The organism is Methanobrevibacter sp. (genome assembly GCF_050872065.1).
Classification (GTDB): domain Archaea; phylum Methanobacteriota; class Methanobacteria; order Methanobacteriales; family Methanobacteriaceae; genus Methanocatella.
This window is the reverse complement of record NZ_JBNMGD010000008.1, coordinates 1-40,595: the sequence shown is the minus strand read 5'-3', so window position 1 is coordinate 40,595 and position 40,595 is coordinate 1. Positions and strand designations below refer to the sequence as shown.

Here is a 40,595-nt window from a genome sequence, read left to right as displayed (position 1 = left end):
TGGAGTATTTGTTTTTTGGTTTAGCATGATAAAAACTTTTACTCCACTTATTTATTAAATTTAACTATTTTTAGATAAAATTAAAAATTCCAAACCAATTTCATCAAAAAATTTCAAATCAACAAAGTTTTTGAAAGAGTCCTTTTATAACATTATTCTAGACCTAAACTACCCTTTTAATTGCCATGATTTCATTTTAAACATATTGAAATGTAAACCTGAATTATATATAAATGCACAGTTAAATGAACTAGCAAAAGTTACTTACTATTCCGAAGCATCAGAAATATTGAATAATCTATATTATTATTACTCTGAGGATTTCAATGAAAATCAATTAACAGAACTATGCAATATTGCACTTACCAACTACCAAGTATACACTTGCCACTCCTGTAAAAATAATTTAAGGAATATCCTATCAGAAAACAAGAATAAAATTGACGAAGAACTGTATGAAAAAACTATTCAAACAACTGAACCAGAATCATATATAAATGCACAATTAAACAACTTAGCAAAAGTTACTTGCGATGATCACGCAGAAAAAATATTGAATCAACTGCATCATCATTATTCCGATGATTTCAGCAAAACCCAATTAACACAACTATGCAATATTGCACTTACCAACGACCAAGTATACACTTGCCACTCCTGTAAAAATAATTTAAGGAATATTCTATTAAAAAACAAATATAAAATTGACGAAGAACTGTATGAAAAAACTATTCAAACAACTGAACCAGAAGCATTGATAAATGCACAATTAAACTACCTAAAAGAAATTAGTTTTGGTTATAGTAAAACAAAATTAATATTGGACAATTTATATTATTATTACTCTGACAATTTCAGTGAAACTCAATTAACACAACTATGCAATATTGCACTTACCAACGACCAAGTGTACAACTGTGACTACTGTAAAAGTAGCTTAAGAAGTATACTATTAAACAACAAATATAAAATTGATAAAGAATTATATAAAAAAACTATTCAAATAACTGAACCAGAAGCAATGATAAATGCACAATTAAACAACTTAGCAAAAGTTACTTATGATTATCGAGAAGCCAGATTAATATTAAATGAATTATACCATTACTCTACTGATTTCACCAAAACCCAATTAACACAACTATGCAATATTGCACTTACCAACGACCAAGTGTACAACTGTGACTACTGTAAAAGTAGCTTAAGAGGTATCTTATCAGAAAATAAAGATAAAATTGATAAAGAATTATATGAAAAAACTATTCTAAAGAATAAATTGTAATTATTGGAGAAAAATAATATGTATGACTTATATGAAGATCTTAAATTGGAATGTCCAGAATGTGGATACGAAGCAGAGAAAAACGATTTGAAATTTAACTGTCCGTTTTGCGGTGAAACTGATAATGAAGACGGTTTCTACATCTGTGAAAGCTGTGGAACCCTTTTTGATTATACAGGAGATCCATGGGAATGTGACTTTTGCGGTAATGAAAGACCCGAAGAAGAAACTGAAGAAGAGACTTGTCCTCAATGCGGTGAAGTATTAGAAGATGTTTGCTGCGATAACTGCGGCTGGCCAAACAATCAAGGCTGGCTTGGCGAAGAATACGGATAAAATCCATAATATAATACCATCACCTTAAAAATCAAATAAAGTTGTCTGTTTAGGTTCAATATACCTCATTACTTCTATATCAATTAGATTATCTGTTTCTTTAAGGTGTCCGAGCAATAACGGAGAACTTTCATCGTGTAATTTTGTGACATTTTTAGGAATATCCGGTTTACTATTGGCATAGCAATATTTGCATTCACTTAAACAGGAATTGTAAGCACCAATATCTCTTGATGGAATGCAACGACAGTTTTTTCTCATTCCACTAGCTTTAACATTTTTATAGACAACATTATGTGCCTGTTCTAGTATTTCACGTGTTGTACATCCACTATTATGAATATTATATTTTTCATAGATTTCATCTGTTGCACATGTCTGAGTATAAAGATTATACTTTTTGGATATCCTCCCAATTCCTTTCAATAACCTTTCTTTATCCCCAAGAGTCAATGAAATTATTTCCGGCATATTCTCTTCAACTTTTTTATACATGTCCACAAAGCTGAAAATACATCTAGAAACCAGAGGTGATATTTTCTCAGCTATATATTCAAATGTTTCAAGGTGTTTTTCCACAGTATATTTTTCACTCAGAAGTATTGGATCATATCTCCAGAGAATTTTATTTTTACCGACGATATCAGATAACTTTTCCAAGGTATTAATTGACTGGTCTATCGATGGAACTTTAGGTTCAATGTCCCTACCATAGGCAGTAATTGTATAATTGCACAATATATTATACTTTTCATCTATCTCACCTATATGTTCAAGTATAGGTTTATAGTTTTTAGAGCAGAACAGTAAGCAATCAACATCTCCGGGTGTTAATTTTAACTTGTACACATTCTCTCTTACAAATGGATTCCTTGAATATGCATATCCTTCACGAATCCTGTTTAATAACCAAGGAGTGTAATAGTTCACTATATCTGTCCTTGCGCCAACGTTAATTATCATTTTATCAATTACTATTTTTGGATGGTCAGCAGAAAAAGTATTTGGATTTTAAAAAAAAAGCAAGAATCATAAAAAAAGAAAAAAAATAAGAGATTTATAAATCTCTTCCGAAAATGTGTACAGCCGCAGTACCCCCGGTACCTCCAATGTTGTGAGTCATACCGATTTCTGCACCGTCCACTTGACGTCCACCAGCTTCTCCTCTAAGTTGCCATACTATTTCAGCAGCTTGAGCAATACCGGTTGCACCTAATGGGTGTCCACGTGCTTTAAGACCACCGGATGTGTTTATAGGGAAATCACCATCAATTTCAGTTTGACCTTCTTCAATAGCTATTCCACCTTTACCTTTTTCAGCAAATCCTAAATCTTCTACAGCTAAAAGTCCGTTAATTGAGAAACAATCGTGAACTTCAGTTAAATCAATGTCTTTTTGAGTAACTCCAGCCATTTCATAAGCTTTTCTGGATGCGACCTTTGTTGATTCAATAGTGGTTAAATCTTTTCTGTCATGTAAAGTTAAAGTTCCGGAAGCCTGTGCGGAAGCTTTTACATAAATTGGAGTGTCAGTGTATTTTTTAGCATCTTCAGCAGGAACCATTACAACCGCTGCTGCTCCGTCAGATACAGGAGAACAGTCAAGTAAAGTTAATGGGTCAGCTACTGATGTGGAATTTATTACTTTATCCACACTAATTTCAAATGGGAATTGTGCATTTGGGTTTTTAGATGCATTTTTATGATTTACTACTGAAAATTGTGCTAATTGTTCACGAGTAGTACCATATTCGTACATGTGTCTTTTAGCAATCATTGCATATAATGATGGGAAAGTAGCTCCTTGTTGTGCTTCCCATTCTTGATCGGATGCGGTAGCAATAGCTGGAGTAGCATCAACTACATCAGTCATTTTTTCCACACCTGCAGAAATTACTACATCATGAAATCCTGATGCAACAGCCATAATACCTTGTCTTAAAGCTAAACCACCTGATGCACAAGCAGCTTCAACTCTTGTGGTTGGAATTGGATTAAGACCAACATGGTCAGAAATAAGAGCAGCAATGTGTTCTTGTTGTACAAAAAGTCCTGAGGACATATTTCCAACAAACATTGCTTCAATATCTGCACCATCAATTTCAGCATCGACTAAAGCTTTTACACCAGCCTCAGCAATTAAATCTCTAAATGATGAATCCCATAATTCACCAAATTTTGTTTGTGAAACTCCTACAATAGCAACATCTCTCATATCTAAGCCCCCTTACATTTTAATTTTACCTTTGAATTTAGCATATACAGCATAATCAACATAGGTTTTTTTACTGATGATATCCTCTGTTTTTGGAGCTAATTCTCTTCTTTCTTCAATTTCATCTTTGACAGTTATACTGAAACCATCACTTCCAGCACCAGATCCATAGGATACGACAAATATTTTATCTCCAGGATTAGCAACATCTAAAATATTAGATAAAGCTAATGGTACAGCACCAGAGTAAGTGTTTCCAATATTAGGAGTTAATAAACCTCTTTCAATTTGTTCTGAAGTAAATCCTAACTTTTTACCTGCTCTTAAGTAAAATTTACCATTAGGCTGATGGAAACAGGCATAATCATAATCTTCAGGAGTAGTATTAGTTTCATCTAATAACATTTTTGCAGCACTTAAAACGTGTTTAAAGTAAGCTGGTTCACCTGTAAAACGTCCACCATGAGATGGGTAAGGTTCACCTTCTCTTCTGTAAAAATCAGGAGTATCTGTTGTGTAACTACAAGTGTGTTCAATATCAGCAATAGTATTATCATTACCAATAATATAAGCAGCACCACCAGCAGATGCAGTGTACTCTAAAGCATCACCAGGAGCACCTTGAGATGTATCAGCACCAATAGCCAAAGCATAATCAACCATACCAGATTCAACAAGCCCCATAGACATTTGAATACCAGCGGTTCCTGCTTTACAAGCAAATTCCAAATCAGCAGCAGTTAATTTTGGAGTTGCACAAACTGCTTCAGCGACAATAGAAGCAGTTGGTTTTACTGCATAAGGATGTGATTCAGAACCAACATAAACAGCACCAATATATTTTGGATCAATTTGAGCTCTTGCTAGAGCATATCTAGCAGCAGTAACTGCAATTGTTGCAGTATCTTCATCAGGAGAAGGAACGGATTTTTCATTGACTACTAATCCTCTTGATAAAGCTACAGGGTCATCCCCCCAAACTTTAGCAATTTCTTCTACTTTAATTCTATATGAGGGAACATGCGCCCCATATCCTACTATTCCGACCATTAAATCACCTTAAAATAATATATAAAGAAATTATAATTCAATTATATGTATTATGATATTATTATATAAAATTAACTAAAATTGAAAGATATTTTAAATAAAACAATAAATTTAGAAAAAAAGAGCATTTATATAAAAGGTGCAGTTGCCGGGATTCGAACCCGGGTTGTAGGCTTGGAAGGCCCAAGTAATAACCAGACTATACCACAACTGCTATAAAAATGCGGCGTCCGGGATTTGAACCCGGGTCTCTAACGTGGCAGGCTAGAGTCTTAACCAGGCTGGACTAACACCGCATGTAACTAACAACATACATAGTTATGTTTTACTCATATATAAATATTTCGATTATCTGTTGATAATTTGCTTAATAATCATCTTATCTTCATTATCAATAGTTTTAATTAATATAATAACTATGAAATAAACCACTACGGATACAACCATAGCAACCCATAAATTAAGATTAAGAACATATAAAACAACACCCATGACTATAGATGCAAAAATAATCCTTAAAATATCATAAATCACCTTCTTATCAGGAAGCTGGTTAATTTTCCTAAGCATATACAACTCTAAAATCAATATTAAAATTTCACTTAAAACAGTTGCAACTGATGCACCGTAAACTGAATACTTCGGAATTAAAACTAAATTTAATAAAACATTAAAAACCGCAGCAATTGTATAAATTTTTGTAACTGAATATTCTTGATGTGATGCGTTCAATATTAATGAGCATGCTCCATTAACAAACAGGAAACATACTGTCCATATTAATATCTGCAAAACACCGCCAGCTTCAATATACTCAGCTCCATAAATTCCAATAATCTGATATGAATAAAATGAAGTGAATACTGCAATTGGAATAGTGACTAACATTAAATATTTAACTGATTTTACAAAACTAAAACTAAGCAAATCTTTCTCATCAGTGAATAATTTACTCATTACAGGAAAAACAACAGAAGAATAAATTGTATAAAACAATGATAAAACAGCTATAAGTTTATATGCTGAATTATAAAGACCTGTTGCATAAGTAGTTGCAAATTGAGTGAGCATAACAAGATCAATTGAATAGTAAATAGTATAAAAAAGACCAGTTAAAGCAAAAGGAAAACCTGCAACTAACAATACTTTATAAAAACTAAAGTCAAAAGATAACTTAGGCTTAATAATATGCTTTCTAAGTGCATATATCTCATAGATTAATGCAATGAAATTCCCAACAATATAAGCCATCAAAATTCCCATTAAACTATAATCTGTACAGGTTATTAAAAGAATAAACACTAATGTACAAACATTAAGAACAGTGTTGGTAATTGCCTGATACTTCATTTTCTCATGTGCTTGGAATGAAGTAAATAAAATAGCATGATAAGATTTTATAATATTCTCAAACGCCAACAATACACAAGCAACAACAAGTTTGGAATTCCAACCAAGAACTAAGACCGAAGCATAAACTACAAGGATATAGAATATTGATAAAAATATCTTAAGAGATATTGCATTATCCAAAAATTTATGTTCATTAGCAAAATCCGTAGATATTTCCCTAACAACATAAGTAGGAAGACCAAAATCAAGGATAATACCAAAAAGTGCAGCAAATGATACTGCTGCACCAAATATACCATAATCAGAAGGTCCTAAATACCAGGCAGTAACAATTGTCCAAACAAAAGCACAAACACTAGCAATAATCTGTGAAATTAGCATAAAACTAATATTTGCAAATACTGTTCTTACTTTATTAGCCATTATATTACCTTAAATTTTTCTTGCAGTTACACAGATCCAATCGTTTTCATCATTTAAATAAGCTTTAAAATCTTTAAAACCAGTTTTTTCCAATGACTCTTTCAATACATCTTCTGAATAAATCTTCATGTCCAAAAGTTCAACCAAATCATCATATTTTTCCATTTCACCTTCTCTATAAACTGCTTCATTACAGAAAAATACCAAACCATCCTTTTTAAGAACCCTATTAACTTCTTTTAAATCACTTATAAAATCTGGCCAGAAATAAATTGTTTCAAAACCAGTGACAATATCAAAAGTCGCATCATCAAATGGCATATCAGAAACAGATGCCTGTAATACATCAACAATTTTCTGATCTATGAATTCTTGGTTTAATTTAGAAGATTTTTCAACACTTACATCAGAGTAATCAATACCGACTACCTTTCCACCTTCAGAAATTTGTTTAGCAAATCGTTCAATGTTTTTTCCACCACCACATCCAATATCCAATATTTTACTGTCACTTTGAACTTCAAAATGGCTTACGCCCCATTGTGCCATGGATTCGTGGGATTTATTCATTCTGTCCAATATTTGATGACCTAATTCACCAACAGGTTTTCTTGCATTTACAATGAGTTCCTTATCTTCAATATTGTGACCAGTATTTACTTTGTCATTATCCACCATAATATCACTTTTTCATACCTTTACGTGTTTTGATAGCTTGTCCTGTTTTTAATTCTTTTATTTCACAAGCTCCAAGCAGTGCTTTACCATAAGCAAGCAATTTATCATCTTCATTTACAATCAGAACTTCATCATTAGACCGTATATTATCATCACAATCAACAACAAACTTACAGAATACACTTTTACCATCAAGTGCAAACGGTTCGGAATCCTTATTTACAACAACTCTATTACATGGAGATGGCATTGCAGAGTGAAGTCTTCTTGCACCTTCTTTTGATAAAACTAAAAATGAATCAGAAGCCCTCATATTAACAAGTAATGTTTTGCCATCATAAATATGCCTTATTTTACCTGTTTTTTTACTTTTCTCAATATTAATTTTACCTGAGAATAATGCTTCACCAGCACCCACACCAAATTGATAGTCAGCAATAGCCTTTATTTTTTTAACATCATCTTTAACATACCTGATTTCTACATCAACAAGATTATCTTCCTCTTCAATTTCTAAATCTTTAAGAACTCTTGAATGGATTAAAACTTGCTCATAATTCCCTGAAAATTCATCAATGAAATCTTGTAAAAATTCAATTGCATCCACATCACGTATTTTTGGAGTTGCACTTTGACTTAATGGATAAAGTTCATCAATTTCAAGAGGAATTAAACCAAATGGCACATCTACAACCATAAAATCTGCATTATCCAAATCAATTTCATGTTCTTCACCATACCTATAGAAATCACCAAGCTTTCCTGAAATAAACTTAGAATATGGTTTTCTTGATGGAGGAAGTAAAATTAAGTCTCTCTTTTTAGGCATTGCCATTAACTTTTGAATGTGTCTTAATACTTCAGGTCTTCCTAATGATTCAGGACCAGTATAAAAGAATGCTGATTTTTTACTTCTTGGATCATATTTTTCTAAATCCTCAGCATACATTCCAAGTTGTCTTACAGCATCTAAAAGTGCAGGATGAGCACGACAACGTTCTTCTACAAGTTCCATTAAACTACCTTCATAAATAGCTTGTCTAATACGCCTTAATTCTGCAAATGAAACATGCAAATTATGTTGAGCAATTAAATCTCTCCTTTGTTTTTTAGGCATTGCTCTTAAATCATCTGGAGTATATTTAGTACAAACTTCACAAGAACATGGCATTTCATGCAAGTTTTCAAGTTTATAAGTTCCTCTTGTTGTCAAGAATCTATCATCTTCTGCATATAGAATATAAGCTGCTGAATCAAATAAATCACAACCCATTGCTACACATAATGCAAAAATCATAGGATGTCCTGCACCCATCAAGTGACGAGGAACACTATCTGATAATTCTTTCATAGAATTCATTACAACATCAACTAAATCTTTGTAATGGTAAGATTCCATCAATGGAACAACTGCACCTATTGGATATAAATCAGCATCGAGTTTTGAAAGTTCACGAGCACATTCTTGCCTTAAATCAAGAAAAGTAGATCCTTGAACAACTGAATTCAATAACATCTCAATATTATTCTCTTTTTTAAATTCAACTGCTTCTTTTGCACGTTCTAAAGTAATCTCCAAATCACTTTCTGCTTTTTCCCTGTCTACAAATGGCGCTGTTGGAATATCCAGACTAGTTCCAATATCTGTCTTAATTAATTCTTGAAATTCAATTACTTCTTTATTTGTTATTTCAACATCACCATAAACAGATAACTGAAATGACCCAGAATCAGTCATAATCGGACCATCGAAGTTAATTAATTTATGTAACCCCTCATCAATTGCTTTTTGTTTCAATTCATCATCTTTATAAATCAAATAAGCATTAGTAATCACAATGTCTGCACCATATTTTGCAACATCGATTGCCTGTTTTCTAGGATGAATAACTGGCATTAATGCAGGAGTCTTCACATTACCGTGTTTAGTTTTTAAAACACCCACACGACCCATATTATCCTTTGCTTTAATTTCAAACATATTATAAACCTTGTATTTTAATTCAAGTAAAAAAATTCATTAAAAAAAATATATCCAAAAAATTGGATTATTATGATATCTAAGTTTTATTTTAATTAGAAAATTATATAAAGTTTGCTCAAATATTTAAAGTTTATTAAAAAGGACTTTCAAAAATTAAACTTAGATAAAATGAGTTATGAGAATAGTGCTAGAATAATTAATGATGATATTTTTGATTTGGTAAACGAATGTTTCAATCAGGAAAAAAGTAGTCGAAATAATGAAAGTAGGATTAATTTTTTTGATACTTACAATGATTATTTTGTTTTAACTGATGATGGATCATATTCTATTAATTCAAAAGAAATAAACCATAAAGTTGAAACATTACATACATCTACAGGAGCAATAAGTGAATCATTTGAGAAATTTATCAAACCAATGAAATTTGATTACACAAAAGATATTGCCATATTAGATATTTGTGCAGGATTAGGTTATAATTCATCAGCAGCTATTGCAGATTTTATAAAAAATAATCATGATTCAAATTTAAAAGTAGATATGGTAGAAATTTCCAAAGCAACATTTGCATGTGGCCTTTTAGTTCCATCTCCAATACCAGAACATGACATTACTAAAAAAGCAATTGAAGATGAATTAATAAAACTAGATTATGCCACTTTGAGTTTAGAAAAATGTGAAATCCCAGAAAATATCAATATTAATGTATTCGTTGAAGATGCAAGACAAACTGTTCAAAATCTTGAAGATAATACTTATGATGCAATATTCTTAGATCCATTCAGCCAAAACATGGCACCAGAACTATTCTCACTTGAATTTTTCAAGGAATTTAAAAGAATAATCAAAAATAATGGTATTATTGCAACTTATACTTCATCAGCACCCGTTCGAGCAGCATTTATTGAAGCTGGTTTCTACATCGGCCTTGGCCCAATCTTTGGAAGAAAACAAGGTGGAACACTTGCCAGCCCAAATCCAAAAATGCTTGATTATTCACTTCCCAAAAATGATGAGATTAGAATTGCACTTTCAGATGTTGGAATTCCATTTAGAGACCCTGGTTTGAATAATTCCAGTGAGTTTATCTTAAATAAACGTTCTGAAGAAAGACATGATGCACGTCATAATACTAAAATCTCATCTGCTGTTAAAACACCTATTTTTTTAGGTGATGCAATGGAAAATGATGAAAAATTAAAAAGACGTGTTGAAAGAAATCTTGAAAAAATGAATATACCCTCAACAACTTCACCAGAAGCATTCTACATTATCGAATGTGAAAAGGAATACCAAGAAAAACAAGATGAAAAAAACAATTCAACCAATAGAATATTGAATATGAAAGAAAAATTAAAAAAAGTTAAAGATGGATATTAAACTTTAACATAATATCCACTTTTAAGTAAATATGCTTCTAATTCTGATGATTTAACCGGATTTGATAGAAGTTTTAAGTTTCTACTACTACCATCATGATTATGTGAAAAGACGGACCAATCCGCATCACAATACTCACCGCCACCAGTATAATGCATACAAATAATAATACCTTCTAGGCTACCCTCATCATAATGAGCTGGACGACTAGGTGTTTTTGGGAAAGTTCCCCCATTACCAGAAGCCCAAAAAATACCCCAATAGAGTTCATGGCTTCCACAGATAGGGCAAGTCCTACTTAACTCAGTTTTATAATATGTATAACCATATTTAGCCAGTTCACCAGAAGCAGATGGTCTACCAATCACTAACATTGAGTTACCATCTTCTGAAACACCAAATTGATCATAAGATTTACCTTTACCCACTTCCACAACATTAATTTTCTTAGTTATCTTATATCCAGTACTTAAATCTTTACAAATTACAGTATGAACACCCGGATTTTTAAAAGTAAACTTATAATTTGCAATACCTTTTGAATTAGTTTTAACATTGTGTTTTACACCATCAATAGTCATTTCAATGTATGTGTTAGTAGCTGCTTTACCATCCTGTTTTAAAAGTTTAGCAATAAACAAACCTTCTTTTCCTTCTATTGCATTAACATCAAGGGCATTAATTGAAGATAATTTTACAGATACCTTCTTATTCAAGACATAACCTGTGAAAGGATCAACTGATTTAAAATTATAAGTTCCTTTATTTAATTTAAAACTAACAGTTGCAATACCATTTGAGTTTGTGGTTACTCTCTTTTTAGCACCATCAACATAAACAGTCATTTTAGTATTTTTAGCAATACTTTCACCTTTATAAAGTTTAACTTGGAATTTTGAAGTAGTACCAGTAAAAACTGTCATTGATTTAGCTTCTAATGTTGATAAAACAGTAAGAGTATTTGATTTTTTCTCACCAGTATTAGTATTAATTGAAGTAATCTTATATGTTCCAGGAGCGGAAATTACTTTGATATAAGCTACACCTTTTGAATTAGTTTTTTTATAGAAATAAGTTCCTTTGGTATAAAATTTAATGGTTTTACCTTTTAATACCTTACCATTTTTACCATAAAAAGTCGCACTGAATACTCTTGAACTCCTATAATGTTTTTTCAAATTGCTAGATACAATTGAATTTTTTACAGTAATCTTATTTGAAATTGTACGTCCGTTAGGATGTATTGCATAAATCTTATAAGTACCAATTTTTGAACCAACATTTAATTGAGCCACACCTTTAGAATTTGTCTTCTTAGTATATGTTTTACCATTTACTTTAAATTTGACATAAGTATTAGCTAATGACTTACCATTAGTTTTTAAAAAAGTAGCAGAATACGGTACAGAATGTTTATAAGTTGTAGTAACATCCTTTCCTTTTACGATATCCAATATTTTAATATTGTTTTTTATTGTTAAATTACCATAACAAACAGTGATTACATGATTTCCAACAGATAAACCAGTTATTAAAAAAGAAATTTTACCTGTAGAATCAGTTACTCTATTATAATTTTTACCATTAATCTTTAATGTAACGGATTTTCCAGATACTGGAGAACTGCCATTTGAGAGAGATACCTTGTAATTAACTTCTCCTTTATAATAAGCAGTTACATCATTACCTTTCAAGACATAATCTTCTTTTTGAGTCGAATTAATGGTATTATTCATTGTACGTGCTTCTTGAGGAAATTCCAACGAGCCCTCATTGTCATCATCACTAGGAATTACATCATCATTCAAATTCATATCAGTCAAATTCGTATCAGTTGCAACAACTGCGGAAATCGATAACATAAAAACTAGTGTTAATAAACTTAAACAAATTTTTTTATTAACCATGAATAAACTCCATTTAATAATTTTTTTGTATTTAATTGTTATTTGATTTAATGTATAAAAAGCTTTTGTTTTGCAAAATAAGTTCAAATAAGTCTAAATTAAGAAAATAAAGAAATAAAAAGCTAAAAATTATAATAAATATCTTGGAATAACTAAAACTAGCAACAAAAGAAAAAACTAAATGAAAATTTAAATCCCAAAAATGAAAAATAAAAGGAAATGGATTTGAAAACTCAACAACGAATAAATACAATATAGACACATGTTTATTCTATGAAATTAAATTAACACTACTAATTTAAAATAAAATACAAATAACCACTTTATGTATACTAAAATAAGAATTAAAGTGCAAAAAATAGTTAAATAAAAAAAAATAAATAATGTTGAATTAACTATTCAACAGTGACACATTTTGCTAAATTTTTAGGTTTATCTGGATCATGCCCTTTCTCAAGAGTAATGAAATATGCAATTAACTGAAGAGGAATCACATAAATTAAAGGTGCAATTAACTCATCTACTTCAGGATTAATTGTAATAACATCATCTGCTTGTTCCTTCAAAGCATCATCATTAGCTGAACCAATAGCAAGCACATTAGCTCCACGAGATTTAACCTCCTCTAAATTACTCATTGTTTTTCTGTAAGAATCACCCGGAGGGACAATAACCACAACAGGAATTCCTTCATCAATTAAAGCTAAAGGACCGTGTTTAAGTTCCCCTGCAGCATAACCCTCACCATGAATATAAGTAATCTCCTTAAGTTTTAAAGCACCTTCAAGAGCAGTAGGATATGAAAATCCTCTTCCTAAATAAAAGAAATCACGAGCATAATTATATCTTTTAGAAATTCCTTTTATAAATTCAACATTTTCAAGAGTCTCATCAATGAAACCTGGAACCTTATCAAGCTCATCAAGTAACTCATCATTTTTAGAAAGCAATGCTGAAAATAAGTAAATTGATGTAAGTTGAGCCAGATAAGTTTTTGTTGCTGCAACTCCAATTTCAGGACCTGCTTGAGTTTGAATCACATATTTAGCTCTTCTTGTAATTGATGAACCCGCTACATTAACAATACCTAAAGTTTTTGATGTTTGATTTGCAATGTCTAATGCTTTAAGTGAATCAGCAGTTTCACCAGATTGTGAAATGAATATAACTAAAGTTTTATCATTTAAAGTATTAGCAGAATATTTGAACTCTGAAGCTAAAATAACATCTGTTGGAATACCTGCAAGAGATTCAATCAAATATTTTCCAGTCAGTGATGCATGATAAGAAGTCCCACATGCAACAAAACAAATTCTTTGGATATCTCCCTCAATATCATCAATAATGCTCTGTATATGTTCTTTTTGAGTCAAAGTATTCCTAACAGCAACTGCTTGCTCATTAATTTCTTTAATCATGAAATGATCATAACCCTCTTTTTCAGCCATTTCAGGTGTCCAGTCAATTGATTCTATTTCTTTGTTAATCACATTATCAAATTCATCATGAACAACAACACCATTCTTATCAAGAATGACAATTTCTCCTCTTTCAGGATAAATAATGTCCTTAGCATATTTTAAAATAGCTGGAGAGTCTGATGCGAGATAATATCCATTTTCACCGATTCCAACAATTAATGGGGAATCTTTACGAGTTGCAATAATTTTATTTGGTTCTTTTGTTGATATTGCTGCAATTGCATAAGCTCCATGAATAACATCAATTGTTTCTCTAAGTGCATGCTCAAGGTCAAAACCTTCATTCATAAATTTTTCAATTAAATGAGGAATAACTTCAGTATCAGTATCAGATTTAAATACATGACCTTCTTTTATTAACTTTTCTTTAATTTCCAAATAATTTTCAATAATACCATTGTGAACAATAGCTATATCTTTTCTTTCATCAACATGAGGATGTGAGTTTAATTTAGATGGATCACCATGTGTAGCCCATCTTACATGAGCAATACCAAAGTTTCCAGGCATATCGGAGAGATTTAATTTATTATTTACTTCTTCAATTTTACCTTTATCTTTTTTAATGTGAATTTTATTTTCACTGTAAGTAGCTAAACCAATTGAATCATATCCCCTATATTCTAATTTAGAAATACAATCAAAAAGAATTGGAGCTACATTATCATCATTTTTTAATATACAACCGACAATTCCGCACATTTAATCACCCTGATAATTATAAATGTCTTTATACATGTTTACAACATCTCCAATTATTAAAATAGCTGGAGTATTAATTTTTTTATCGGAAATGTCACCAAGAGTGCCAAATACTAAATTTTGATTAGGTAATGTTCCACTTTCAATAGCACAAACTGGAGTATCAGCAGAGCGATATTTCATAATTTCAGCAGTGTTCTCTTTAATATTTCCAATTCCCATTAAAATAATCAAAGTATCTGCAGTATAATCCCAATGGACCTGACTTTCAGGTTTTGTAGGATCCTCATGTCCAGTTACAACAGTGACAGATGTTGCCACTCCTCTATGAGTTACTGGTAGTCCTAAAGAAGTTGGTGCTCCAATGGCTGAAGTTACACCTGGAATAACTTGAAATTTGATATCATGTTCCATTAAAGCCAATATTTCTTCTCCTCCACGACCAAAGACAAAAGGATCGCCTCCTTTCAATCTGACAACATTTTCATGAGTTTCAGCTTGTTTTACAATTAATTCATTAATCTCATCTTGAGTTTTATAATGCTCACCTGCCTTTTTACCTACATATATTTTCTCTGCAGTTTCAGGAGCATGAGTTAATATTTCATCATTAGCTAAATAATCATATAAAACAACATCTGCCTTATTTAAAGCTTTAACCGCTTTAAGAGTTATTAAATCAGCATCTCCAGGTCCCGCACCAATTAAATAAACTACCATTATATCACTTTATAAAAATCCTTTAAAGAAGTTTAAACCATCATCAGATCCAAATATACTTTCACAAGCCCTTTCTGGATGAGGCATCATAGCAACAACAAGACCTGATTCATCACATACGCTTGTAATATTCTCCATAGACCCATTAGGGTTTTCACCTTCAAATTGTAATACTATTTGATCTTGATCTTTCAATAATTCAATATCTTCTGTGTAAAATCTTCCTTCTGCGTGTGCAATTGGAAGATCAATAATTTGACCTTTTTTAAATGCTTTTGTAAATGGTGTTCTATTAGTTGTAACTTTTAATTTGGACCATTCACAATTGAATTTAGGATTTTCGTTTGTAATGAAAATTCCTGGAATAAGACCAATTTCCCCTAAAATTTGAGCACCATTACAAATTCCAAGTACTGGTTTTTCTTCTTTTACTAATTCTTTAATTCCATCGATTACGGGTGTAATTGAAGCCATTGCACCTGCTCTTAAGAAATCTCCATAAGAAAATCCTCCAGGAATAACAATACCATCAAAGTCAGTTAGTTTTTCTTCACTCCACCAAACATACTCTGGTTCAAGGCCTGCAAGTTCGCAAGCTTTTGCAACATCTCTGTCACAATTAGTTCCCGGAAATCTAATTACTCCAATTTTCATCTTTTCACCTTATTTACCACAAGCCATATTCTGTGGAATAACATTAATCTTATAATCATGAATTACAGGATTACAAAGTAACCTTTCACACATATCAGTTACATTTGCTCTGATTACCTCTCTATCTTCACCCTCCATTTGGAATTTAATGATTTCATCAGTTTTTACATTTTTAACTTCATAACCAAGTAAATCTAGAGATCTTTCAATTGTAGTAGCTTCTGGGTTTAACATACCACTTTTAAGTGAGATTTTAACTTCAATATCAAATAACATTTAAATCACCTTTTCATCTTCAGGCATGATTCTATTATAAACTTCTATATAAGCAGCCATAACTTCATCATCTTTTCCTTCTCTGAATAATTCTTTATCTAACATGTCCAATGTTTCGCTATCCCATAATCTGCATCCATCAGGAGATATTTCATCACCTAAAAGAATGTTTCCATCTTTATCTTTACCGAATTCAACTTTATAATCCACTAAAATAATACCTGCATCAGCGAAGAATTTAGTTAGAATTTCATTGATTTTTAAAGCTTTTTCAGTTAAAGTATCAATTTCTTCTTGAGTAGCTATTCCTAATGCTTTGATAATGGAATCATTAAGCATAGGGTCATGGTATTCATCATCTTTGAAATCCATTTGAACAATTGGTGGATTTAATTCAGTACCGTCTTCAATTGGGTATTTACGTACTAAACTACCAGTTGCAATATTTCTAACAATGACTTCAATAGGAATCATTTCAAGTTTTTTTGCAATCATGACATTTGGTTCTGGAAGATCAATAAATTGAGTTGCAACACCGTTCTCTTCTAATACTTTAAATATCTTAGAAGAGATTACAGCATTATAAGCCCCTTTATTATCCATTATCTCTTTTCTTGCACCATCACCAGCAGTCATGTCATCTCTAAACTCGATGAGTACTTTATCATCATCGTCTGTGTTGAATACACTTTTTACTTTACCACTATTAATTAACTCTTTTTTGTTCATGATATCAACAGAATAATTAAATTATTATAATATAGTTTTTAGTTTTAATATTATATAAAAATAGTTAAAAAAAAATAAGAAAATAGTAGCATTATAATTTGTTAATGTACTCCACATCATCTTCGGTAAGCCCAAATTTCATCCCATTCAAAAGACCATTTGGAAGTTTTGACAATATAGTCACAGGATAAGTGCTATTGAGCATTATAAACATCTGATGAGTAACATTTTGACGTGTTTTAACTACTATTTTATAGTTTTCATCAATTTTAGATAAATTTCCATCAAGAAATACATCATTAAATGACTGATTGAGAAGATATGTTGGAAACTCCCCTTTGATATTGAAATATTCCAATAATTCAGCAAAAATCATTTATTTCATTCCATACTTGGGAGTTTATCTTGATCTGAATCATATGAAGAACCTATTAATTTACCAGTATCAACATCATATTGACGGAAATTACCATCACTGTATGTTACTTCACGATAATACCCTTCACCTTCTTGACCATTAAATTTTACTACTTCACTAACAACAGAAGGACCAGACTCATTATTTTCTAAAGTAGCAGTTGTATTTGAATTATCACTGGTTACATTTGTTGTGTTTGTTGCATTTGAAATGTTACTTTCTATCGCAACAGGTTCATCTTGAGAGTTTTGCATAGATGTATATACAACAGCACCACCAACAATTAATAATGCGATGATTATACCAATCAAGATTATAACATAGTTTTCCATAATTTTCACCTCAATAAAAATTCATTAGATATAATTAACATGAATATCTTAAAATACTTTTCCATTTTTTAAAAGTGAACAAAATAAAGAATAAAAGAAAAAAATTAAAAATTATATGGGCCAAAGTCCAAAGTTTCTGTAATATGATTGTACCTATCTTCTTTTGGAGGTAATTGCATATAATCTCCATACAAACTTTTTAAAATATAATCATAATTATCAGGTACATTAACTTCAATGTCTTCAAATCTAATCTTTTTTATAGATTTAAAATCATTTTTACGAAATATTTGAGGATATTCATCTGCATTAGCTGAAATATCAAAAACATATTCAGCATTAGGATTTTTATACTTCTTTAAAAAAGAAAGGCATTTTTTATTTATTGTTGATGGTTTAATTTTAAATAAATTTAAAATATGATAACCAGCATGAGTTATTAATTTTGTAATAAACGGTAAATCATCTACTTTTATTTTAGACATGATCAATAGTTTATTATATAAAAAAGATTTTTTAAGTTGGAAATTTCTTTTTAGTTTATTATCACTTAAATCATCTAAAACAAAAATATCTATATTAATCCCAATATTAAAATCGACCTGATTAACCCATTTTTCCTCAAATTTAGTATTATTAAGCATTAATTTAGAAAATAAATGAAAATAATCTTTTTCAGTTTCATTAGCTAATAATCTATATTTATCATTAGGTGAATTGAAAATTTTTTTGAATTTCTCAAAGTCATCTCTAAACATGATAACATCCAAATCATCATCCCAAGGAATAAAACCATTATGTCTGATAGCACCTAAAAGAGACCCTGCATACATATAATAAGTAAGATCATTTTCTTCGCAAATTTCAATGAAATCTTTTAAAATCATTAATTCCAAACTTTGTAGATGTTTTAAAATTTTATCATCATATTCATTATACTTCAAAATATCACATTCAATTAATCAATCTAAAAATTTCATAAAGTTTTCTTTATTTTCTAAAGTAGTTGTAGTTGGTCTTCCAAGATCATCACGAGCACCAATTGAAGATAAAACCTCAATAAAACATAATTTACCCATATTTTTAACCTTAATAAGTTCTTCATCTAACTCCTTAAAATTATCAACAGATACTGCATAGGAATAACCACAAGCTTTTGCAATAGCAACAAAATCCATATCTGATGCTACAGTAGGCATTCCACCAACAGTCTCATGAGCACCATTATTAATTAAAATATGAACTAAATTATCAGGATTAACATTTCCAATTACTGGCATGGACCCCATATGCATTAATAAAGCACCATCTCCATCAATACACCAAACCCTTTTTTCAGGTTTATTAATAGCAACACCTAAAGCAATGGAAGAAGAATGACCCATTGAACCAACGGTTAAAAAGTCATATTTATGAGATTGATTTTTAGATTCCCTTATTTCAAAAAGTTCACGACTAGCTTTACCAGTTGTTGAAATAATTGGATCTTCACCAGATATACTAACAATATGTTCAATTATTTCTTCACGAACAATATTATTATCATTTTCATAAACCACTTTTTCATCATATGTTAAAGCATTTTTACGAATAACGAATGCAACACTTTTACCTACTTTGAGAATCTCATTAAATCCAACCATTGCTTCATTAAGTTCATCAATTGTAGTATCTTCACTAACTACAAAGTTTTCAATGCCCATTAAATCAAGTAACTCACAGGTTATTTTACCTTGATATATATGTTGAGGTTCATCATGAATTCCAGGTTGTCCACGCCATCCAATAACAAAAATAGCTGGAATAGCATAAACTTCATCATTTAAAAGTGATGCAACAGGATTTATAATATTCCCTTCACCACTATTTTGCATATAAACAACAGGGACATCACCAGTAGCTAAATGATAACCTGCAGCGAGAGCAGTAGAATTACCCTCATTTGCAGCTATTAAATGATGTTTTTCATCAATACCATAAGTATTTATTAAATAATTACATAATGCTTTTAGTTGTGAATCCGGAACACCTGTATAAAATTCACAATTTAAAACATTGACAAAATCTTCAACTTTCATTTTGTTTAATCCTATTTATTTAATTGAGGAGTGATTATTTTTTCAATAAGGAACTCTGCTGTTTTATCAATTTCATCATATTTTACTTCTTTTGGTAATGATTCACCGAAAGCTTCTTCAACTTTTTTAACTAAATCATCAGTATAAATTAATGTTGCATCACGAATATCTTCTACACCATCTAAAGCTAATGATTCACGGTTTGCTTTGTCCATTTCATCAAAAGTAAATACGGATTCATCAATCCAAGAAGAGATTTCACCATTTTTATAACCTATAATTACAGGATATCCACCAATTTCTCCAAATACACCTGGTGAAAATATTTTTTGATTATTACCTGTTCGTATTGCATCAATTATTGCAGAAATAATACGATAATTACTTGAAGCATTCATCATATTCCTTTTTTGGTCAACAGGCATACTAATAGAACATGCTTTAAATATATCATCATGAGGAATATCTTGTTCTTCTCCTTTGTAATATATTTTAAGAGGTAACTCGACACCTTCAGTCTGTCCTTCTTTACTGATACATACATCATGGAAATGTGCTGCTGCAAAATTAAAGTCAACATTCCAGAAATCACCAACTCCTAAGATATTTGCTACTGCAAATTTCATTCTAGGAATTAAATGATTTAAATTTCCACTTCCAAAATCAGGATATGCCTTTCCAGCACTTTTAAGCCATGGAATAACAGCATCAGAGTAGGAAGTATTAATAACCACAGCATCAGTATCCACATTTTCACATGCTTCCATTATATTTCTTGTGAATCTAATAGATAATGGAGTCCAAATACCATATGCTCTTACATTACTCCAAGAAATACTACCATATTTAAGACCAGGATATGCTCTACTAGAGTTAACAATAAAATCCGGATGATATTTGTCTATTGCTTTTTCAATTGATTCAATATTATTTAAGTCCACACCAGCTTCAATTTCAATTTGGGATTTATTAACTTCACGAATAAGTCCGGCAACACGGACAATATTGACATCAGATTGCATTTTTTCTTGGTTTCTTCCTACAACAACCAGTTTTATTGCAGGATCATTTTTACTTACTAAAAAGTCTAATAAATAGGTTCCAACACTACCTAAACCAATAATCATTATAGTTATTTCATCATCATTTACATGTTTTTCCACAATTTTTAACCTTTCATCTAAATTTTTCATATCATTTCCTCCAGTATTCTACTATAAATCGATAATCATCATGAGTATTACAGTTAACCCAATGTTTTAATCCAATGAGCTCAATATCATTATTATTTTCAATTAAATCAAAATATTTCTGAATTATAGCTAAATTAGTATCTTCCATACTGTTATTATAAAATTCATCGTTAGCAATTTTAAGCAAATCCATATCTCTAAATTTCCAGGTTTGACCTGAATTAAAAATAGCTTTAAACGGTTCTTTTAAACTTAACATTCCATGATCACTATTAAATAAATAGTGATATTTATCATTCTCATTTTGATATAAAACCACTGATTTATTTGAATAAATCGGTTCCCTATTACATGTTAAAACATTTTTATCAGATTTGATAACTTTTGTGAATGATTCCCCATCAATATCCAAATCACCCTCAACAAAAAGTATTTCATCAATCTCATTAAAATTATCTAAAGCCTCTTTAATTCCTAAATATAAGCTATAACCTGAACTCAAATCATCAAAAAGGTCATTTTTAACAAGAATAATTTTTTCTTGTAATTCATGTGGAATATATTTGTTGACATAATCAATCAAATCAGTATATTTATATCCTCCAACGATGATTATTTTATCAGAATACTTTAATTTCTTAATCATTTGATAGATTAAAGTATCTTGAGGATTTTTTTCATAATATAAACATTTCAATATCTTTTTTTCATCAGGAATATCTTTATTAAACCTACTAGAAATTCCTGCAACTGTAATAATGGAAATCTTCAAATTTACTCACCTAATTTTTAGTGTAATTTTCAACACACTTATCTAATCCTTTATCTAAGTCAATGATTGGTTTCCAATTAGTTTTAGTTCTAATTTTTTCTGTAGATAATAATCTTCTTTCCGGATCAGATTCACGATAACCTTCAAATTTAATAATAGCATCATCAATGCTCATTTTTTTAGCAATTAATTTAGTTAAATCAATAATGGAAATTTCTTCATCTGTAGCAACATTATAAATACTACCATCAAGTGCAGAATCTGTTTTTGCTAATTCAAGTACTGCACTACAACTATCATAATTGTTTAAGAAAGTCCTACAATTCTTTTTAGAATTTTCTAGCAAAACAACTTCTTTTTTATTTTTAAAGCTATCAATAATATATGGTATAATATGCTTTGGATATTTCTCATCTTTACTATAAACATTAGCAAAACGAATAGAACAACCTTTAATTTTTCCAGCATCAACTGCATCTTTCATAAAAAACTCAGTTAATAATTTACCAGTTGCATAACTAGTTCTTTGACTGTGTTCTGCATTAGCCATAGTAATATAATCAGATTCTTTAACTCCACCATCTTCATTCCAAGAATTCATTGAATAAATCTCAGATGTAGAACAATTAATATATTTTTCAGCACCTACACGAATAGCTTGTTCTAAAAACCTATTCATACTAACAACATTTGTTTCATAAGTCTCATAAACATTATAAAAATGCTCTGTGTGAACAACAGCTGCACAATTAATATAAATTACTTCATGAAAATCTTCTTTTAAGTCCACAACCATTGATTCAATTTTATTCATATCTTCAATACTATTTAAGTCATATTCATAAAAATCAAAACGTTCATCATCAATACAATCGCTTACAGTATCAATTGACGATGCATAGAAATTATCAAAACCAATGATTTTTACTGCGTTTTCACTTTGATTCAATAACTGGCGAACTAATTCATTACCAGTCATCCCCGTAACACCACTAATAACATATAACACATTCATATTATAATTCCCCTTGTTAAATTCCATTTTCTAATCTTTTTCTATAAAAATCATCAATACTACCATCATATAAATTCATAGCTTCATATTTAGAATAATTAACAGATTTTAATTCAACACTCATTAATTTTGTGTCTAAAATTGCATATTGAGCATTAGGATTATGATTTCTAGGCTGACCAACAGAACCCGGATTAATAAACAATACGGATTTTTTATTTCTCATAGCAGGATTTTCAAACTCGTAAAACTTTTGAAAAACATGAGGATAATGAGAATGACCTGATAAAACAATATCATAATCTATATAATTCCCATTTAAATTATCTGGAAAAATTGCTTTCCAATAATTATCATTTAAAGATCCATGAATAGCTAAAACTTGTTTCCCATCTAATTTAAATTTTGTTCTACCCTCTTGAATTAATTCATTATTCAAATAATTCTTGGATTCAACAGTTAAAATAGAATTAGTGAACTTTGCTGATTCAACACCCCTAAAACTTGAAAAATGATTAAAATCTTTTGTCAAAATGGCCTTTTCATGATTTCCCCAAATATTACAAATAATTTTTGAAGAGAATTTTTCACGAATAAACTCAACAACCTCATTAGATTGCATCCCATAGTCTATTAAATCACCTAAAAGGATTATTGAATCAATATCTTGATTAATTAAATCATTGGAAACTTCCTTTAAAGCAAATAAATTCCCATGAATATCTGATAAAATTGCATATTTTGACATTTAATCACTTATAACTCATCAATTAATGTAATAATCTTTTTAATAGACAATAACTCTTCATCAATTTCATGTGCTCTATGATGTTTTAAAATGCTTTTTGCAGCATTTTGCATTGCAGGGAAAGCTGCTCTTAATAGCTGATTTGCATAAATTACAATATTAACTCCATGTGCAATTAATTCTTCTTCTGTGATTGTATTATATGAAGACGGAACTACAACAAGTGGAGTTTCTTTATCTTCTTGCCTAAATTTATCACAGAATTCTAAAATTTCATCAGGCTCTTTTTTTCTACTATGAATCATAATCCCATCTGCACCAGCATCACGGAATGCAAAAGCTCTTTTAAGTGCATCTTCCATACCTTGTTCTAAGATAAGACTTTCAATCCTTGCAATAATCATGAAATCATCGGACAATTGTGCATTTTTACCTGCAGCTATTTTTTCACAGAAATGATTAATTTCATCCTGTGTTTGTTTTACTTCATTTCCAAATAATGAATTTTTCTTTAATCCAATTTTATCTTCAATAATAACTGCTGAAACACCCATTCTTTCAAGAGACCTAACCGTATAAACAAAATGTTCAGCTATTCCACCAGTATCTCCATCAAAAATGATTGGTTTTGTAGTAACCTCCATAATATCATTGATAGTTCTAAATCTTGATGTCATATCTACCAATTCAATATCTGGCTTACCCTTTTCAGTACTATCACATAAACTTGAAATCCACATTGCATCAAACTGATCAATGCATTCATCATCCGCAATAACAGTTTTTTCAGCTATTAACCCTGTTAAACCACTATGAACCTCAATTGTTTTAACGATTGGGACAATATCTAATAGTTTTTTTAATCTTGCTCTTCTAAGTTCAGGCATAGCTAATTTTTCCCTCATTTGCCTGTCAACTTTTTGTATTTTTTCACTGAAAGTGTATGGAACTTCAATTAATTCTCCACCATATTTATCAAGAACAGAAACAATATTCTTTCTTATTATCTTCATGGAATCTTCAGACCAATTATTTCCATGAATAATATAATTAGGTTTGAGTTTACGAACAACATCATCATACATTATCTTATTTTGAACTATTACATCTTTAACATCAGGAATTTCTCTAACTAACTCCATACGTTCTTCAGTTGTTTTTAATGGGAATCTATTATATTTCACCATTTCAGAGTCACAAAGAACTCCAACAACAACATCCCCATATTTTTTAGCCTCCTCAATTAAATTTAAATGTCCCTCATGAATGACATCAGTACAAAAACAAGTGTATACAATTGGATTATTAGATTTCATAAAATTACCTTAAATTTATTAAAATTGTGTTTAATATTATTATAATCTTTAAAAAAAGAAATATTTAAAAATTTCCAACACATAAATAATAATTAAATAAAATAAATTATCGGGAAAAAACTATGTTTAAATCAAAGAGATATGACAATGAAACATTAAAACACTTACAAAAGGTCCAAATAAAAATTTTAAAATATTTCATTGAAGTTTGTAACAAACATGATTTAACCTATTTCATTTATGGAGGTAGTCTACTTGGAACTATAAGACATCAGGGATTCATACCTTGGGATGATGACATTGATGTAATAATGTTTAGAGAAGACTTTGAGAAATTAAATAAAATTTTAGAAAAAGATATCGATGAAAATTACAGGTTCATTAATGTTTTAAATGAAGAAACTTACCATTATACCTGGGCCAGATTAATGTTAAAGGATACAATATTTAATGAATGGTGGGCAGATCAAGTTGATTACACTCAAAACATTTTTATTGATGTTTTTATTTTAGATAATATTCCAAACAACAAATTTAAAAGATTTATCCACAAATGGACTTGCTTTTCACTTAATCAATTAACAATGTATGCATTTCTCAAATATGATAATAACTCTAAAATAAAGAGAACAGTTCAAAGGGCATTATATTACTTACTAAAAATAATCCCCATTTCACCATATAACATTAAAAAGAAATGTATAAACTCATATAAAAAGTATCAAAAGGATGATTGTGAAGAAGTATGTGATTTTCCAGCAATATGTCAAATGCCAGTTTATCATAAAAATGATTGGTTACCTCCAAAAAAAGCACAGTTTGAAGATATCGAGGTTAATGTCCCTAATAATTATGATAAAGTATTAACTAGAACCTATGGAAATTACATGCAATTGCCTCCTGAAGAATCAAGATGGCGTCCAGCACCTGACGAAATTGATTTTGGAGAATATTAAACATTATTGATTACAATGAAAACTAAAAAAGAGAGAATATTTTATTACGATTTTCTAAGAGCATTTGCAATTATTGCAGTTATTATTTGTCATGTAGATATCTTCTTCGGTCCATTAACTACTACAACACAAATTATTGGCCAAATGACATTTCATGATATTGGAAGAATTGGTGTGCCCATATTTCTCATGATAAGTGGAGCACTTATATTGAATCGGGAGTATCCTAGTTTAAAGTTTTTCTTAAAAAAAAGATTCGTTCGCATTATTTATCCGTTTATTTTTTGGATTGTACTCATTTTAGGTCAAATTGCATATTACGGAGGTAATCAAACTTATCTTTGGAAGGTATTTATTGGAGACCCATCAATTACTTGGTATTTTTGGGCTTTAATTGGAATTTACTTATTCATGCCTATTCTTAATTCATTTGTGAAAGAATATGGTGAGGAAGCAGTAAAATACTTTTTAGCTATTTGGTTTGCACTTATAGTCTTACAAACATTCCATATCCAATTATGGGACAATCTTAATTTAAGTTACTTTGCAGGTTATGTTGGATATCCTATTTTAGGTTATTATCTAGCGAATAAAGAATTTAAAATGAATGACAAAAAAGTTTGCATTTCTGGATTAATCATCCTTTTAATTTCACTAGCTTGCTTCGTATATCTAAATTACATTGGAAGCCCAGCAATTGATTCTATTTACCAAAATGTACCAATAGTATTCATGGGATTAGGTTTATTCTTATTTATTCAATATGCAGATAAACTAAACAGATTTAAATCAATTAAAAATAATTTCATTGGAAAAGCAATTATATCATTAAGTGTGTGTAGTTATGGAATGTACTTTTCACATGTTATTGTGACTAAATTCTTATCTTATTATAATCCACAGTCTAATTTGATGTTTCCGGTGATGTTTATTCTTATTGTTTTCCTATCATGGTTATTACCATATATATTAAGCAAAATCCCATATTTAAAAATATTCAGTGGAGCATAATACGAATTAATGTCTATGATTAAATTTTCTATAAAATTTTTTAATCTTTTTATTATTATACAATAATGAATACAAATCAGAAACAATAATAGCAAGTGTGAAATGTCTTTTTAAGATTAAATTATTTAAAAAGTCCAGCTCTTTTTTCTGAAAATTTACTTCTTGGTCTAATGATATTTCAAAATCATAAATTTTTGAGATATTTTCTTTCTTATCTTTCCTACTTAAATTTGAAAATATCAATAATATAGCACTCATATTACTAAACAGAATCCTCTCTTTTGTGAAAGGAACATCTTTAAGCAAATCCATTACATTTTTGAAACCTTCAAAGAAATAATTGAATTTTTTCAAGTTATGATCATGTATAACTGAATTTTGACTTTCAAACACATTATATATATATAATTTATCATTAGGAAGTAAGGTTACTTTTTTTGAATTAATCAAAGCCTTAAAATAAAAATAAGTATCCTCAGCTAAAGTATCTTCTGGAAAAGAAATATCATTTTCCACTATTAACTCTTTGTTAAAAATTTTACCCCATGGTGCAACATGATTATAACTAAGCCTAATAAAATTCATCTGATTTAATAAAGGATTGATATTAATTATATCAGAGTTATCCTCACAGTTATGGAGGATATTCACTTTCATTTTTTCACCATCTAAATTCCAAAAATGAGCACACATTACAAAATCAGAATTTTCACTAATTATAGTATCATACAATTTTTCACATGCATTTGGTAAATACTCATCATCAGCATCTAAAAACATTAAATATGGTGCTTTTGCATATTTAATCCCAGTAGATCTTGGTTTTCCCGGAAGTCCTGAATTTTCACTTAAAAACACTCCAATAATATTATCATGTTCATTAGCATATTTTCGGATAATTTCTTGAGATTTATCATTGGAATTATCATCAACTAAAATTAATTCAATATTCTCAAACCCAATAGTCTGATTGATAATTGAATTTATTGCTGAATCCAAAGATTCCTGAGCATTATAAACCGGCACAATCATACTAATTTTATAATCCATATCCACACCTCATATCTATTTAAACATAGCTTCCGCAAGCACAATATCAAAAGGGCGAGTTATTTTAAAATTATTTTGATTACCTTTGAATAATTTAACTTCTACATCCCTTAAGTGAAAAAGGACCATAGCTTCATCCAATTTAGCTATTTCCTCATCAGATAAATCTTCATAAATTTCTAGAAATTTATCAATATTAAATGACTGTGGGGTTTGTGCATGACATAAATATTTTCGTAATGGAACATCAGTTAATTTTCCATCCTCTTTTGATTCAAATATAACATCAGTTGCAGGTATTACTGCACTAGCTGCACCTACTTCAATTGCATATTTAATACTGTCTTCAATTAACTTTTCAGATACAAATATCCTTGATGCATCATGAGTTACTAAAATTGAGTCATTTTCACAATTCTGATTTTTCATATAATTAATAGAATTTAAAATAGTATCATTTCGAGTTTCACCACCCTCAATAACAACAATCCTATCATAATTAAGAAAATATTCATCCATTAAACTCTCTGTTTTATCAATATATTCTTTTGGAGAGGATACAATAATTTTATCTAAATCATCAACATTTAAGAATGTCTCAACAGAATGAATCAAAATTGGCTTATTATTAATATCAACAAACTGTTTAGGTTTTCCTTGATTTAATCTAGATCCTATACCTCCTGCTAACAATGCTGCACATATCATAAAAACACCACACTACAATTTATCCCAAAACCTCTTAAAAGCATCTTCAGGATTAACTCTATCAATAATTACATCATAGGCAAAATCAACCGTTGCAGATTCAATATTATATTTTCTACATAAATCTTTCATTATTACAATTGTATTTTTTCCTTCAAAAAGAATCCCAGATGCTTGCTCATCAATTATAATTTTTTGACCATATAAAACACCTAAAGTATGATTTCTGCTTACAGTTAATGTTGAAGCCGTGATAATATCACCAAATCCACAATAATCATCAACAGTGTCTCGTTCACCACCAAATTTTTCTATTAAATCCTTTGTTTCATTATATGTTTTTGTAAATACAGAAAAACGTGCATTTTCATTTACTTTCATTCCTTGACAAATTCCTTGGGATATCGCAATTACATTTTTAATTACACCACAATATTCCACACCAATAACATCATCAGTTGTGGAAACTTTGAATTTAGGAGTTTCAAGAGCTTTTTTAACTTTTTTAAGATATTGTTTGTTACTACATGCAATTGATGCTGAAGAAAAAGTTCTCTCAACCATTTCAGCAGCAATATTCGGTCCAGACAATACACAAGCAGGTCTTCCAGTTTCTTCCATGATGACTTCACTCATCCTTTTTTGAGTTCCTTTTTCAAGACCTTTAGCAGTATTTACTAAAACACAATCCGCAGAAATAATATCTTTCAAATCACGAACAATTTTCCTTATTGTTGAAGAGGGTAATGTTAAAAAAATAATATCTGCATCTTTTAAATTATCTAAATCGTTAATAGCTATAATATTATCTTCTAAGCGAATATTTGGAAAATACTCTTTATTAAAATGAGTATTATTTATATGATTTGATACTTCTTCTCGCCTTGCATATAATAAAACCTTTTGAGCATTTTCACAGACGGTTTGAGCAATTGCAGTTCCCATAGCTCCTGCACCAACAACACCGATATTTGAAAACATGAATAAATATTTAATTTCTTCTAATATAAAAAATTAATACTTACCAAAATCAAGAGCATCTAAATCTTCATAATTCAATCGATAAATCTCAATACGTTATAAATTAGCAAATAATATAAACAGATTAAAACAAAATATAAAACATTATAAATTAATAAAGGTAATATAAAATGTCAAAACCAGTTGTTGCAATAACAAGACCTAAAGATAGGGCAAAAAAGGCTTGTGATATTGTAGAAAAATTAGGTGGAAAAGCTATTTTAGCACCAACACTTGATTTGAAGCCTGTAAATAGCGAATCTTTAAAAGATTTAGTAAAAAGAAAAGATGAACTTGATTGGATTATATTCACATCACCAACAACTATTGTTTCATTAAATAAGTTTTATCCAGATTTCTTGAAAAGTCTGACATGCAAATTAGCAGTCATTGGAAATAAAACAGGAAAACTTGCCGAAGAGAATGGTTTGAAAGTTGATTTAGTTCCAGAAGAGTTTACTGCTGAAGGTTTAATTGAAGAGTTTAAAAGACGTGGAATTACAAATAAAGTAATTGGAATTCCAAGAACAGTTTCTGCAAGACCAATTTTACCAGAAGAATTAGAAAAACTAGGAAATGAAGTTATTTTAGCTGAAGCATATAAATCATTATTTCCTATGGATAAAGATGCAGTTAAGGAATTAATTTCTAAAATTGAAAATAAAGAAATTGATGCTATTACATTTACAAGTCCATTAACTGTAGAAAATTTCTTTAAAATAGCTGAAGACGAAGAAAAAACAGCCAAATTATTATCTGATAATTTATTAACTGTTTGTATTGGACCAATTACTGCAAAAGTTTTGCAAAAATATGATATTACCTACATTTATCCTGACACTTACACAATTCCCGATATGATGGAATTATTATTTAAAAAATGGAGAGAGTTAAATGGATGATAAAATAAGTATTATTTTACCGATTTTTAATGTTGGTGACCACTTAAGAGGTGGAATTGACTCACTTATTAATCAGACTATAGGAAATGAAAATTTAGAAATTATCATGGTTAACGATTGTTCAACAGATGGATCTGATAAAATCATAGATGAATATGCTGAAAAATATGATTGTTGTATTGCAATTCATCATGAAAAAAATAGTGGCGCAGCATATACTCCACGTAATACTGGTATTGATGCTTGTACTGGGGATTACATAATGTTTCTAGACCCTGATGACAGATACACACCATCTGCATGTGAAAAATTATACCATGCAGCTAAACAAAACAATGCAGATGTTGCATTTGCCCGTTTTAGAAGAATATTTGAATATGGAAACAAAGTTCAAAAATCATTTTCACCTTATTTAGATAGTTTGGAAACAACATATCCTGATGAAAATTTTGAGACTGCAAACTTCTTAGATGTTCCTGATTTCATTTGGGATAATTTTGTTGAAAGATTCCTTTATGGTAAAACATTAGAAGTAACTTATCCAAGAGATGGTCCAATTGACACAATACATATTGATAATATCGAACAGGAACCTGACTTATTGAAAATGGCTCCTGCAGTATGGAGTAAAATCTATAAACGAGAATTAATCATGGATAATAATTTAAGATTTCAACCATTCGTTTCAGGAGATGATATGGCATTTTCACTCGAAGCTCTCCTAAAAGCAAAAGGAATTGTATTCTTGAACAATTTCATGTGTTATGATTACTACATTAGAGACTTACCTGATGATAAATCCATTACTAATAATGTTAATGTTAGACTGCTAGATGAATTAATGGAATCATACATTTACTGCAGACAATGTACTGAAGAATTTTCAGAAGAAATTCAAACTGTATCAATAAATCCACATTTACTTCATTGGACTAATTCATGGAAAAACTCTTCATTTACAAAAGAAGAAAACAAATTATTGCTTAGTAAAGTGAATAAACTTAAAAGCATCCACCATACTAATTTTAAAACTAAAATGTTATTAGGCTCAATTTCAAAAGCAATCGAATCTAAAATTCAAATTCAAAAGGAGTAAAATAATGCTAGATTATAAATATGTAATTGTAGGTGCTGGACTTTCAGGTTTGACAATTGCTGAAAGGATTGCAAATGAACTGGATGAAAAAGTATTAATCATTGAAAAACGTGACCACATTGGTGGTAATGTTTATGATTTCTACAAAGAAAACATCCTAATTCAGAAATACGGTCCTCACATTTATCATACAAGTGATGAAAAGGTTCATAAATATTTATCCCAATTTACAAAATGGACCAACTATGTGCACAGGGTTCTAAGCAATGTTGACGGTAAACTTGTCCCAATGCCAATCTGTATAGATACATTAAATAAATTATATGATTTGGATTTAGATGAAAATTCAATGAAAGAATGGATTGACGAACATAAAGATGACATTGATGAGATAAAGTCTTCTGAAGATGTTGTCCTAAAGAATGCTGGCCGTGATATATACAATAAATTATTCAAAAATTACACTGAAAAACAATGGGGAACATCAGCGGCTAACTTAAGCCCAACAGTAATTTCAAGAATTCCATTTAGATTTAATCATGACGACAGATACTTTAGCGACACTTATCAAGGAATGCCAGAAGACGGATTTACTAAAATGTGTGAAAACATGGTAAAATCCGATAACATTCACATTGAACTTAATTCAGACTATAAAGATTGTATTGATGAAATTAATTACGAAAAATTAATTTACACAGGTCCAATCGATTACTTTTACGATTATAAATATGGAGAATTATTATACAGGTGCTTGAACTTTGTATATGAAATCTTGGATGAAGATTCATATCAGGAAGTTGGTGTTGTTAACTATCCAAATCACCCATATTTTACAAGAATAACTGAATTTAAAAAATTGACTCAACAGAAAATTAATGGAAAAACCGCCATTATGAGAGAATACCCTGGATTTAATGGTGAAAAATGTTATCCATATCCAACCCAAGAATATTTAGATAAATTCAAATTATATGAGACAGAAATGGAAAAAGAAGAAAATGTAATCTTTGCAGGTAGACTTGCTAAATACAAATATTATAATATGGATTTAGTTGTCAAAGATGCATTGGAAATTTTCGAAAATGAAATTAAATAGGTGTTAAATATGATTACTGTTTGGCCACAATATTTGAATAAAAATTTGACTCTTAACGAAGGTCGAAAAATTAGTTTAGAAGATGCAGTAAAAGATCCAACTATAAATGACATAGAAAGAGCTTTAAAAAGATTAGGACTTAAATACGAACTTGAAAAAAATAAAGCATTTCCTGGAAAATGGTACGAAAAATCTGGAAGAGCTCTCGTTGAATGGGATAAAACCAAATTAGAATTAATAAGAGAAATTAGCTTAAAAATTAAAGAAATGAGAAACTGATTACAATGCAAATACCACAATTAATGCACGAACAGTACTGTCAAGCAAAAGAACTTATCGAAAATGCCTCAGATATTAAAGTTTATTCACATATTGACTGTGATGGTATCTGTTCAGGTGCAATCTTATCAACCATACTAGATAGACAAAATAAGGAACATGAAATCGAATTTGTGAATTTAGATGTTCTAGATGATATTGAACTTACACACGAACTTACAATCTTTTCAGATTTAGGGTCTGGCCAAAAGATAGATACAAAAGCCAAAAAGAATCAGAAAATACTTATCCTAGACCACCACCCTCCATTAAGAGACTTGAATTACAAAAACGATAAGAAATATACTTATTTGGAAATTAACCCAAACCACCATGGCATTGACGGATCATACGATGTTTGCGGTGGAGGATTATGTTATTTCCTTGCAAAAGAATTCGGATATGATGATTTAAGTTGGATTGGTGTTCTATCCGCAATTGGAGACATGCAAAACTCAAAGACAGGGCATTTTGAAGGATTAAATGAAATTATCCAACAGGATGCGATTGATGGAGGATACTTAGAATTGGTAAAAGACGACATTAACATCTATGGAAGAAATACTCGTCCATTATTTGTCGCTCTTTCTTACTTTAGTGATGTCAAACTTCCAATTACTAATAACACTAATGAAACCATGGCGATTCTAGAGGAGTTAGGTATTGATGAAAAGCATAATAGAAAAACTCTAAACGAGCTGACAAATGAAGAGAAAGGTAAACTTTTCCAACATTTAATGTCAATGCTTACACAAGCAGTTCCTCCAAAATATATTCAATATTTACCTCGGTTAATATTAGGTGATTCATATACTTTCTTAAAAGAAGAAAACGATAGTATTTTAAGAGATGGATCTGAATTTTCAACAGCAATGAATGCATGTGGAAGAAATCATGAAGAGAAGATAGCTATGGAAGTTTTAAAAGGAGATAGGTTTGTTGCACTCGATGAACTTGAAATAGTAAGCAAAACCCATAGAACCAATCTTGCCAAAGGAATCAGTAGTGTTGCAGAAAGTGATAACACAAACATCATAGAACTAGAAAACTTGCAGTACTTTGATGGGACAGGAATTGCACCCGAAATTGTTGGAACAATTACTGGAATGATTCTAGGATACTGCAATTGGAAAAAACCAATTATAGGATTTACACAAACAGATAACGATTGGCTTAAAGTATCCCTTAGATGTTCAAAGTTACTTTCATATGATGGAATTCACTTTGGAAATATTATACGTGAAATTTCAGGTGAAGTTGGAGGATCAGGTGGAGGCCATTCAGTTGCTTGCGGAGCATATATTCCAATTGATAAAAAAGATGAATTTTTAGAAAAATTTAATCATGAATTAGATGGAAAATTAACAAAATAAATATGCACTTAATTCAATAATTATAACCATCACACATTACATTAAGAGTAAATAAATTTTTAAATAGCTTTCAATATCCACCAAATGACAATAAACAATTACTTCACACAAATAAGTAAAGAAAATACAATATAAATAATATAAAATTAAATATATAAATTAATCAATTTCAATTGAGGGATGAATTATGATGAAAGCATTTAAAAAAAGAGGTGCACTAACTCATTTTCAGATTTTAAGTGAAATCTCAAAACAAGATCCTCACCTCAAACAAAAAGATTTGGCTAATAAATTAGGAATCACAATCCAAGCTGTTTCCGAAAACATTAAAACATTAATAGAAGAAGAGTACATTACTTCTAAAGATGGTAGATCTCCTTATAAAATAACTCAAAAAGGTATTGAAAAAGTTAAAAAGGATGCAATCAGTCTTAGAAAATATTCTGATTCTGTTTTAGAAACTATGAACCATTTCAAAACTATCTGGCCAGCCATTGCAAAAGAAAATCTTAAAAAAGATGACATGGTAGGTCTTTTTATGGAAAATGGTGTGTTATATGCTCATAAAAAAGAAGAAAATGCAACAGGGATTGTTATAAATGATACTGAAAAGGGAATGGATGCTGCATTATCAAACCTTACAGGAATTATTGATGTAAGTATTGGTGATGTAACAATAATCAATGTTCCAACCATTAATGATGGAGGATCCAATGCTTCTGATTTAGAGTTGATTAAAAAAGTTTATGAGAATGGAACAAACAGCGGCAAACCAATTGATAAAGTTGCATGTTCAGGTACTGTTGCACGTGCGATTATCAATAAATTGAATTTACCACTTGACATAGAGTATGCTGCCCCAAATGCTACAGCAAATGCTGCACGCAAAGGCTTGAATGTCCTCGCTATTTGTGTTGGTGACATGAGCAAGTCTTTTACCCGTGAGCTTGAATCTGAAAAAATAAAATATAATATTATTGATGGTAAAAAGTAACTAATCTTCCCTTACCATCTTTAATAAACCCGCAGCCAACAGTTGCGCATCTATTTTCTTACTTGTGTTATCCTTGATTGAATCAATATAGCAATCATCCAATTGTCCACGTTCAATGATATTAATAGCTTTATTTAAAATTAATTTATTTTTGATTTTTTCAACATCTTTATATGAAGGAATCTCCTTTTCTGTAATTTTAGTATTGTTTGCCTTTCTAATAGCTGCAAATCTTCTGGTTTCATCCCTACATACTAAAGTAAAAGCATAACCAAGCTTACCTGCCCTTGCAGTCCTTCCAATTCTATGAATATAATTTTCAGGATTTTGTGGAACATCATAGTTAATAATAACATCCAAGTTGTCAACATCCAATCCACGTGCTGCCACATCAGTTGCAACTAGTATATTAATATTTCCATTTCTAAACTTGTTCATCACTTTATCCCTCATCTTCTGAGTCATATCCCCATGAAGACTGTCAACAGAATATCCTCTTTTCATTAAGTGCTTTGCAACATAATCAACACTTTTCTTGGTATTACAGAATATCAACGCAAGTTCAACATCATATACATCAAGCAACTTGGTCATGTCATCAAATTTGTATTTTGCATTACATTTGAAGGAATATTGAGTTATTTTTGGAGTATTTTTCTTGTTTGCTTTAACCTTGATAAATTTAGGATTATTTTGATATTTTTTAGCTATTTTTTTAATTTCACCAGGAATTGTAGCTGAAAATAACAATGTTTGTCTGTTTTTAGGAGTGTTTTTCAAGATAAATTCCATATCATCTATAAAACCCATATTTAACATTTCATCAGCTTCATCTAAAACAACACTTTCAATACCATTTAAATCTAGGTTACCTCTATTAATATGATCAATTACACGGCCAGGAGTTCCAACAACAATATGGACTCCTTTTTTCAATACTCTTGATTGCTTTCCAATTGGTTGACCACCATAAACAGATAATATTTTGAGTTTTTTAAAGTTAGATGCAACTTTTGAAATCTCATTTGCCACCTGTATACATAATTCCCTTGTTGGGCATAAAACAATAGCTTGAGGAGATTTATCCTCAATGAAAATCTTTTCAATGATTGGTATTGCAAATGCAACCGTTTTGCCAGATCCTGTTTGAGCCTGACCTATTACATCACAGCCATTTAAGGTTACTGGAATAGATTTCTCTTGAATGGGTGTTGGTTTACTAAATCCCATTTCATTCATTGATTTTTTAATTTTATCGGAAATATTTAACTCATTAAAATTCATTACATTAATATTTAGTGAAATAACTATTTATATTAATCTAGATTGAACGGTTTTTTGTGGAAAATCAGACATAAATTCAAATATTTCCCAAGTATTATTCAAAATTCCATGTTTTTTAGTTTTATTCAAAAAATGACTCATCAATTCATCATTGTTTGGACTTGGAAGAGAATAACTATCTCCAAATTCTCGGACATATTTCTCTTTAAGGCCCGGAAAATGTTGGTCCAATTTTTTATAAAAATATCCTCGGTTGCCCTCTCTTAAAGTCAAACCTATCTCAAAACACACTATTCCAGAAACCCCTGCATCAATACATGAATCTAAAATTGAATCAATATTTTCATATGTATCATTAATATAAGGTAAAATTGGACATAACCAAACAACAGTTTGAATATCTTCCTCTTGAAATCTTTTTAAAACTTCTATTCTTTTAGATGTAGTGCAGACATTAGGCTCTAATATTTTGCACAATTCATCATCTGCAGTTGTTAAAGTCATCTGGACAACTACCTTTGACTTTTCATTGATTTTCTTAAGCAAATCTAAATCCCTTAAAATCAAATCAGATTTAGTAATGCATGAAAATCCAAATCCATATTTATAAATTAATTCCAAGGATTTCCTAATATATTTAAGATTCTTTTCAAGAGGAATATATGGATCAGTCATTGCTCCAGTTCCAATCATGGTTTTATGCCTTTTGATAAGTTCTTTTTTTAATAATAATAGTGCATTTTCCTTGACCTCAATATCTTCAAAGTCATGATTCATATTATAAACATTACTACGGGAATCACAGTATATGCAACCATGACTACAACCCCTATAAATATTCATTCTATTTTTTGATGACAGTATGCTTTTTGTATTAGTATAGTGCATGAATATAATTTTGGCTTTGAAAGATAAATAATTATACTTCAAAAAATATATAGTAAAATATGCTAGAAAAAAACATTATTGAATATTCAAAGGAATATGAAATCAAAGACCATCCTAACATAAAAGGACTTCAAATAATCGAAGGTAAAAATAATTTCCCAATTAGCTGGTTAAATAAACAAGGATATTGTGAATATCAACTATATCTCGAACACATAAAAAATATAAAAACCCAATCAACACCCGAAATGACACATGGAATCTCAATTCATAAACAACTTGAAGACATATTCAAAAAAGACGCCATACCAACAACATTTGAAGAAGCAATTGAATCCTCAAAAATTGAAGCATCAATGTCAAGAGAATGCTTTGTGGTGTCTCCTAACTATGGAATCAGAGGATTTATCGATGAAATTTGGATGAAACCTAATGAAATTGTTATAATTGATGACAAACCTGGAAGAACACCTTATAACTCAACAATGAATCAAGTAAGAGCATATTGCCTTGCATATAAAGATATGACCAATGATAAAAGAATCATTAAAGCAGCACTTAGAGAGCGAGGAACAGACAATCTCTTCTGGACTGAAATATTTACTCCAAATATTGAAAAAGAAATCAAATTCACAATTAACAGAATCCATGGTTTGTTTGATGGGACAAAACCATTTATACCAACAAAAAATCCTAGAAAATGCCACTCCTGCAGGTTCAAACATGATTGTGAATATGCACAATAAAATTAAATGAATAAAAAAACTATTTAATAATCTTATTAATCATTTTTTAATTACAATAACTTCAATTACAACATTAACCATGACCTACAAATCATTAGAACATATATATTTCATACTCATGAATATGAAAAAACATGATTCTTTAAAATGTAAAGTTGATTTATATAAAAAAATAAGTATTGAGCTTATCTAAGCTCATCAACAACAACAGTTTTTGAAATAGTATTAAAAAATCTGTCTTTTTTTAAGATTTTACCAATAGCCCAGTCAAAAATTATTGGAATCCAATAAATTTTAGTTAGATTGCGCACAATAGCTTGACTCCAAGAGATATTTGCCCCATTTTGGGACATTACTTGTAAATACATTAATGATTTACCAACACTAGCACCAACAAGTTTTTCACATAACACAAAGTAAACCATGATTAAAACTGGAACCACATATATAAAATATTGGTATATTGGATTATTAACACCCAATACCAGTGATAATAAATAAGATAAAATCCACATAAATGCTGAAACTACAAAGAAATCCGCAAAATATGCAACAATTCTTTTTGAAAAGACACTTACCATTTTATCACCTTAACAGACTCTAGGAACTGGATCAGCAATTGGTGCTTCAAGTATTCTTTCACCACCAATAGGAGTATTGACTACAACATAATCTCCTTCGATAACTTCACCAATTATAGCTGCATTTTCACCATATTTTTCACTTTTAATAGCTTCAAGAATCTCTTCTGCCTTATCGGCTTTAACACCCATAACAACTTTACCTTCATTTGCTACTTCCAATGGATCAATTCCTAACATCTCAGATACTGCATGAACTTCTTCCTTAATTGGAATTGCTTCTTGTTCAAGAACAACACCCACACCAGATTTTGATGCCATTTCATTAATAGCATTTGCAAATCCTCCACGAGTTGGATCTTTCATAGCAGTAACTCCTCCAATATCCAAAGCTTTTTTAATAATATTCCACATTGGAGCAACATCAGATTTTAAGTCAGTCTCAAATCCAAATCCTTCCCTAAAAGACATTAAACTCATTCCATGGTCACCTAAACTACCCGTTATAATAATTTTATCCCCAACTTCTAAAGTTGAATCACGAATAACTTCACCTTTTTTAGCTATTCCAAGACCAGTTGTAACCATTACAATACCATCAAGTTTATCTTGAGGCATTACTTTAGTATCACCAGTAATTACAGCAACATCTACCTCTTCACAAGCTTCATTTAATGATTTAATGATTCTATTTAAATCTTCAATTGGAAATCCTTCTTGCATGATTATTGCATTTGAAATAGCTAACGGACGAGCACCCATTACTGAAACATCATTAATTGTTCCAGCAGCTGAAATCCTACCAATATCTCCTCCAGGGAAGAATAATGGATCAATAGTGTGACCATCGGTTGTTAAAACAAGCTCATAATCATCTCCAATTGGTATTGATGCACCATCATCTAATGCATCTAAACTAATACCACCATTAACGCTTTTCTTAGTGATATTATCTAAAATTGTGCTAGCTATTAAATTAGCCATTACTTCTCCGCCAGCACCATGATTCATATTAATTTTATCTTGTGACATTTTATCTCCTAATTAAAAATAATTAATGAAATAATATTTGTAAAAACAAGTATATTAATATAATTAAAAAAAATAAAAAAAAAGAGAAAATTAAAGAAAAAAATCTTTAAATTAAAATTCCGTTAATAACACCATCTTGACCAGGTCTAGATGTTACTTTAGCATTACCTTCAGCGGTTTCTACAATTGCACCTTTGGTAATGATGTTCCTTCTTACGTAGTTAGGGTTTGCAGAGTTTTCTACTACGTTAAGGATATCTAAAACTTTGGTTTTACCATCAGCATCAGTAACATTGATTTTATTACCAGTAGCTAACCTAAGTTTTTCATTTCCACCACGGGTTCTAATTTTTCTTAATTTTTTTTCATCTAACCTAGTTTCTGCTGGGTCTCTTCCTAATTCAGATTTCCTTTTTCCACGGTTTGCAACATTTCTTGCACCGGAAGGACTCCTTGTTGATTTTCCTTGAGAAATTGCCATTATTTCACCTA

General features: G+C 30.1%; 41 protein-coding genes and 2 tRNA genes. 12 read left to right on the top strand and 31 right to left on the bottom strand.

All coding sequences use genetic code 11. The features are described 5' to 3' along the window. Positions 1-205: 205 nt before the first annotated feature. Both ACR0P1_RS02180 and ACR0P1_RS02175 read left to right on the top strand, forming a co-directional pair. Positions 206-1,282 (top strand): hypothetical protein, encoded by a 1,077-nt coding sequence (locus ACR0P1_RS02180; RefSeq protein ID WP_432644765.1) that lies wholly within the window; start codon positions 206-208, stop codon positions 1,280-1,282. 18 nt (positions 1,283-1,300) lie between these two features. Continuing rightward, on the top strand, positions 1,301-1,618 hold the full coding sequence (locus ACR0P1_RS02175) for a hypothetical protein (protein ID WP_432644764.1): 318 nt from the start codon (positions 1,301-1,303) through the stop codon (positions 1,616-1,618). A gap of 24 nt (positions 1,619-1,642) precedes the next feature. Here the strand turns inward: ACR0P1_RS02175 and ACR0P1_RS02170 are convergent, their stop codons facing one another. From ACR0P1_RS02170 to tgtA, 8 genes are all read right to left on the bottom strand, one after another. After that, positions 1,643-2,581, bottom strand: coding sequence for a DUF1848 domain-containing protein (locus ACR0P1_RS02170; RefSeq protein ID WP_432644763.1), 939 nt, complete (start codon positions 2,579-2,581; stop codon positions 1,643-1,645). 94 nt (positions 2,582-2,675) lie between these two features. Beyond that, entirely contained in the window at positions 2,676-3,833 is a 1,158-nt protein-coding gene (locus ACR0P1_RS02165; protein ID WP_432644762.1) for a thiolase domain-containing protein, read from the bottom strand. A 12-nt stretch (positions 3,834-3,845) separates the two neighbouring features. Continuing rightward, entirely contained in the window at positions 3,846-4,883 is a 1,038-nt protein-coding gene (locus ACR0P1_RS02160; RefSeq protein ID WP_432644761.1) for a hydroxymethylglutaryl-CoA synthase, read from the bottom strand. Positions 4,884-5,023: 140 nt separating this feature from the next. Next, positions 5,024-5,097, bottom strand: a tRNA-Gly gene (locus tag ACR0P1_RS02155). A gap of 8 nt (positions 5,098-5,105) precedes the next feature. After that, positions 5,106-5,179 (bottom strand) — tRNA-Gly (locus ACR0P1_RS02150). A 52-nt stretch (positions 5,180-5,231) separates the two neighbouring features. Beyond that, entirely contained in the window at positions 5,232-6,659 is a 1,428-nt protein-coding gene (locus tag ACR0P1_RS02145; protein WP_432644760.1) for a flippase, read from the bottom strand. A 9-nt stretch (positions 6,660-6,668) separates the two neighbouring features. After that, the gene (locus tag ACR0P1_RS02140) at positions 6,669-7,337 is read right to left on the bottom strand and encodes a class I SAM-dependent methyltransferase (RefSeq protein WP_432644759.1); all 669 of its coding nucleotides are present in this window, start codon (positions 7,335-7,337) and stop codon (positions 6,669-6,671) included. A gap of 4 nt (positions 7,338-7,341) precedes the next feature. Further along, entirely contained in the window at positions 7,342-9,318 is a 1,977-nt protein-coding gene (gene tgtA / locus ACR0P1_RS02135) for a tRNA guanosine(15) transglycosylase TgtA (RefSeq protein ID WP_432644758.1), read from the bottom strand. Positions 9,319-9,489: 171 nt separating this feature from the next. Here tgtA and ACR0P1_RS02130 point away from each other — a divergent pair, with 171 nt between their 5' ends. Continuing rightward, positions 9,490-10,704 (top strand): MnmC family methyltransferase, encoded by a 1,215-nt coding sequence (locus ACR0P1_RS02130; protein ID WP_432644757.1) that lies wholly within the window; start codon positions 9,490-9,492, stop codon positions 10,702-10,704. Here ACR0P1_RS02130 and ACR0P1_RS02125 read toward each other — a convergent pair. The 15 genes from ACR0P1_RS02125 to aepX all read right to left on the bottom strand — a co-directional run bounded on the left by ACR0P1_RS02125 (position 10,701) and on the right by aepX (position 25,045). Then, entirely contained in the window at positions 10,701-12,611 is a 1,911-nt protein-coding gene (locus tag ACR0P1_RS02125; protein WP_432644756.1) for an Ig-like domain-containing protein, read from the bottom strand. The two genes, ACR0P1_RS02130 and ACR0P1_RS02125, sit on opposite strands and share 4 nt — an antisense overlap. Before the next feature lie 395 nt (positions 12,612-13,006). Continuing rightward, positions 13,007-14,794: a glutamine--fructose-6-phosphate transaminase (isomerizing) gene (glmS, locus tag ACR0P1_RS02120; RefSeq protein ID WP_432644755.1), complete on the bottom strand. Its 1,788-nt coding sequence runs from the start codon at positions 14,792-14,794 to the stop codon at positions 13,007-13,009. After that, positions 14,795-15,514, bottom strand: coding sequence for a uroporphyrinogen-III C-methyltransferase (cobA, locus tag ACR0P1_RS02115; RefSeq protein WP_432644754.1), 720 nt, complete (start codon positions 15,512-15,514; stop codon positions 14,795-14,797). It lies immediately after the preceding gene. Between the two features lie 9 nt (positions 15,515-15,523). Further along, on the bottom strand, positions 15,524-16,168 hold the full coding sequence (gene purQ / locus ACR0P1_RS02110; protein WP_432644753.1) for a phosphoribosylformylglycinamidine synthase subunit PurQ: 645 nt from the start codon (positions 16,166-16,168) through the stop codon (positions 15,524-15,526). A gap of 9 nt (positions 16,169-16,177) precedes the next feature. Continuing rightward, positions 16,178-16,444 (bottom strand): phosphoribosylformylglycinamidine synthase subunit PurS, encoded by a 267-nt coding sequence (gene purS / locus ACR0P1_RS02105; protein ID WP_432644752.1) that lies wholly within the window; start codon positions 16,442-16,444, stop codon positions 16,178-16,180. Continuing rightward, entirely contained in the window at positions 16,445-17,173 is a 729-nt protein-coding gene (gene purC, locus ACR0P1_RS02100) for a phosphoribosylaminoimidazolesuccinocarboxamide synthase (RefSeq protein WP_432644751.1), read from the bottom strand. It lies immediately after the preceding gene. Between the two features lie 91 nt (positions 17,174-17,264). Further along, complete coding sequence (locus tag ACR0P1_RS02095) at positions 17,265-17,549, bottom strand: hypothetical protein (protein ID WP_432644750.1); 285 nt, start codon at positions 17,547-17,549, stop codon at positions 17,265-17,267. Between the two features lie 5 nt (positions 17,550-17,554). Next, the gene (locus tag ACR0P1_RS02090; protein ID WP_432644749.1) at positions 17,555-17,923 is read right to left on the bottom strand and encodes a flagellar protein, FliL; all 369 of its coding nucleotides are present in this window, start codon (positions 17,921-17,923) and stop codon (positions 17,555-17,557) included. A gap of 104 nt (positions 17,924-18,027) precedes the next feature. Then, the gene (locus ACR0P1_RS02085) at positions 18,028-18,867 is read right to left on the bottom strand and encodes a LicD family protein (protein ID WP_432644748.1); all 840 of its coding nucleotides are present in this window, start codon (positions 18,865-18,867) and stop codon (positions 18,028-18,030) included. Positions 18,868-18,885: 18 nt separating this feature from the next. After that, positions 18,886-20,001 carry a phosphonopyruvate decarboxylase gene (gene aepY / locus ACR0P1_RS02080; protein ID WP_432644747.1) on the bottom strand — a complete coding sequence of 372 codons (1,116 nt, stop codon included), beginning with the start codon at positions 19,999-20,001 and terminating at the stop codon, positions 18,886-18,888. Between the two features lie 11 nt (positions 20,002-20,012). Beyond that, positions 20,013-21,194, bottom strand: a complete 1,182-nt coding sequence (locus tag ACR0P1_RS02075; RefSeq protein WP_432644746.1) for a saccharopine dehydrogenase NADP-binding domain-containing protein — start codon at positions 21,192-21,194, stop codon at positions 20,013-20,015. Position 21,195: 1 nt separating this feature from the next. Beyond that, entirely contained in the window at positions 21,196-21,966 is a 771-nt protein-coding gene (locus tag ACR0P1_RS02070) for a DUF6564 domain-containing protein (protein WP_432644745.1), read from the bottom strand. 10 nt (positions 21,967-21,976) lie between these two features. Further along, positions 21,977-22,981, bottom strand: a complete 1,005-nt coding sequence (locus tag ACR0P1_RS02065; protein ID WP_432644744.1) for an NAD-dependent epimerase/dehydratase family protein — start codon at positions 22,979-22,981, stop codon at positions 21,977-21,979. Between the two features lie 16 nt (positions 22,982-22,997). After that, positions 22,998-23,729 (bottom strand): metallophosphoesterase family protein, encoded by a 732-nt coding sequence (locus ACR0P1_RS02060; protein ID WP_432644743.1) that lies wholly within the window; start codon positions 23,727-23,729, stop codon positions 22,998-23,000. Positions 23,730-23,737: 8 nt separating this feature from the next. Further along, positions 23,738-25,045, bottom strand: a complete 1,308-nt coding sequence (aepX, locus tag ACR0P1_RS02055; RefSeq protein ID WP_432644742.1) for a phosphoenolpyruvate mutase — start codon at positions 25,043-25,045, stop codon at positions 23,738-23,740. 122 nt (positions 25,046-25,167) lie between these two features. On the opposite strand from aepX, the gene ACR0P1_RS02050 reads away from it, so the two are divergent. Both ACR0P1_RS02050 and ACR0P1_RS02045 read left to right on the top strand, forming a co-directional pair. Next, positions 25,168-26,001 carry a LicD family protein gene (locus ACR0P1_RS02050; protein ID WP_432644741.1) on the top strand — a complete coding sequence of 278 codons (834 nt, stop codon included), beginning with the start codon at positions 25,168-25,170 and terminating at the stop codon, positions 25,999-26,001. 15 nt (positions 26,002-26,016) lie between these two features. After that, positions 26,017-27,012: an acyltransferase gene (locus tag ACR0P1_RS02045; protein WP_432644740.1), complete on the top strand. Its 996-nt coding sequence runs from the start codon at positions 26,017-26,019 to the stop codon at positions 27,010-27,012. Between the two features lie 6 nt (positions 27,013-27,018). Here the strand turns inward: ACR0P1_RS02045 and ACR0P1_RS02040 are convergent, their stop codons facing one another. Genes ACR0P1_RS02040 through ACR0P1_RS02030 form a run of 3 tightly spaced genes read right to left on the bottom strand, consistent with a single transcriptional unit; the run spans position 27,019 to position 29,751 of the window. After that, a complete protein-coding gene (locus ACR0P1_RS02040; RefSeq protein WP_432644739.1) occupies positions 27,019-28,062 on the bottom strand; it encodes a glycosyltransferase family 2 protein in 1,044 nt (347 codons plus the stop codon). A 15-nt stretch (positions 28,063-28,077) separates the two neighbouring features. Beyond that, a complete protein-coding gene (locus tag ACR0P1_RS02035) occupies positions 28,078-28,770 on the bottom strand; it encodes an IspD/TarI family cytidylyltransferase (RefSeq protein ID WP_432644738.1) in 693 nt (230 codons plus the stop codon). A 12-nt stretch (positions 28,771-28,782) separates the two neighbouring features. After that, positions 28,783-29,751 carry an NAD(P)H-dependent glycerol-3-phosphate dehydrogenase gene (locus ACR0P1_RS02030; RefSeq protein ID WP_432644737.1) on the bottom strand — a complete coding sequence of 323 codons (969 nt, stop codon included), beginning with the start codon at positions 29,749-29,751 and terminating at the stop codon, positions 28,783-28,785. Between the two features lie 170 nt (positions 29,752-29,921). Between ACR0P1_RS02030 and ACR0P1_RS02025 the strand changes: the two genes are divergently transcribed. The 6 genes from ACR0P1_RS02025 (at position 29,922) to ACR0P1_RS02000 (ending at position 35,572) form a co-directional block, all read left to right on the top strand. Continuing rightward, positions 29,922-30,692, top strand: a complete 771-nt coding sequence (locus tag ACR0P1_RS02025) for a uroporphyrinogen-III synthase (RefSeq protein ID WP_432644736.1) — start codon at positions 29,922-29,924, stop codon at positions 30,690-30,692. Then, entirely contained in the window at positions 30,685-31,788 is a 1,104-nt protein-coding gene (locus ACR0P1_RS02020; RefSeq protein ID WP_432644735.1) for a glycosyltransferase, read from the top strand. Before ACR0P1_RS02025 ends, ACR0P1_RS02020 begins: the two co-directional genes overlap by 8 nt. Before the next feature lie 4 nt (positions 31,789-31,792). Beyond that, on the top strand, positions 31,793-32,887 hold the full coding sequence (gene glf, locus ACR0P1_RS02015; protein WP_432644734.1) for a UDP-galactopyranose mutase: 1,095 nt from the start codon (positions 31,793-31,795) through the stop codon (positions 32,885-32,887). Positions 32,888-32,896: 9 nt separating this feature from the next. Continuing rightward, positions 32,897-33,166 (top strand): signal recognition particle subunit SRP19/SEC65 family protein, encoded by a 270-nt coding sequence (locus ACR0P1_RS02010; protein ID WP_432644733.1) that lies wholly within the window; start codon positions 32,897-32,899, stop codon positions 33,164-33,166. A 5-nt stretch (positions 33,167-33,171) separates the two neighbouring features. Beyond that, positions 33,172-34,578 (top strand): single-stranded-DNA-specific exonuclease RecJ, encoded by a 1,407-nt coding sequence (gene recJ, locus ACR0P1_RS02005; protein ID WP_432644732.1) that lies wholly within the window; start codon positions 33,172-33,174, stop codon positions 34,576-34,578. 190 nt (positions 34,579-34,768) lie between these two features. Then, a complete protein-coding gene (locus tag ACR0P1_RS02000; RefSeq protein ID WP_432644767.1) occupies positions 34,769-35,572 on the top strand; it encodes a winged helix-turn-helix transcriptional regulator in 804 nt (267 codons plus the stop codon). On the opposite strand, the gene ACR0P1_RS01995 is transcribed toward ACR0P1_RS02000, so the two are convergent. Together ACR0P1_RS01995 and ACR0P1_RS01990 are read right to left on the bottom strand one after the other, a co-directional pair. Next, entirely contained in the window at positions 35,573-36,856 is a 1,284-nt protein-coding gene (locus ACR0P1_RS01995) for a DEAD/DEAH box helicase (protein WP_432644731.1), read from the bottom strand. A gap of 27 nt (positions 36,857-36,883) precedes the next feature. Further along, positions 36,884-37,744, bottom strand: a complete 861-nt coding sequence (locus ACR0P1_RS01990; RefSeq protein WP_432644730.1) for an SPL family radical SAM protein — start codon at positions 37,742-37,744, stop codon at positions 36,884-36,886. A 59-nt stretch (positions 37,745-37,803) separates the two neighbouring features. On the opposite strand from ACR0P1_RS01990, the gene ACR0P1_RS01985 reads away from it, so the two are divergent. Beyond that, complete coding sequence (locus ACR0P1_RS01985; protein ID WP_432644729.1) at positions 37,804-38,490, top strand: CRISPR-associated protein Cas4; 687 nt, start codon at positions 37,804-37,806, stop codon at positions 38,488-38,490. 185 nt (positions 38,491-38,675) lie between these two features. On the opposite strand, the gene ACR0P1_RS01980 is transcribed toward ACR0P1_RS01985, so the two are convergent. The 3 genes from ACR0P1_RS01980 to ACR0P1_RS01970 all read right to left on the bottom strand — a co-directional run bounded on the left by ACR0P1_RS01980 (position 38,676) and on the right by ACR0P1_RS01970 (position 40,584). Next, the gene (locus tag ACR0P1_RS01980; protein WP_432644728.1) at positions 38,676-39,071 is read right to left on the bottom strand and encodes an RDD family protein; all 396 of its coding nucleotides are present in this window, start codon (positions 39,069-39,071) and stop codon (positions 38,676-38,678) included. 9 nt (positions 39,072-39,080) lie between these two features. Beyond that, the gene (hypE, locus tag ACR0P1_RS01975; protein ID WP_432644727.1) at positions 39,081-40,103 is read right to left on the bottom strand and encodes a hydrogenase expression/formation protein HypE; all 1,023 of its coding nucleotides are present in this window, start codon (positions 40,101-40,103) and stop codon (positions 39,081-39,083) included. Between the two features lie 106 nt (positions 40,104-40,209). After that, positions 40,210-40,584, bottom strand: a complete 375-nt coding sequence (locus ACR0P1_RS01970; protein WP_432644766.1) for a 30S ribosomal protein S8e — start codon at positions 40,582-40,584, stop codon at positions 40,210-40,212. Positions 40,585-40,595: the final 11 nt, after the last annotated feature.

Coding starts and splice junctions, on each gene's coding strand:
- ACR0P1_RS02175 (WP_432644764.1), top strand. CDS start 1,301: ATGTATGACTTATATGAAGATCTTAAATTGGAATGTCCAGAATGTGGA.
- ACR0P1_RS02170 (WP_432644763.1), bottom strand. CDS start 2,581: ATGATAATTAACGTTGGCGCAAGGACAGATATAGTGAACTATTACACT.
- ACR0P1_RS02165 (WP_432644762.1), bottom strand. CDS start 3,833: ATGAGAGATGTTGCTATTGTAGGAGTTTCACAAACAAAATTTGGTGAA.
- ACR0P1_RS02160 (WP_432644761.1), bottom strand. CDS start 4,883: ATGGTCGGAATAGTAGGATATGGGGCGCATGTTCCCTCATATAGAATT.
- ACR0P1_RS02145 (WP_432644760.1), bottom strand. CDS start 6,659: ATGGCTAATAAAGTAAGAACAGTATTTGCAAATATTAGTTTTATGCTA.
- ACR0P1_RS02140 (WP_432644759.1), bottom strand. CDS start 7,337: ATGGTGGATAATGACAAAGTAAATACTGGTCACAATATTGAAGATAAG.
- tgtA (WP_432644758.1), bottom strand. CDS start 9,318: ATGTTTGAAATTAAAGCAAAGGATAATATGGGTCGTGTGGGTGTTTTA.
- ACR0P1_RS02130 (WP_432644757.1), top strand. CDS start 9,490: ATGAGTTATGAGAATAGTGCTAGAATAATTAATGATGATATTTTTGAT.
- ACR0P1_RS02125 (WP_432644756.1), bottom strand. CDS start 12,611: ATGGTTAATAAAAAAATTTGTTTAAGTTTATTAACACTAGTTTTTATG.
- glmS (WP_432644755.1), bottom strand. CDS start 14,794: ATGTGCGGAATTGTCGGTTGTATATTAAAAAATGATGATAATGTAGCT.
- cobA (WP_432644754.1), bottom strand. CDS start 15,514: ATGGTAGTTTATTTAATTGGTGCGGGACCTGGAGATGCTGATTTAATA.
- purQ (WP_432644753.1), bottom strand. CDS start 16,168: ATGAAAATTGGAGTAATTAGATTTCCGGGAACTAATTGTGACAGAGAT.
- purS (WP_432644752.1), bottom strand. CDS start 16,444: ATGTTATTTGATATTGAAGTTAAAATCTCACTTAAAAGTGGTATGTTA.
- purC (WP_432644751.1), bottom strand. CDS start 17,173: ATGAACAAAAAAGAGTTAATTAATAGTGGTAAAGTAAAAAGTGTATTC.
- ACR0P1_RS02095 (WP_432644750.1), bottom strand. CDS start 17,549: ATGATTTTTGCTGAATTATTGGAATATTTCAATATCAAAGGGGAGTTT.
- ACR0P1_RS02090 (WP_432644749.1), bottom strand. CDS start 17,923: ATGGAAAACTATGTTATAATCTTGATTGGTATAATCATCGCATTATTA.
- aepY (WP_432644747.1), bottom strand. CDS start 20,001: ATGAAAGTTGAAGATTTTGTCAATGTTTTAAATTGTGAATTTTATACA.
- ACR0P1_RS02075 (WP_432644746.1), bottom strand. CDS start 21,194: ATGAAAAATTTAGATGAAAGGTTAAAAATTGTGGAAAAACATGTAAAT.
- ACR0P1_RS02065 (WP_432644744.1), bottom strand. CDS start 22,981: ATGAATGTGTTATATGTTATTAGTGGTGTTACGGGGATGACTGGTAAT.
- ACR0P1_RS02060 (WP_432644743.1), bottom strand. CDS start 23,729: ATGTCAAAATATGCAATTTTATCAGATATTCATGGGAATTTATTTGCT.
- aepX (WP_432644742.1), bottom strand. CDS start 25,045: ATGAAATCTAATAATCCAATTGTATACACTTGTTTTTGTACTGATGTC.
- ACR0P1_RS02050 (WP_432644741.1), top strand. CDS start 25,168: ATGTTTAAATCAAAGAGATATGACAATGAAACATTAAAACACTTACAA.
- ACR0P1_RS02045 (WP_432644740.1), top strand. CDS start 26,017: ATGAAAACTAAAAAAGAGAGAATATTTTATTACGATTTTCTAAGAGCA.
- ACR0P1_RS02040 (WP_432644739.1), bottom strand. CDS start 28,062: ATGGATTATAAAATTAGTATGATTGTGCCGGTTTATAATGCTCAGGAA.
- ACR0P1_RS02035 (WP_432644738.1), bottom strand. CDS start 28,770: ATGATATGTGCAGCATTGTTAGCAGGAGGTATAGGATCTAGATTAAAT.
- ACR0P1_RS02030 (WP_432644737.1), bottom strand. CDS start 29,751: ATGTTTTCAAATATCGGTGTTGTTGGTGCAGGAGCTATGGGAACTGCA.
- ACR0P1_RS02025 (WP_432644736.1), top strand. CDS start 29,922: ATGTCAAAACCAGTTGTTGCAATAACAAGACCTAAAGATAGGGCAAAA.
- ACR0P1_RS02020 (WP_432644735.1), top strand. CDS start 30,685: ATGGATGATAAAATAAGTATTATTTTACCGATTTTTAATGTTGGTGAC.
- glf (WP_432644734.1), top strand. CDS start 31,793: ATGCTAGATTATAAATATGTAATTGTAGGTGCTGGACTTTCAGGTTTG.
- ACR0P1_RS02010 (WP_432644733.1), top strand. CDS start 32,897: ATGATTACTGTTTGGCCACAATATTTGAATAAAAATTTGACTCTTAAC.
- recJ (WP_432644732.1), top strand. CDS start 33,172: ATGCAAATACCACAATTAATGCACGAACAGTACTGTCAAGCAAAAGAA.
- ACR0P1_RS02000 (WP_432644767.1), top strand. CDS start 34,769: ATGAAAGCATTTAAAAAAAGAGGTGCACTAACTCATTTTCAGATTTTA.
- ACR0P1_RS01995 (WP_432644731.1), bottom strand. CDS start 36,856: ATGAATTTTAATGAGTTAAATATTTCCGATAAAATTAAAAAATCAATG.
- ACR0P1_RS01990 (WP_432644730.1), bottom strand. CDS start 37,744: ATGCACTATACTAATACAAAAAGCATACTGTCATCAAAAAATAGAATG.
- ACR0P1_RS01985 (WP_432644729.1), top strand. CDS start 37,804: ATGCTAGAAAAAAACATTATTGAATATTCAAAGGAATATGAAATCAAA.
- ACR0P1_RS01980 (WP_432644728.1), bottom strand. CDS start 39,071: ATGGTAAGTGTCTTTTCAAAAAGAATTGTTGCATATTTTGCGGATTTC.
- hypE (WP_432644727.1), bottom strand. CDS start 40,103: ATGTCACAAGATAAAATTAATATGAATCATGGTGCTGGCGGAGAAGTA.
- ACR0P1_RS01970 (WP_432644766.1), bottom strand. CDS start 40,584: ATGGCAATTTCTCAAGGAAAATCAACAAGGAGTCCTTCCGGTGCAAGA.